A 57,671-nucleotide genomic window follows, 5' to 3' on the forward strand; every position below is an offset into this window, starting at 1 on the left:
CCGATGCCCCAATCCCAATCCCCAATCCCCAAGAAAATTAAGCAATTGTTATAAGAGAATGACTATAGTTCTCATTAGAGATATCTTAACAAATATGAGGAAGCTTATGTTAATCAGATAATTTCAGAAATTGACTTCTAGTCAGCCTTAAGAGAGAGGGCGATATTGCACGAACTGGAACAACCAGGAAATTTAATGTCGCTATATAGCCAAAACATTCTCATAAATGTTACAATTGTTAATAAGACTCCTAGAGAAAAATGTTTAATAAGCTACCTTTTATCTAACTGTAGATACTTGTGGAAAGTAGGAAATAACTGTAACTTTTAGCAGTTAAGAAGCCTAAATTTGATTATTATGAGCAGCCGAGTTTCTCGGGCGCGTAAATTGCAAACCATAGCATAGGTTCCCAGTCTGACTGGGTAGCACCCTACCAAAGCATCTATCCCTTAATGACCCTACCGCCAAACCCATCATTACCAAAGAGTAGCGCCATGAAGACCGCTCAGACAGCCACAGACCTCGTGCGGACTTACCTGCGTGAGATTGGCCGTGTGCCACTCTTAACCCACGAGGAAGAGATTTTTTATGGTAAACAGGTGCAACGTTCCTGTACTTTGCACGAATCAAGAGAATCTCTTGCCACCCAGTTAGATCGTCAACCGACTTTAGAAGAGTGGGCAAAAGCGACGAAGTTAGAACCAGCAGAATTGAATGAAGCGATCGCTGATGGGGAAATTGCCAAGCGTAAAATGGTAGAAGCCAATTTGCGGTTGGTAGTCTCCGTTGCCAAAAAGTATATCAAGCGCAACGTCGATTTACTGGATTTAATCCAAGAAGGTAGTATTGGTATGCAACGGGGCGTAGAAAAGTTTGACCCTACCAAAGGGTACAGATTTTCTACCTATGCCTATTGGTGGATTCGGCAAGCAATAACTCGTGCAATAGCCGAAAAAGCTCGTACCATTCGGTTGCCGATCCATATCACTGAAAAATTAAATAAAATTAAAAAGGCACAGCGCCAATTGTCTCAAAAATTGGGACGCGCTCCGACAGCTGGCGAACTAGCTCAAGAATTAGAATTAACCCCCAAACAAGTACGAGAATATTTAGAAAAGGCGCGGTTGCCCCTTTCCTTGGATTTGCGGTTGGGTGATAACTATGACACCGAGCTTGGAGAAATGTTGGAAGATCCAGGAGCATCTCCAGAAGAGTTTGTCATGCAATCTTCCCTATCTTATGACTTAGATCGCCTGATGGGCGATCTAACTCCACAACAGAGAGAAGTAATCACGCTGCGTTTTGGTTTAACTGATGGGCAAGCCCTGACTCTGGCTAAAATTGGTGAAATACTGAATATCAGCCGCGAACGAGTCCGGCAAATTGAGCGGGAAGCTTTAACCAAACTTCGCAAGTCTAAAGCCAATATGGGTGAATATTTGGCAAGTTAGGGGAAGGTTAGGAGTTAAGAGTGGGGAGTTAGAAATTAGGAGTGAGGAGTTAGGAATTAACTTCTCACTCCTTACTTTTTTTGTTAGGGTGAGAAAATACGCTGACTTTGGTACGGTTACACCTACTTCTACCAGAAAGCTAGACTGTTACATTAGTTGACAGGAAGAGAAAATAGCTAGCTAAGTCAAATCCAAAACAGGCATTTCATATTTAAATCACAAGCACCGCAGCCAGTAGTGGTAGTTAAGGAGCTAAAAAATGAGTAACCCATCCAATCGTGTCTCAGAATTTTTCAATAGCGAATCAGAAACTAACGATTTACTATGGCAGTACGTTAAATCTTTGAGTCCAGAGACAGTTACGCAGCTATCTAAACCTACATCCGCCGAAGTATTTCAGGTGATGGAACGGAATATTACAGGACTATTGGGTAATCTACCTTCAGAACACTTTGGCATCACCGTCAGCACCAGTCGAGAAAGTCTAGGTCGGCTTCTGGCTTCTGCTATGATTAGTGGATATTTCTTGCGTAATGCTGAACAGAGAATGAATTTTGAACTCGCCCTGCAAGGGACTGAAACTAACAATAGCGAAGTTGACTAGAAATGTAAAATTTAGAAAATTTTATATTGTTGTTGGGCTAATAGCTTAGTCACAGTCACGATGATAGAAATTGAAAATAAGTCTCTGCAAAATCTTTGCTGCTAATTCTCAATCATTATCAGCTAAACTTTTTTAAAATATCCAAAACTGTGATGGATTAAGGTTGAAATTTAAAAAATCAAAACTCGGCAGAGTTAAAACTAGTCTGCCGAGTTTTGTTATTAATCATCTCTCCCTCTTGTCAATCAATTATGAATGAAACCAGTTCTTTCCCACCCCATAAAATCATTGGTGTTGCAGTAATTTGGAACAGCCAAGAGCAAATTTTAATCGATCGCCGTCGTCCAGAAGGAGCAATGGGTGGTTTATGGGAATTTCCTGGTGGTAAAATTGAGCCTGGCGAAACTATCCAAGAGTGTATTAAACGGGAAATTTCCGAAGAACTGGGAATAGTAATTGAAGTAGGAGAACATCTGATTACTATTGACCACAGCTATACAGACTTGCGCGTTACTCTCACTGTACATCACTGCCGCCATGTTACAGGCGTTCCCCAAGCTTTGGAATCCGATGAAATTCGCTGGGTAACTTTGGAAGAACTGGAGCAGTTTACTTTTCCGAAAGCAAATACTCAAATTATTGCTGCTTTAAAAAGGGAATAGGGAAGAGTTTTTCAATACTCAATGCCCAATACCGTAACAATCTATTAATTGCATCAGGTTGAGTCCCGCAATTTTCTACAATAGGCGCAGAGACTTTGATTAAAGGTATCAGGAAATAAATGCCTAAAACCGTTGCCGATGTGATGAGCCGCGATCCTATTGTCGTCTACGCGGAAACTCCACTGAAGGAAGCTATCCAAATTCTCGCAGAACGCCACATCAGTGGACTACCTGTTGTGGATGATGTCGGGAAATTGGTGGGCATTATCTCAGAAACCGATTTGATGTGGCAAGAAACTGGTGTTACTCCACCTGCGTACATTATGTTTCTTGATAGCGTTATCTATTTAAAAAATCCTGCTACGTATGAACGTGACTTGCATAAAGCGCTAGGGCAAACCGTTGGGGAGGTAATGAGTAAAAACCCGATCGCTATTTCCTCTGATAAAACTTTAAAACAAGCAGCTACAATCATGCACGATCGCAGCATTCACCGCTTGCCAGTAATTGAGGGCACAGATCGAGTAATTGGTATCCTCACTCGTGGTGATATTATTCGAGCAATGGCAGCAAGTCAAGATTAATTAAAAGTAGAGACGCGATTAATCGCGTCTGTCTTTTTTACACCTTTGAAAATCAAGGATAACTAAATGAGTATTACTTCGGAGTCTGTTAAGCAATTGCTCAGTTCTGAGGATTTAGGCGATCGCTTACGTGCAGTTAATCAAATTCGTCAACTGGAACCTGCGGTTGGCTTTGAATTGATTCAAACTGCCATTAGCGATCGCAATTCCCGTGTCCGTTACTCAGCAGTGAGTCAAATGGATACACTCGGAACACAAGATTTACAATTATCTTTGGATATCTTGCGCGATCGCTTGCTTCATGACTCTGAAGTAGATGTACAAGCAGCAGCAGCAGATTGCTTGGGCGCTCTCAAGTTAAGTGAAGCTTTTGAAGATTTGCAGCAGCTTTATCATACAACCGGTGAGTGGCTAATCCAATTCAGTATAATTGCTACATTAGGAGAGTTGGGCGATCCACGAGCTTTTGAATTGCTCAAAGAAGCGCTCTCATCAGAAAACGAATTAGTGCAAACTGCTGCTATTAGTTCTTTAGGTGACTTAGGAGATTTACAAGCAGTTCCCCTCTTAGCTCCCTATGCTACCAATCCAGATTGGCAAATTCGTTACAGACTTGTACAAGCCTTGGCTCGTTTGGGTAGTCCAGAGGCTAAATCTATATTAGAAACTCTGGCTGATGATGAAGTAGAAGCGATCGCAACTGAAGCCAAAAATTCTTTGCAATCAGCTTAAGTCTATCTGAAGTTAAGAAAAGTCATCCTTAAATAGATTAGTCTAACAGAAAAAAAATCGACCTGGTTGGAAAAATTGTGCATTCCAGCCAGATCGAATTGATAAATTAGAGTTACTTTTAGTTTTTAAAAGTAACTTTTTTATATTTAGGATAGGTCTATTGAGCGAAACTTTTGCGACGGCGAGACATAGCCATTACTGCACCTACAGCACCCAAGCCTAGTAATGCAGCTGGTTCAGGAACTGAAGTTACCGCAAGACCGGTGAAACTTCCAGAAATTGTTCCACCATTATCGTAAGTTGTTTTTGCGGCAGTATTTTGAGTAACAAAAACAAAATGTCCTGTTGCTTTACTTCCATCGTTAAACAGTCCCTCGAAATTCAAGGTTATATCTATTCCTGCATTTCCTGATGCAAATATTGCTGGAGCAATACTGGTCAAACTAAGCAGTTTTATTCCATCCAAAGCACCAACATCAATAAACTCGGAAGGTGAAATAAATGGATTTGTTTGGAAGCTTTTGATAAAACCTCTAGAATCAGATACAAAATCTCCTGTCCGGTCTGTAAGTAAAATTGCTCCTGGATTGGGAACAAAGTTTACAAAGTTTTTGCTAAGAGTAGACAGAGTTGGTTCATCAGAAAAGTTTCTATCGGAAGTGCTGTAGTTAAAGCTACCAGTGTATGCTTGAGCAGATCCAGAGGAGGTAAACAATCCCGCAGTAGCTAAGGGAATTGCAGCAATAACAGCTAAAGTTGCATTTAGTAATGTAGATTTAAAATTAATCATTGTCGTTTGAGGCTCCTAGTAATAACCTTAAATCAGGCAATTGCTTTACTTTTAATCTGAGTAATTTATGGAAAAACACTGTCAGTGAAAGTGAAACTTGCGTGATGTATTTCTTATCTCCATAAAATCACATATATCCCAGGTACGCAATATTTACTTAGTTGTCCTCATCACATCTTTAATTAATGTGTCCTCTTCATAAAATTTTAATTGCTTGTATAACTGGTCTTTGTATCTTTTTCATCCCATAGAGTTTAAAAGAGGCTGTGTGTGAAGGCAAAACCTTGAAACAAAGCAGATTTTTCCTGAAGTTTACATTAATGTAGCGATCGCACTTATACTTATGTATAGGAATATGATTTTATTTTGAACTAATTATGTACGCTTAAGGCAAGATGTAATTAATTTTTCCCTCTTACCTTAATCATGTTAAGAACCAAATACCTGCGGCCAAGTTGTCACAACAAAAACTATAACCGCAGCGATCGCTAACAATCCTTGAATCAAATTTCCTACCAAAGATCCGACTACAATTCCTATACCTGCTTTAACTGCCAACCCAAATTCACGTCGGTAAATATACTCACCAATAATTGCTCCCAAAAGCGGGCCTAGTAAAATTCCTAACAGTGGCCCTCCAAACGGCAAAGTTGGCAATAGTCCCAAAAATCCCACCACTAAACCGACAATTGCGCCAATTTGCCCCCACTTGCTAGCTCCAGCTTGTCTTGCTCCTACATAGCTAGCTAAAAAATCTACTCCTACACTCAGGAGCAAAACAATAATTGTCACAATTAGGGGAATTTTGATAGCTGCAAAGGAACTACTAACGATTCCCCAGACGATAATTGCAATTAGAATTAAGCTGCTACCGGGAATGGCTGGAACTACTGCACCGATGATACCCACAAGCATTACGGCAATTAACAGCCAATAAATAATTTGCATAGATAAATTTCTAAATTTCTAAGCGCCCCTAGTTTATATTCTATCTGGGCAAGATAGCGATCGATGCTTAGATTTCACATACAGGTATTTATCTATACTTTAAATAGCGAAATAATAATTAAACCAATTACTTAAATATTTATACTAATTTAAAATAGCATTTTGGGGCGATCGCAGTTCTATCTTCAGGTTAAAAAATGTAGAGGGGGATAAGGTAGATGAGGAAAATTTTGCTTTCCTATCTTCCCCTACTTCTTCATTTCCCCCTTCGCCAAATCTTGATAGTATCATCATCGCTACCGCTAACTAGGGTTTGTCCATCAGGACTGAAGGCGACACATCGAACATAGCTGGAATGTCCTGTAAGTGTGCTGATTTCTCTACCACTGTGTAAATGCCACAGTTTGATAGTGTTGTCCCAACTACCACTAGCGATAAATTGCCTATCCTGGCTAAAGGCAATTGACCAAACTGAATCAGAATGACCAATGAGAGTGCGAATTTCTCTGCCTGTATTTACATGCCACAATTTAATTGTGTTATCACCACTGCCACTAGCGATCGTTTCTCCATCGTGGCTGAAGGCGATACAGTTAATGAAGAAGGAATGACCTGTAAGTGTGTAGATATTTCTGCCCGTGTATATTTGCCACAGCTTGATGGTGTAATCATTACTGCCACTAGCCACAAGCTGTCTATCTTGGCTGTTCGACGTTGTAGCTGTTCTCGGAGAATAAGCAACTGACGAAACTGAGTCAGAATGACCTGTGAGAGTTTGGATTTCTATCCCAGTGTTGACTTGCCATAGTTTAATTGTGCAGTCAGCACTACCACTAGCTAGAAGTTTACCATCTGGACTAAAGGCAACAGAATTAACCCAGTTGGTATGACCAATGAGAGTGCGAATTTCTTTGCCTGTATTTACATCCCAAAATTTGATCGTATTATCCCAACTACCACTAGCCAAGATTCCCCAGTTATGGTCTGTGATTCTCGCAGCTTTGCCTGATTCCCCTTGATAAGAAAGCTTTGGTGAAATTGGGCTAAAGGCGACGGAATGAACCATACTAGAATGACCAGAAGACCAACGACCCATTTGACGCACTAGCTTGCCAGTACCCAGTTGCCAAAGTTTAATCGTATGGTCATTACTACCACTAGCAATCAATTGTCCGTCTGAGCTAATGGCGATCGCATGAACCATACTAGAATGACCTTTGAGGGTCTGTACGCATTGCCAGTTCTGCCGATCTAATACAACAGGTGGAGGTAATTTTACTCTAGGCGTTATCACTAGAGTAGATGTTTCTGGTGTTACAATTGTCCCAGGATCGGGGCCTAATAAATCCAACCACTCCTGCACAGACTGGGGACGATAGGTTGACTCCAAATCCATGCCGCACATAATAGCTTGATTTACTCTATTGCTAATATTGGGATTAAAATATTGCGGTGGTTCTAAATTAATATTGTGTCGTCTATCATCTGCGCTCGTTGGTATCATTGCGGTAAGCAAATTATACAAAGTAGCGGCTAAGGCATAGATATCAATATATTCTCCTCGTGGTGCTTCCGATTCATACTGCTCAGGTGGGGCAAAACCAGGAGTGCGATACACTGTGTGTCTTTGGATTACATTGGGAATAAATTCTCTAGCAATACCAAAGTCTATCAGCACTGCTTCTGATTTATCAATGCGGATCATAATGTTGCGTGGTTTGAGATCCCGATGCAGCAGTCCTTTAGAATGGATTAGTGTCAAAGCATGGCCGATTTGTCGGATGTAGAGTAGCGCTTCTGCTTCTGACAGTACCCCAACCCGTCTTAGGTACTGTCCTAAGTCTTCGCCTTCGATGTACTCCATCACCATACAAGGCAGATTTCCATCATCAAAGATGGTTTCTATCTGTACTATATGAGGATGGTGACACACAGCCAGCCTAACTGCTTCATCACGGAAGTCTTGCCGTAATTTGTTTCGGTGGAGTATCCAAGCGGGGTGGTTTAGGATTTCTTCTTTGAGAGTTTTAATCACTCGCAGTTGATTCCGTTGATTTCTGGCAAGGTAAGTAATGCCAATTCCGCCTTCACCTAGTTGGCTTTCAATAATGTAGCGTCCCCCGAATAAAGACTTTCCTGCATTCCACACCATTAGTAATATTTGACAATTGCTGGTATTTATTTTGGCACAGGATCAAAACAGCCAATCGGAATTTTTGGGAATTCCATTTGAATTGCTGTTGTAGCTTTTTGGAACTTAGTTACTTAGAGAACATTTTCATTAACCTCAATAATTACTAATAGTATAAAGTTGGGTATACCCTAATAGTTTTAGCTAAACTATGCCTTTACAACCAAATATGAGAGTTGATTGTTCATGATAGAGTAAACGATAACTTTCACAATATTTGTTCATAATAATTTGACTTGTAGGTAATCTGTAATTATGCTAAAAAATCTGAATCTGAAACAAAAGTTTACAATTCTATTACTGGTAATTCTAACATTCGGTTTGAGCTTGAGTGGATTTGCTCTTTCTTCTCTGCTCAGGGAGAATGCTAAACAAGATATTAGCTCAACAGCTCTTATGCTCATGCAAACGATGAGTTCTGTTCGTAAATACACCAGTACTCAAGTAAATCCAGAGCTAGCCGATAAATTGGCTACTGAGTTTTTGCCACAAAGTGTACCTGCATACTCAGCCCGGGAGGTCTTTGAGATTTTACGGAAAACAGCAGATTACCGTGATTTCTTTTATAAAGAAGCAACTCTCAATCCTACAAATCTTCGGGATAAAGCTGACGGTTTTGAGACGGAAGTTGTAGAAAGGTTCAGAAGTAAATCAGACCTTAAAGAAGTGAGTGGATTTCGCTCACTTCCTGGTGGAGATATCTTTTATATTGCTCGTCCGTTACCAGTTTCTGAAGAAAGCTGTCTGAAGTGTCATAGTGTACCAGAAGCGGCACCTCAAAGTATGATTACTCTTTATGGTACAGCTAATGGATTTGGGTGGAAGCTGAATGAAATTGTCGGCGCTCAGATTATATCAGTACCAGCGAATAATGTCATCAGCAAAGCTAATCAGTCTTCCTTAGTAATTATTTTAATTGTATCAGCTATATTTATCGCAACTATCCTATTAGTCAATTTGTTCTTGAATCGACAAGTTGTAATACCTCTCAAACGCATGACTCGCATAGCGGAAGAAGTTAGTACCGGACACATGGAAGTTGAATTTGAGCAGATGTCTAATGATGAAATCGGTAATTTAGCTAAAGCCTTTAAACGGATGCAGTTAAGTTTAGAAATGGCAATGAAAAGAATCAAACGTACTCAGGGAGGTACAGGGGATTCAAATAATTCGTAATTCGTAATTCGTAATGGGCTACGCTAACGTAATTCGTAATTAAGTTCTATAACGAAGATTTAGTCCAGCCTACAAAACTGGCTGTGTTGAGTTTATCTTTACTTAAATTGCTAGAATTTAGTTAAATAATCAAAATTATCTCTAAATTAACAGTGGTATAAATATCTATGGAAATAAGCTTTTTTTGAATTCAAAAGCTGCTTGAAAGTTAGGAATTTCTCTGGCTATGAGTTCAACAAATTGGTCAGGTGAAATATAAGGATTTTCTTCTAATATTTCTTCTATAATCAGATTTGCGATTGGGCCGATGTGGTAAGCTAACCCTTGCTGACAATGTTTGATAAATGCTGGTTGTAGTGAAGGTTGTTGTTGTTCAATCTGCCTACTTTGTGGATTAGAAGGTAAATTAGGTGAACTAAAAATTATTTCTCCAGGTTGGTTGTATGACTGCGATATTGCTGACATAGCCTGGAATTCAGGATTAAATACTGTAGCAGGCAAATCATCAAGGATGATTGGAGGAGACATTGGGACTTCTGGTTCTCCAATCTGCTCTAAATCGTTAATAACTTGCCTGGCTGTTTGGTATCGCTTGTTAGGTCTGTCTGCCAACATGCAATCAAGTACTTGAGCAAACCCATCACTAACATAAGTATAATAACGCCAGTTCCATTCAAGTGAGTACTGATCCATTAGTAAAGATGGATCTCTACCTGTGAGTAGTACAATAGCTGTTACCCCCAAAGCATAAAGGTCACTAGAGGGCGAACATAAACCCAAGCTAATCTGTTCGCGGGGAGCATATCCCACTTTGCCTACAAGAGACATTTTGCCAACAAACGTTACCTGGTGGTTAGAACTTCTCCCCTCATTCATGTCAGCAATTTGCTTGCCGACACCGAAATCAATCAGTACTGGTAGATCCTTGCCATCAGGTAACATGATGTTGTCAGGAGAAATATCTCGATGGATGATGTTGTGCTGATGGACATATTCCAAAACAGGTAGCAGATTCTTTAGCCACTGTATAACTTCGTCTTCAGAAAAATTTCTTCCTTCACGTTGAAGTTCTCCTAACAGCCTAGAATATGTTTTACCGTCAACATACTCTTGTACCAGAAATAACCGACCATCTCCTTCAAAGCAAGCTAAAAACTTGGGAATTTGAGGATGTTGCAATTGATGAAGAATTTTTGCCTCTCTTTTAAATAAGTTGCGATATTGTTCTAGTCCACTTTCCCCTGTGCCAATGGGTGCAAACTCTTTGAGAACACAAGCTTCATTAAATCGCCGAGTGTCAAACGCCAAGTAAGTTCGCCCCAATCCTCCTTGTCCCAGAAGTTTTTGGATAATATAACGGTTATCGATTAGAGTTCCAGATGCTATTTCTGGTCTTGTAGTATGGGACTGTGACATCTCATCGCACTCCTAGCGATTTATATTGTTGATAGATTATCTAGTTTGCTGAAAGTTGGAAACTCTAGCAGATAAAGGCTGATAACATCCTTAAAATTGAGGTTAGCACCACTATCAACACAAGGAAATACACTTTTCTACAATCTATTGAGGGCGTTGTGTGACCAAATAGACAATTTCTATCTGGGTAGTCCGATCGTACTACTCATACTTACGTATTTTAGCAGCCAGAACATAACCAGTGTCTGCGGTAACATCTGCGAGTGTTTAGAGCATCACCTTTTGGATTCGCAGCTGAACCACATTTTATCCCTAGTAACCTAACTGGCACTGATTTTGGGAACAGTAAGGATATAGCCTGACATCATGGTTTTTCAGAAAACTGAGATTGCGATAGAGTTGCCGAAGGATATATTATATGTATTTAAAGTGCTGAATGGGCGATCGCTCTCAAAAATTAATCTTTCTGAGAGTCAATATCATTATGAGTCAGACGGGGATTTAAACCCTGACTGAAACTGGAGCTACCTGTAAAGGTAGGTTACGATAAACTCCCTTACTGGCTAACGTTTAACGCCACTAATTTTTAAAACATCACTCATAGTTGCACAGTAATTTGGCAAGCCGAAACTATCGGGATTAATGAATTTTTTATATGTGAAATGCCGATAATTCATGCAAAATCGATCCCAAGCGGCCATCTGAATGCGGAACAAAATAATAATCAAATTAGCCAATGCTATAGATATGGGAATGCGAAAGTAAATCTTTTTGCCCAGATAAGCACAAACTTCTTTCACTGCTTGATTAGCAGTTAACGGTGCTTGACCTAAAACAAGCCGACGTGGTCGATCATTTTTGATAGGACGATCGATTAAATATTGCACGACAGTGGCAATATCTCGTGCGTGGATAAAGTGAAAACTACCATCTGCTTCTAAAAAGCTAATCAAATTAATATATTTGGTAACTTCTGTAATCCCTGATGTGACAGCAGAATAGGGTTTATTCGCATCACCGCCTAAAACTATAGTGGGAAATACTGTGGTAATTTTGGGTGCGATCGCTAATTGTTCTTTTTTATGTAAGCACTCATATTTAGAACGGATGTAATCTGTCCCAATTTCCCCGGCTTCTTTTAATGGTTGATTGTCGCGGTCCAAAACACTAGCTGTCGAAAAATAAATCACCTGCTGGCAACGTTCTGGATCTAGCAGTTCGAGCAACTCTATAGTCTTGACAACATTAATATCAAATGTATTATCGCCACCCCAAGCTGTGGCTGTGAGTACTGCCGTATCAATTGTGGATAGCAAATCGGTAAACTGGCGAATATTTTGCATATCACCTTGCAAAACGTTAATACCTGAACGGGCTGTGGTATCAACTTGCAGTTTACTTGGGTTCCTAACTAGTAGATACAGTTCGTGATCTGTTTCCTTAATTAAGGCTTCTGTTAAATAATGACCTACACAACCACTTGCACCAGTCACTAAAATCCGTTTCTGGCTCATAGAGAATTTTTCAAAAGTTAGGAGTTAAAAGTGAAGAGTTAAAAATCAAGTTAAAAGTTCCGAATCAGGAGTTAAAAATAAAATTAGGAGTTAGAAGTGAGGAGTTAAAAATAACTCTGCACCTCACAACTGATAACTCCTGTAGAGACGCGATTAATCGCGTCTCTACTCATAACTCCTAACTCATAACTCATAACTCCTAACTCTTAACTCCTGCAAGATTCAGTTCCTTTGCAGTTTCAAAGAAGAAAGCGACATTTTCTTCAGGAGTTTCTGGTAAGACACCATGACCGAGATTGAGAATGTGACCCCAATTACCAGCTTTGCGAACGGTATCGAGAATGCGATCGCGGATAAACTGTTTAGAGCCGAATAGCACGCCTGGGTCAAGATTTCCTTGAACTTTGACTTGCTTACCTAATCTTGCTCGTGCGTCTGCCATATCCACCGCCCAATCTACACTGACGATATCAGCGCCAGATTGTGCCATTCTTTCCAACACACCCGCACTACCGCTAACTAGCAGAATCAAAGGTGTATCGGGGTGGGTTTGCTTGACTTGCTGAAAAACTCGCTGCTGATAAGGGAGAGCAAAGGTGTCATAATCTTGAGGACTCAATTGACCCGCCCAAGAATCGAACATTTGCACAACTTGAGCGCCAGAGTCAATTTGGTAGCGGGCATAGATGGCGATCGCATCTGCTAATTTAGTTAACAATTGATGCAATATCGTCGGATCTGAGAATGCCATATTTTTGATGATGGAATAGGTTTTAGAACCTTTTCCTTCCACCGCATAAGCTGCTAACGTCCACGGCGCACCCACAAAGCCTAACACCGTTGATTTATCGCCCACTTCAGAACGCAACGCCTGCAAAATTGTCTTGATAAATGGTAAAGCTGCTTCTGGTTCTAAGGGATGCAGACGATCGATTTGTTCTTGAGTGCGGAGGGGCGAGTGAATGATTGGCCCTTTACCTTCGGCGATATCCATGTCAATACCCAAACCAGGTAATGGGGTGACAATATCAGAAAATAAAATTACTCCATCTGGTTGGAAAGCTTTCCACGGTTGCAAGGAAACTTCAATTGCTACATCTGGAATTTCCGAGCGATCGCGAAATGAAGGATACTTCTCTCTTAAGTCTCGATATGCTTTCATATATCGTCCCGCTTGTCGCATCATCCATACAGGGGGACGATCTACTACTTCACCACGAGCAGCCCGTAAGAGATGAGGAGTCGTTGAAGAAACACCCATTTATTACTTCATCCTAAGTCACATTATTTATGCCACTGTTTAGCTTATCATTCCGGGATTACGCTTTTTCAGAATAAAAGGGACTGGGGATTAGCGACTGGAGACTGGGAAATAGGATAAAACAAGAATCAATATTGAATTGGGAATTGGGAATTGGGCATTGGGCATTGATTATTTCTCCCCCATCTTCCTCACTTCCCAGTCCGCAGTCCCCAGTCCCTAATCCCCAGTCCCCTAATATGCAAACTGACTCTAACAGTCCCGACGATCTTGCATCTGCTAATAACGAGCCTAATCCAGGAAAGTTTTTAATTCCGCGATCGCAGCGACAAAGGTTCTTTATTCAGTTTACCTTAATGACCTTGATTGGATGGGTTGTGGGTGGCGTTGCTAGTATCGCCTTAGAGAGAATTATTCTCCAAAGCTCATCTAGTATTTCTCTCCAGCCACAAACATGGAGTATTTTAGTTAGAAGTCTCAGCAACGTTGTATTTGCCGTGATTTTCGCTGCTGACCAAGCCCTTGTCGTTTACCGATATTTACCGGGTTTGCAGTGGATATTTGCGACTAGCGTCGGTTGGCTGATTGCCAACGGTGTTTCTACAGCCTGGATTAACTATATTTCATCTATAGCCTCATCGTTAAATGAAACTTTATCTCCTGAACAAACTTTTATTTTTGGGTTTCTATCTGCGATCGCATATATAATTTCTGGTATTTGGCTAGGGCTTTGCCAATGGCTGGTACTGAGGCGATATACACCAGGCATTTGGTGGTGGAATTTTTTACCCTCAATCTCTTTCTTGTTAATCACTATTTTGGTTTGGTTACTTTTTATTGTGCAAAATTTGATTCCAGAAACCTATCGTACTCCCATATTATATTGGAGTGGGCAAGGACTTACAGCAGTTATTCTCGGAGCCATACCAGCAATTGGCTTATGTACATTAAAAAGAAATTTACATTACAAAACTGGAATTACTGGATAACCAAATAATTTGTGATGTTCCCAATAATTGGCAAAATCGTCAGAATTTTAAGTCTTTTCAAGGTTTTTTTAGACTCTCTCACAAACTGGTTCTGGACAGCTTATGCTGTCAGGGTTTAAAATCGGTGGTTCTCCTTCTATGAGGAGAAAAAACTGATTGAAAACAAACTGTTTTCGTTTTTTGCGCCCTATAAAAATCATGTCTCTTTTTATCAGGGAAAATAATTGATTGGGAACCCTAAATAATGCCACTACTTACAAACATTCGCTGGCGTTCTATTCTTTCACTGGCTATTGTTCTCCTTATTGGACTTTTATACAGCCACTATCGCTATTCTACTTGGTGGTTGAACCAAGAGGTAGGAGGGATTTTTTATGAAATATTTTGGTGCTTGTTCGCCTTTCTATTTATGACCACTCGCCGAGCAGTTTGGCAAATCCCTTTATGGGTATTGGTAATTACTTGCTTGTTGGAGTTTATGCAATTGTGGCATCCACCATTTCTAAATTGGGTACGTTCATTTTGGTGGGGAAAAATGTTAATTGGTACTGTCTTCACTTGGACAGATTTCCCCTATTATTTTATTGGGAGTGGGTTAGGATGGCTGTGGTTGCGGCTGATAGTTCGGGGAGCAAAGCTAAAATAATTTAGTCTGATTACGATTTTTTATTCCCAAATGGTTTCTAAACGCTCCTGTGCTTTTTTGAGTGCTTTTTCGGCAGACTCTCCTAGCAATGTCGCCTCAATAGCATGACCAAGACTGTCAGAAAGACGACTATATCCAGCAATAATCGGTCGAGGATGTGCTAGAAAAACCTGTTCCATAAATACTTTTAATACAGGTTTTTGGCTGATGAATTGCTGAAAATTTTTACTTTGAGCAGCTTTGATATTAATTGGCAAAAAACCCGTCCCGATACTCCATTCTTTTTGGAATTCTTCACTCAAAACATACTCCAAAAACTTGAGTGCTGCTTGCTCTCTTGCTGGTGTTGTTTTCATCACATACAAAATTCCCGTACCTGTCACCGTAGCACGCCCAACACTTGCAGGGATAGGAAACACGTCATAATCAACGTTAGACTTCATGATGTAAGTCCAAGGCCCTGTAATTTGCATAGCAACCCGGCCTGAAAGAAAAGCGTCCTCTTCATAACCACGTTCTGGAGCCGAAAGGGTTGCTGAACCATCTTTCATTAAATCTTGCCAGAATTTTAAAGCACTAATAGCTCCCTGATTCGTCAAGTTCGGACGGTTATTTGTCACTACCTCACCCCCAGCACTTAATAAAAAGGGGAACCAACTAAAAACAGTCCATTCTCCCTTTCCTAAAGGTAGTAATATTCCATACTGTTCGGGTCGATGGTCGCCATTGCGGTCAATAGTTAAATTTTTAGCAACTAACCTTAATTCTTCCCAAGTCTTAGGCGTTTCTGTGATTCCCGCAGCTTGGAAAAGTTTCGGGCGATAAAAAATGCCAATATTGCTGGTGTACAGGGGAACTGACCAAATGTGACCGTCTAATCTAGATTCTTCAAGTAGGTTAGGGATAATTTCTGACTTCAAGGGCAATTTTTCTAGCCAATCTTCTAAAGGTCGAATTGCCCCTAATTCTACAAACTGACCTGTACTTTGCGGGCTGAATGACAGAATATCTGGAGGCGCATTACCCACAACTGCCGTTAACACTTTCGGCAGTCCTTCTGCGTAGATAGATTCTACCTGGATATCAGCATGAGTGTGATTAAATTTATCTACCAGTTTCTGAAAAACATCTCGATTGGCAGGAGGATTAATTGATTGCCATAGTGTCAAATGAATGACTTTATCGTTATTTTGTATTTGACCTTGACAACTAGATAAAAATATGACGAGGCATCCACTCAGCAGAATTCTTAGAAGTAAAAACTGCCAAGCAGAACTAAGGAAATAGCAAAAAAAATTTCTGATTTGGGATGGGCGAATATTAATGTTCATACCAAAGAGTTAGCTAGGCTAAGTAACATTTGCTGAAAAAGCTTTACTGACACTAGTTTCGGCTCTGGTATAAAGATAAGTTTGTGGTTCTGTTATTTGTTGAGTCCTGAAGATTTTTTCTGCCCGTTCCCACAGGTCTGTATCCTCTCCATAAGCCATGTGCTTAAATCCCTGCAATTCAAAAAATACGTGTCTCTTCCCTAAAAAAGTTGGGCCCAAAACGCATTCTCGAAGATTAATTTTTTTATCAGGTTGATAATAATCAGCTACCCAAATTTCCTCTTCGGTGGCAAACCCGCCTTGAATCAAATCAACTTCTGGATGGAGTTTCATATATTCAATGCGTGACTCCAGATGATTTGATTGATAAGCGTCATCGCTGTCGAGAAATGTGATATATCTGCCAAATGATGCCTGAATTCCAGCGTTTTTAGCGTAACATTGTTTTTTATTTTGATGTTTCAAATACCTAATATTATTGAATTTTTGCACATAAGTATTGACAACTTCAAAAGTATTGTCTTGGCTACCATCATCAACAATTATGAGTTCCCAATCTTTGAAAGTTTGATTTATAACACTATTAATTCCATTATCTAGATATTTATCTCTATTGTAAGTACATATAACAATTGATATTTCTGGAATTAAGTCAAAAATTACACTAGACATAATTAATTATAGTTACTTTTATGTAAAAAGTTATACTTTAGTTTGTTGATTTTCAAGCATGAACAACTACCCATAAATAGTAAATACAAGCTGAGAATAATTTTCCAAAGTCATAGCTGCAAAGCTAAAGCTCTATTTTAGTAGAATAACATCGTTTGCATAGTATCATAATGAAGTTTGATCTAGTTTAGACAAAAGTGCTTGTGGTAACATTAGTTACCTTGTCTTTTTTAGGCAGCTATATGCAAAATTCATTGAGCTTAAAGCAACATCTACAAGAATTTTTCCATTTAAGAGTGAGAAGTGCTGGTGGTGTAGTTAGCCCAGAAATATACCAGAAATATAATTTATGGAGCTTGTAGATTATAATGACTCATTTCGGTACTATCTGCCCTACTGCAACTGGACACCTCAACACAATGACAGCTTTAGGGCGTGAACTATTAAAGCGTGGTCATCGCGTCACAGTTTTGGGGATGCCTGATGCTGAATCTAATGCCAAGGCTGCTGGTTTAGAATTTCGCTCTATATCTGCTTTTGAATATCCTACGGGATCAATGGCAAAATTACATGAGCGGTTAGGAGAACTCAATGGGTTAGCAGCATTGCATTACACTATCAATTTATCTCTAAAAACAACAGCTTTATTTCTGCAAGATGCGCCACTAATTATCAAAGAAGCTGGTATTGAAGCGCTAATATTTGATGAATGTATATTTGGAGGCAGCACTTTAGCAGACTTTCTTCACATCCCATTTGTTACAGTTTGTTCTGCATTAGTAAACGGTTTTGAAGATTCGATTCCTCCATTCTTCACAACCTGGAAATATAACCCACACTCTTGGGCGCAGCTACGTAACCGTGCTGGTTATGCTGTCCTGATGGCCTTCTCGAAATCCATCCGGGATATAATCTCCCAATATCGCCGTCAGTGGAATTTGCCTCCTTGCTCTAATATCAATGACTATTACTCTCTTTCCAAGTTAGCGATTATTAGTCAACAACCCATAGAGTTTGAATACCCAAGACGCGAATTGTCTAATTTACTTCACTTTACAGGCCCTCACTCAGACTCTTCAGGCAGGAAACCAGTGGATTTTCCTTTTGATAAGTTGAATGGTCAACCCCTAATTTATGCTTCATTGGGGACATTACAAAATCGGCTACAGCATATTTTCTATCACATTGCTGAGGCTTGTGTTGATTTAGATGCCCAACTGGTCATTTCTCTTGGTGGTGGACTTGAACCCGATGCACTACCCAACCTGCTGGGAGAACCTTTGGTCGTCAAATATGCGCCACAGCTAGAATTGCTGCAAAAAGCTAGCCTGACTATTAGTCATGGTGGAGTGAATACTGTGTTGGAATCACTATCTAATGGTGTACCTTCAGTTGCTATTCCCATAGCTAATGACCATCCAGGAGTAGCAACACGTATTGCTTGGACTGGTGTAGGTGAATTTATTCCATTATCACGTTTGAGTACTACTACGTTACGTAAGGTGATTCAAAAAGTACTGACGCAAGAATCTTACAAACAAAATGCCCTCAAGTTAAAAACTGCAATTGGCCAAGCAGGAGGAGTTCCCCGTGCCGTTGATATTATTGAGGAGGCAATATCCACAAATAAGCCTGTAATTAATAGGATGGCATCAGATCAGAAAACTAAGATTTTCAACAAAAATAAATAGAAATTATTAACTTCTAGTAATTTTTTCAAAAAATGTGTTGAAGTTGGCAGGGATAATTAAACTTAAAATAAAATCCTAGTTCGTAGCGATCGATTCATCACTCAAAACAAGGATCGTTAGGACTTTAGTCCTGACTAAAAACTTTAATTTATTTATGGTTAATTATTTCTTTCTGTGCCTTAACCATGCAGTAACTGCTATAAAACGATTCTCTGAATTATTAATTGCAAGTTTTAAGAAAATTTGGTAAGTTTTTACAATATCAACTTATGGATGAAAATAGAGCGATTTTATGACTAAAATATCAGTGCCACCTTTCTTAAGTGGTTATTGGACAGATTCATTTAACTTAAAGCAGCATCTACAAGGATTTTTAAATTTAGATGCAGAAACGCTAAATTTAAAGCTAGACGCAGGCGCACAACAGATGGCTAAGTTGGGCCACAAAGATTTTGATTGGGAACAAGCAACAGCTTTTTATCGTGATAAGGTAGGAGAGTTTTACTTATTTGATTTAGGAGCGTGGCATCTTGCAAGTTATGACTATATTGAAAATACGTTGTTATTGATTGTGGATCGCGCTCAAGGTCGGGTTTTAGATTTTGGTGGTGGGATTGGAACTCATACAATTGCTGCTGCTCTTTGCCCTAAAGTTGAGCAAGTATTCTACTGTGATATTAATCCTATTAGTCGTGATTTTGTTAGTTATCGAGCTGAACAGTTAGGACTGAATAATAAGATTACTTTTTGTGATGAAATACCTCATGAAGAGAGTTTTGATACAATCATTTGCTTTGATGTTTTAGAACATTTGCCAGACCCCAGTCAGCAAATTCTACAGTTCCATAAATTGATGGAACCTGAAGGTAAAGTGATTCTTAACTGGTGTTTCTTTAAAGGTGTTAATCAAGAGCATCCCTTTCACATAGACGATCCTGAAGTAGTAGACACCTTCTTTAAAACAATTCAAAGCAACTTTTTGGAAATTTTTCATCCTTACAATATGACAGCTCGTTGCTACCGGAAATGGAGTTAGATGAATTTGTGTCTCTGTGTTTATTGGTTAATAGCTAATATTCCCGCATCCCCATCTAAAGTTGCTTCTACACCCACTGGCAAAGCTGCATTGGGACTATCATGGCCAAAAGGTAAGTCGGAGACAATCGGAATACCCAAATCACCCAAGCGATCGCGCAATACTTCTTCTACACTAAAGCTAGGCACAGTTGGCGGCGCTTCACAGCGAGTAAAACCGCCTAAAGCAATACCGCAGACTTGAGACAAAACACCGCTCAAACGCCACTGTGTCAGCATCCTGTCAATGCGATAGGGTGCTTCCGTGACATCCTCCAACGCCAGAATTACACCATCGAGATTTGGTAATATTGGTGTAGCTAAAAGGTTAGTAGCCACCGTGAGATTACCTGGTAATAAAGTACCAGTTACTACGCCGCCACCCCATCCGCAACCTTTGAGAGGCGCGAGAGGACGACCTTCTACCGAATCGAATAATCGCTCAATTGACCAATCTGGCTCATCTGCTAAAGTCACCATTACGGGAGCATGAACGCCGGAAATTCCTGCTATGTAAAGGCTCCACAATAAAGCTGTGATATCAGAAAAGCCAATCAACCACTTGGGAAGGGCTGAGTTTTGTTGCCAATTCCAATCTTCTAAAATGCGGGTGCTGCCAAAACCGCCTCTGGCACAAAGAATACCGCGACAATTAGGATCTTGCCATGCTACTGCTAATTGCTGACGGCGAATTTCATCCGTTCCAGCTAGATAACCCCATTTGTCATCTATCTGTGGACTGATTTCTAATCGATAACCACGCGATCGCCAAATTTCTAGACTCTGTTCAAATACCTCAAATTCTCGCAAAGCACCACTAGGGGCAATTACTCGTATTAAGTCTCCAGGTTTTAAGGGCGGTGGTAAGATTTTGGATGGCATGAAAAAAATTAGGGGTTCAGAACTCCGATAAAATTTTCTTGAAATCTTTTTTTAAAGCGATCGCTACAGTGGTTTTATTTTAGGTTCGTTTTGTATCTAACTGTGGATTTTCCTTAGCTGGATTTTGCGGTACAAGATAAATACCTCCAGAGATTAAAGTTAGGGCGACAGAAATCCAAAAGGCAATTATAGAGGGAGTTTGCCAAACTTCCGCTAGAGGCGCAATCAAAAGTGCGATCGCGACTATTTGACTAACAGTTTTGAGTTTACCCCAAATATTCGCCCCGGTAATCGTCGTTTGATTCACCCGCCAACCAGCGATCGCTAATTCTCGCGCTAAAATCAAAAACACTCCCCAAGCTGGGATTTTTCCTAGTTCAATAAAAACTAGCAACGGCGCAAGCACCAAAAGTTTATCCACTAAGGGATCGAGAAATTTACCCAACTCACTAATTTGGTTGAGTTTCCGCGCCAAATAGCCGTCTAACCAATCAGTTAATGCAGCAACGAGAAAAATTGCCAAACATATCCACTGAGCTTGAGGTGTGGGATTATATAAACCATAAAGCAGAAATGGTATTCCCAATAGGCGAGAGAAGGTAATCCAGTTGGGTAGAGTCATAATAATTCGTAATTCGTAATTCGTAATTCGTAATTCACAAATCAAACTTCAAGATTAACAAGTGTAAAGCAACAAGTAGCCAAGCAAATATGCAAAATCTATGCAGATTAGTGTATCTGAGTGTGGCTGCGTGGGAAAATCTGTTTTCTGTAGCTCTCTTAAAACAATACTATGACTGAACACACAGACAACCAATTCCGCATCGAACGCGATTCGATGGGCGATCGCCAAATTGCTAGTAGCGTTTATTACGGCATTCAAACGCTGCGGGCAATTGAAAACTTTCCTATTAGCGGCATTAAGCCTTTAGCTACTTACGTAGATGCTGGATTGATAATTAAAAAAGCTACGGCAATTGTGAATGGAGAACTGAATTGCATTCCCCAAGATATTAGTCAGGCGATTGTCCAAGCAACTGATGAAATCCTAGCTGGGAAGTTCCGGGATCAGTTTGTTGTGGATGTTTATCAGGCGGGTGCTGGAACATCTCATCACATGAATATCAATGAAGTTCTGGCAAATCGCGCCTTAGAAATTCTGGGTGAAGAAAAGGGTAATTACAAACGTGTTAGTCCTAACGATCGCGTTAATTATGGGCAGTCTACCAATGATGTGATTCCTACCGCCATTCGGATTGGTGGATTATTGGCATTATCCAAGACATTGCACCCAGCAATAGATAGTGCGATCGCATCCTTAGAAAACAAAGCTGTAGAATTTCAAGATATCGTCAAATCTGGCAGAACCCACTTACAAGATGCAGTACCAGTGCGTTTGGGTGAAAACTTTCGGGCTTGGGCGCACATTCTTGGAGAACACCAAAACCGGATTTACACCGCCTCTGGTGATTTGATGGTGCTGGGTTTGGGAGGTAGTGCAGCCGGAACGGGATTAAATACTCATCCTTTATATCGCGCGCGTGTGGTAGAAGTTCTTTCAGAATTGATTGATATACCTTTAGAACCTGCACCCCATCTGATGGCAGCGATGCAGAGTATGGCCCCATTTGTGAATGTTTCCGGCGCTTTACGTAACTTAGCGCAGGATTTAGTCAAAATATCTCACGATTTGCGGTTAATGGATTCGGGGCCAAAAACTGGTTTGAAAGAAATACAACTTCCCCCAGTGCAACCCGGTTCATCAATTATGCCAGGGAAATATAATCCAGTCATGGCAGAGATGACATCAATGGTGTGTTTTCAAGTGATGGGTTACGATAGTGCGATCGCATTAGCCGCACAAGCCGGACAATTAGAATTAAATGTGATGATGCCACTAATTGCCTATAACTTGATTCACAGTATCGAAATTCTCGGTAATACCATCGCCGCACTCACCGAACGCTGCATCGAGGGAATTACTGCAAATCAAGAACGTTGTTTAGCTTATGCCGAAGGTAGTTTAGCTTTAGTAACCGCACTAAATACCCACATTGGTTATTTAAATGCTGCTGCTGTAGCAAAAGAATCTTTAGAAACTGGTAAATCCCTGCGCCAGATTGTCTTAGAACGCGGGTTGATGAGTGAAACAGACTTAGCCACAGTCTTAAATCTAGAACAAATGAGTGGTATCTTACCGCTCAAAACAGAATAATAGTTATGGGGAATTGGGCATGGTTGTTCTCCTTGTCCCCATTCCTCAATCCCCAGTCCCCAATTCCCAAAATCTATGCAGACTCAAAACCCATCTGTTAGTCTCATTCGGGCTACATCTTACGAACGAGAGGTTTTAAGAGAATCCTTGGTCCTTCTCCTGGAACCTTTTGGAGGAATAGCAGCATTTGTGAAAAAAGGCGATCGCGTTTTACTCAAACCCAATCTACTTACAGGGTCGCGTCCTGGTAAAGAGTGCATCACCCGTGCCGAACTAGTTTACGAAGTTGCCCAGATGGTAATTGAAGTTGGCGGTAAGCCATTTTTGGGTGATAGTCCTGCTTTTGGAAGTGCCAAGGGTGTAGCAATTGCAAACGGCTATCTGCCTATTTTAGAAGAACTCAATCTTCCCATCATCGATTTTCACGGTCAACGTTACCAAACCGTCAGTGATAATTTTAACCATTTGCGACTGTCTAAAGAAGCAATGGAAGCAGACGTAGTGATTAACCTACCTAAAGTTAAATCCCATGCCCAGTTGACATTAACACTGGGCGTAAAAAACTTGTTTGGTTGCGTCCCTGGTAAAATGAAAGCTTGGTGGCACATGGAAGCTGGAAAAGATGCCAATAGATTTGGTGAAATGTTAGTAGAAACTGCTAGAGCTATTAACCCTAACTTAACCATATTAGATGGCATCATCGGTCATGAAGGAAATGGCCCGAGTAATGGTGAACCTCGCCAACTCGATATTTTAGCAGCCGCATCAGATATATTTGCATTAGATCGGGCAATGGTAGAAATCCTCAATGTTCCTCCTGAACAAGTACCTACAGTTGCAGCTTCCCAAAGGCTAGGAGTTTGTCCAGAACTTGCTGCTATCGAGTTTCCACATTTAAATCCCGACTTATTAAAAATAGAAGATTGGCGGCTACCAGACAAGTTAATCCCCATCGATTTTGGTATGCCCCGCGTAATTAAGTCTACCTTTAAGCATCTTTACACCCGATTTATCAAAGAACCAATTAGTGTTTACGGAAGGAATTAGGACTGGGAACTGGGAAGACAAGGAAGATAAGAGGAATAACCCATACCCAATCCCCAATTTAGTGCAAACTTCGTTACAGCAATCTTATTTATTAGCATAGTAATCTGTAATTACCCTCCGATTGCTTAACCAGACCGCCCTATTATATTAGTGGCGGTTTTTTTGGCTGATTAATTTATTATGCAATTTCTCGTCTTAAATTTTGATTTATCCAAAAAGTTATAAGGATTTAGCATCTGGAAATTAGACCAGAGTTAGGCAATAACCCGCTACATATCTATACGAACTTCTAAAATATTTTTGACTCTACCTATATGTAGATTGACAAAAATGCTGTAATATTACACAGATTTGAAAGTTGAAATTATTAAATATTTGTTTAGTGGTATCACTGAATCCACGCTGCCCAACACAGTTGATGTATCTGTATTTATTCGGTAGTTATCATTGGTTACAAAAATAATTCCTACTCATTTCTTCTTTTGTGTCAAATATTTGTGTGTATAACTACCAGATAACAATCAAAAGCATTAGTAGATATTCAGTGCTTTTGCGGTTTTGTGTCCTGTATCACAAATTAGCAATTCCAGTAAAATAACCTTATCAAAGGCATTTTAGGATGTTATAATCATGAAGTATCAGACAAATATGTTTTGCTAATTAATCTTTAAGCAGCGAAAAAATGTAATTTATGATGCTGTCAAAGTTGGCTTTGCGTATGCGAACCATTACACCATACAGGGAAACATCTGAAAATATTAATTACAAAATAAAACATGATTTGTTTAGTTGTAACTTTGTATTAAGAACTCCATGTATCAAAAGGCTATTATGACAGTTGTATAACTGGTTTAGATTGTAGGATGCTACACATTCTACAGTTTAAAAATAGCTAACATAGCATTTAAGACTCTCAATTAGAGAGTAGACCTACACCTACACAGTGTTACGAATAACTTCAATTTTGTATGAATTCAAATAGCCAGTCTGCCAATTCTCCCGACACATATTCCCAACGTTTGGCAGACATTGTGGGAACTGCGATCGCTCTGTTGACCCTCACCCTACCTGTATTTGTTATCGCTCACTATTCTTCAACTAATGTTCAAAATAACCAGCAACCCCCGATCCACAACATCAAAGCAAGTCAAGATTGATAAAGCTTGCTAATAGCATCTCACCAGCAGGAGAGCTACAAAAAAGGAGAAAACTGATTTTGATAGAACCTCTGGAGATGTTGATGTAGTTAATCGAGAATAACCTGAATTTGCATTGTGTAACTCCAGGTTTCAGTTGTCTTGATAGAGTAGGGGCACAAATCCCTCCAACAGCAATCAAAGACGGGAGAAAATAATACCCTCTTGGAAAAAGCGTTGCGAAGTAACTTCGCAACGCTTTTTCCATTTTTTCGTGTAATTCAAGAAAACTGTCCAGTAGGGGAGATGAAGGAGAAATAACCAGTCCCCAATCCCATAAAATGAATACCTTGGGAAGAGATCCCCATATTGCCCTAAAATTCTACACGGGGAGCGAAGCTGAATGAGTGCCCCCATGATTCACTGTTATCAGAGGACTTTTTTGTGGATTTATCTCGTATTCCTGCCCAACCGAAACCCGGTTTGATCAACGTTCTGATTGAAATTGCTGGCGGAAGTAAAAATAAATACGAATACGACAAGGAACTAGAAGCCTTTGCTCTAGACCGAGTACTTTATTCATCGGTACAATACCCTTATGACTACGGCTTTGTACCCAATACTTTGGCTGAAGATGGCGATCCCCTCGATGGTATGGTCATAATTGATGAACCAACCTTTCCAGGCTGTGTTATTGCTGCCCGACCGATTGGCTTCTTAGAGATGATTGACGGTGGCGATCGCGATGAAAAAATCCTTTGTGTTCCTGACAAAGATCCGCGCTACACTCAGGTGAAATCCTTGAAAGACGTAGCACCACACCGCTTAGATGAAATTGCCGAATTTTTCCGTAGTTATAAAAATTTGGAAAAAAAGGTGACTGAAATTCTCGGTTGGCAAGATGTAGACAAGGTTGCAGCTTTAGTAGAAAAATCCGTAAAAGCTTATAGAGGATAATAGAGGAGTTAGGAGTTAAGAGTTATAAATTTTTATTCCTCACTCCTGTAGAGACGCGATTAATCGCGTCTCTACTTATAACTTTCGCTTGTTACGGATCGCAAAAACTGCCACCAACCCTAAAGCAAAATGCAGCGTACTCTCCTTTTGGCAAAAATTCATAACTGCACCCTCACGGGGGCGAATATCAACTACGTGGGTAGTATCAGTATTGATGAAACCCTTTTAGAAAAAGCTGGTATCTTACCTTATGAGCAAGTGCAAGTAGTTAATAGTGCCAACGGTCAGCGCTTTATTACTTATGCGATCCCGGCTCCAGCCCATTCGGGAGTAATTGAGCTAAATGGGGGAGCGGCACGTCTAGGCATTATTGGCGATCGCTTGATTATAATGACTTACGGGCAGTTCACTCCAGAAGAGTTAAAAAATTACTCTCCTACGGTAGTCATTGTGGACGAAAAAAACAGGCTGTTGGAAGTTCGGCGCTACGATGACCTGCTCGTTAAGGTCTAATTTCAAGGAAAATGTCAAATTTTGAGTTGTCGGATTCCCAGAGCAACATACCTGAAAAATCTGCTACCTTGCCAAGTAGCCCAGCAGGTGAATTTATAGTGCAATTCTGGGGTGTACGGGGTTTAATTGCCACCCCAAGTAGCGATACCAGTCGTTATGGTGGTAATACCGCTTGTGTAGAAATGCAGGTAGCGGGAAAACGCTTGATTTTTGATGGCGGTACTGGTTTACGGATACTGGGTAAAGCTTGGCAAAAACTACAACAGCCACTACAAGCCCATTTATTTTTTACCAACTGCCAATCAAACCGAATTCAAGGGTTTCCCTTTTTTGCTCCCGCATTTATTGGGGAAAACTGCTTTCATATTTACGGCACAGCTGCCTCAAATGGAGCCTCAATCAAACAATGTCTGTACGATCAGATGCTCCAGCCCCACTTTCCTTATCCTTTACAGGTAATGCAGTCGGAATTGCAGTTTTGTAATCTGACTCTAGACAGCGATCTAAAGCTAGATGATGTCACCATTACAACTGCATTAATTAATCAAACTCAGAGGTCAGTCGGCTATCGAGTTACTTGGCAAGATTATAGTGTTGCCTATGTCACGGACTTACACCAAAATGCCGAACAAGTTGAGCGAGAGCGGATTTTAGAGTTTATAAAAGGCGTTGATTTACTGATTGCCAATGCCACTTATACTCCCCCAACCTCTCACAACCATGATTCTGCTGAGTTACTCTGGCAAGCTGCGGTGAATGCAGCTTTAAATGCTGATGTTAAACGGCTAGCCATTTCTCATCATCACCCAGATGACCATGATGATTTTCTTGACCAGGTTAAAGTCGATGTTAAATCTGCTTTCCCTCAAGCAATATTAGCCCATGAAGGTCTAGTTTTAGCTGTTGGTAAATAATTTAGAGTCGTTGTAGCGATCGCCTAAGTTATGTTTAGGGTCATAGCTCTGATGGGGCAAGGAAGTTTCGCAGCACTGGTAGTCCTAAACCTTTACTACAAGTGATTGGCAGCCTTTATGAAAGAGCCGTTTTACCTGTTTTTCTGACATCAGGTTAGCTTGTTAGTACAGAGTAAAGTAAATACTCTCAAGAAACCCAAATTACACGGTTGTCGGCTCAAAGCCAAATAAAGCTCAACGTTATATCAATATATATAGCCACCAATTACACGTAATAGCTCAATCGTGTAATGCTGCACAACGGAGCGTTGTTAATTGGCGCTATAGTCAGCCGATTTGATAGAATCGGCGGAAAATATAAATAAAATTAATCATTCGAGTTATTCGTGTAAATGACATGCGAATAACTCTTTTTTTGTCCAAAGTCCAAGCTGTGACTTAAAAACCTTTATGGGACTTCCAAATAAAAAAATATCCCAAATTTTCTTGTGGGATGGGCATCTTGCCCGTCCCCAATATTAGGACGGGCAAGATGCCCATCCCACAAAATGGATAATTTATTTCTTGGAAAGCCCATAGGCTACACGCGCTTTGGGCACAGCATTGCTGTGCCCCTACTATTCCACACAATTAAAATCGGCTATATTGCCCCTACGACGCATTTTGCAACTCGGCTGTGCGGATTGAAAGCTGCTGTGTCTGATTACCTCGTTGCACTTTCACCTGTAATACTTGACCAAGACGACTGTCTTCCACAAAGTTCTGCAATTGTTCAGCACTGGTAATAGCTTTACCATCAACTTGCAGAATTACATCCCCGCGCCGGATACCGGCAGATGCGGCTGGTGAATTGGGGACAACTCGCATCACAAAAACACCATTAATTTCTGGTATCTGAATCGGAGAGTTGGGATCGGTATTATTTTGCTTGGCCAGATCGGGTGTTAAAGTTAGCATTTGCACGCCTAAATAAGGGTGAGCAACTTTGCCATCACGTTGCAGTTGCGCTGCGATCGCTTTAGCTTTATCAATAGGAATGGCAAATCCAATCCCCATCGCATCGGGACGAATAGCTGTGTTAATCCCAATCACTTCACCTTGGCCATTTAATAGCGGCCCGCCAGAGTTACCTGGGTTAATGGCGGCATCAGTTTGAATGAAGTCTAAGCGTTTGTCGCTAATGCCGACTTGAGCGCTGGAACGTTTAAGGGTGCTGACAATTCCCAAGGTAACGGTGTTATCAAATCCTAAAGGATTACCAACTGCGATCGCCCAATCTCCTACTTGGACATTAGTGGAAGAACCCAAGGGTGCAACGGGTAAATCGTTACCAGCATTAATTTTGACTACTGCCAAATCTGTAACTTCATCAATACCTTTAACTTTCCCTTCAAAGGTGCGGCCATCTTTGAGTCGGACTGTTACTTTATCAGCCTTATCGACCACATGAGCATTAGTCATAACTAAGCCGCTCTTGTCAATAATGAAACCTGAGCCTAAACCGCGTAACTGCTCAGAAGACGGCATTTGTTGAGAGAAACCGTCACCAAAAAACCGACGGAAAAACGGGTCTTCCATAAATGGATCGACGCGACGAGTAATTGTTCGCTCAGTATCAATCCGAACAACTGCTGAACCAACACGATTTACTGCTGCTGTGACAAAGCTAGTACTGCCGATCGCAGCCGTAGCTGGTGATTGGCTTTGGGCATTCACTTGTGAAGTATCTTTAGCTATGACTATGGGTGCGGGTTCGGCTTGGGAAGGCAATACCTGCAATGTGCTAACCGCTAGCACAACTCCTAGCGCGATCGCTAAAACATAACTACTGAGTTGCCCTATAGACCTGGGTAATTTGAGAAATCGCATAATCACAACCTAATTTATAAGCCTAATTGTTGCTCAGTCGTGACCGAAGAGGCAGGGGAGCAGGGAATAAAGATTCGGAAATTTCCTTGGAATCAAGGGTTTTAGAGCCAATACATTTATGTATGGGGTCTTCTCCTCTGCCCTTGCTCCCTTTCCTCTTGATGTGACAAATCTATTTACAGTTATTTTTACTTCAGGTTTCGCCTAATCTCCCCAATACTCTAGTTAGGGCATTTTGCGAGTTACCTGTAATCAACTTAATGGAAAATTTAACCCAAAAGCTATTATGGACATTTACCCTTTACAAGTTCGGTTTTTACCCATCAATAAGACTTTTGGATTGCTAACAATACTACAACTTTCAAAGTAGTGACACCGATAAAAAGGAGATAGGGGACAACCATACTCGCTTTTGGTTCAAAACTCAATCGGATGATGAACTAACTTTTGAATAAAATTTCATTCCGACTGCTTGCACCTAGCTGGGGTAAAGAGTTGATGGCTGAGTGGGGAGTTAAAGCAGTCGGAACAGTTAGAGGTAATTGTAATTGTTTGACAACACTTTGTAGTAGTTGGTCTTGTCCAGTTCGCAAACCCCAAACATTTGTACCACGATTGATAATGGCAAACCAAACCAAACCGCGATCGCGTGTGGGCATGACTCCGGCTAAAGCGCTCACATCTCGGAGAGTACCAGTTTTGATCACAGTAGCAAGGGGAATGTGTCTGGTGTGCAGTGTTCCCCGATGATCGAATCCAGACATAGGAAACAAGTCAGCCAGATTTAACTGATGGGCAGATGCCTCAGCTTGAATAGCCATAAACATGGCACAAACAGCCCTAGGGGAAATGCGATTTTCCGGCCCCAGTCCAGAACCATTGATTAACTGAATTTCTGCTTGTGGAACCCTAGCAAGGTTAGCAGCAGTGGATTGAACTACAGTTGCTCCTCCCACTGACTCTGCTAGCATCTCTGCCATATCGTTGTTACTGTAAACGTTCATTTCCTTGAGCAGTTGCTTTAAGGGTAATGAACGATGACGCAGTAACAAAGTTTGTTGAGGGTTTGGTTGAGCCTCAACTTTCACCGTACCCGCAATCACGACTTGAGGCTTGGGCGTTCCCTTGGGCATGATTGAGTATGTATAAAGAGCCGGGCGGCCCCAAGTGGCACGATTTAGTGTTTGCTTGAGCATCATACCCGCCAGCATCGGTTGACGTTGGAAATTCATGGCAAAACTGCCATTAATGATTAAATTTCCCTTTACCTGCTTGATGCCCATTTGATTGAGAGTATTACCAAGAGCGATCGCTTCTTCCCAAACAAACAAAGGATCGCCACGACCTGTAATCACCAAATCGCCCTGTACAACTCCATTTACCACTGGCCCAGTGACACTCACCAAAGTATCAAATTGGTAATCTGGCCCCCAAGTTTTCAAAGCAACTAATGAAGTGGCAATTTTAGTTAAAGAAGCAGCCGGCAGAGGTGTCGTACCTTGGTGATTTGCCATCAGCATTGGCCCCGACTGCATCCAAATTCCCTGACTCTCAGCCAGATTTTGCGCCACCACCTTTGATGTTATGAGCTTTTTCAGATATTCCTGCACCGTAGTCGCCCCAGTTGGATTGGGATCGGGCGCAAGAACTAAGCCAGGACTACTTTGCCAAGTCAAGGCATCCAAGGCATCCATAGGCTTGATTTGTACCCCGGCCATTTCCAGCCAGAGTGACACCAAACCTGAACCCAATAATTCCAGCATTTTTTATTCCTCTGTAAGGATCTGATATGTTGTTTACTGTGCTAATATACAAGCTTTTTTCCCAAAATCAGTATTGAGCCATAATTAACTGGTGTTTTTCTCATCTGGAAATAGCACTTTTTTGTCATCTTGATTCTGACACCGATGTTTGGTCGATCGTCACCGTCTGTCTACTCAATAAGAGCCAATACTGAAACAATAAGAGTAATGCTAAAGCGACATCATAAACTATGAGTGAACTTCCTAACAGCCTTGAAGATGCGATCGCCCAATCTCGTGTAGCTGTCCAAGCTGCCCTTGCAGATGGTTGTACTCGCTTGCAAGTTGAGTTCCTGTTCCCAGAACTCAAGTTTATGCCCGTGGCGGAACAATTTGTGCCCGTGTTTACAGATTATGATTCCCGTTTGAAGATTTTCTTTGCTGATGCTGGTGCTGCGGCTCTAGCCCGCCGCAATTGGGCAGATGCACCATTTCAAATTTTAGATATCGGTACGGGAAGGACTGCTTCCTTGGAAACAAAAATTCAGCCAGAGGATGAAATTTTCTTGTTCGTTGCTCCTACTTCCGTAGAAGTACCGCAGGTGGAAAAATTGTGTCAAGTAATAGGCGATCGCCCTGTAGTCTTTTTAAATCCCCGTCTAGAAGATTCTGGAACTGTGGGTATTGGTTATGCAGCAAGGCAAACTCGCCTGCGTTTTACCAATACTATTGAATCCTGTTATTACCTGCGCCCCATAGACGAGCAAAGTGCCCTATCTCGCTCCTACCCAGGACAGTGGGAAGTTTGGCTGGAAACTGACGGCGAATATCAAAGAATTGCCGAATTACCCACAAAACCGTCGGGTGATGATTTGGATCAGATCCTTTTAAAAGGACAACCGCAAACAACTACCGATGCAACACCTGCGAGAAAACCCAGTGTGTTTAAGAGTTTGCAACGGTTCTTAAAGGCGTTGAGTAGTTAGCAAAAAGCAGAGAGGTAGCAGCAGGAAACTCGCTCGTCTGCTGCTTCATCATTTACTGTAGCGGATGTGCGGTGCTATTCCCTAAATGCTTTGTGATATCATGTCTGGTTAAACAATTGTCATTGCGAGTGCAACGACATATCACAAGTAATTTGCCGGACATGATATAAGTCTGCTTTTTGAGACTTAACAGGAAACGTCAGTTAAAGAGTTTGCTGTTTGCTGCTTAAGCGGAATTACAACTACAAATTCTGTACCCTGTCCAAGAGTAGAAATACATTGTAATTTTCCCCGATGTTTTTGGGTGATAATCTGGTAACTAATAGATAAACCTAATCCCGTACCTTTACCAGCTGGTTTCGTAGTAAAGAATGTTTCAAATAATTGTTTTTGGACGTTTTCGGGAATGCCTGTACCATTATCAACAATGCGAATAACTACCTGATTTTCACTAGTGAGTTGAGTATAAATATAAATTTGGGGAGGAGAGAGTGCTGCTTTCTCTGCTCTCCATTCACCATTTTCCACTGCCTCTTCTAAAGCATCGATCGCATTTGCTAGAAGATTCATAAAGACCTGATTGAGTTGTCCAGCATAACATTCTACTAATGGGAGATCGCCGTACTCTTTAATGACCTGAATTGTTAGAGAGTTAGATTTTGCTTTAAAGCGATGTTCCAGAATCATTAATGTATTATCTATACCCTCATGGATATTCACAGCTTTCATCTCTGTTTCATCTAACCGGGAAAAGTTTCGCAGAGATAAAACAATTTCTGTGATTCTTTCAACACCGACTGTCATAGAAGTTAGCAAGTTAGGCAAGTCTGCTATTAGGAAATTTAAGTCGATAGCTTCTATTTCTTTTTGAATTTCCGTTACTGGATTAGGATAGTTTTGCTGGTATAATTTCAGTAGTTTTAGTAAATCTTCAATATATTGATTGGCATAACTGATATTGCCATAGATAAAGTTGACTGGGTTGTTGATTTCGTGCGCTACACCTGCTACCAACTGCCCCAAACTAGACATTTTTTCACTCTGCACGAGTTGAGATGCTAGCTGCTTTGCCTCTTGGCGCAATTGTGCTTCTGAGTATCGCAATATCTGTTCTGCTTGTTTGCGCTGGGTAATGTCGTGGAGAATGACAACATACTCTTGAAAATCCTGATGGGGCCTGTCTGAGATGGAAACTTCCAGGATTTTGTTTTTGCCATTGCGGAGTAAGGTTTGTTCGCTGCGCTTTGTCCACTCGTCTGGATAATAGACTAATGCAATTAGCCATTTGTTGAGGTGATTTCCCCGCAAGTCGGATGGGTTAACACCAAAGAAAGATTCAGTCGCCGGATTCGCCTGCTGAATAATGCCTCGATCGTCCACAACTAAAATACCATCCTGGGCGACAGTAAACAGGTGTTCGGCAGCTTCACGGGCTTCTGCGATCGCCACCACTTGCGGTAAACTTGTCCAACAAGCGATCGCTACTCCTACAAATGCTACCGTCATCAGCAGCACCACAAATAGATTTTCACCCCCCGAATTTGCCGCTTTATTAAGTTTCACGCCAAATAACCAGCCAGCTGCCACTGCGCTGCACAGTAAAAAAATTAGGATGCTCACCTGAAGAACTACTGAGTCCTTGATAATGACCACAGGACGCGATTTATATCGCTGCATCCACCAACTGGGGTGGAAGGGAGGGAAATTCACCCGGCGAATCACCGCATCTATTCCCATAACGCCAATGGGAAATAATAGCCCAATTAGCAAGTTGAGCCAACCCCAGGCAAATCCGCCCACCACTAGCACCACAACTTCTAACAGCAGAATCGCCAGAGATATGCGAGGAAACAAAACTTCCGGGCGATCGCGCCGCAGCCAAAGCCCCAAATGCAATAACATAAAGGAGACAAACCAACCAACATTGCCAACAGCCACGATTCGCGCCACATCTCCCCAAATCAGATAGATTAGACACAACACCAGTGTTAATGTCAGTGCTGGCACAAACACACCCCGGCGTGACACAACGGAAAATACAGGTGAGATGTGTTTGTCTAAAGCCAACTGATACAAAATCCGAGGACAATTAGAAACAACCGTTGCCGAACCTAAAAGACTTGCAGCCACCAGCAAAAAGGAAACACTTATACCTGCTGATTCTCCCCAGAAGGGGCGGGAAGCCGCCACAAGATTCAGAAAAGCATTGTCTTCGAGGCTTGGATCGGTTGCTAACCGCATCATTACCCAAGATCCCCCCAAAAAGATCGGTGGCATCATCCAAGCCGCAACCTCTAAAAAGCGCAGCGTTTGGGTAGGTTGACGGCTATCGGCGACAAAAGAAGAAGCCGTTTCACAACTATAGGTGGCATAAGTGACGAAAAAGAACCACTTGGCCCAATCCACAAAACCTATAGATGACCAATTGTTAGGAAAAAATCCCGGACTAACATCAGAAAATGCTAACCAGCCCAAACCCTGTACGCAGAAAGTGATTAGTAGTCCAAAGGCTGGAATTATAAAAAACAAATGTAAAATACTCAGGGCGCGAGTCCCACTAAACGCCACGATAAACGGCAACAGTGTAAAACCAATATTCAGCCATATTTCTGGACAGGCAATACCCAGCGCCTCTAAATTCACCTTAATCAAATCTTTGAGGACGATGGTATTAACTGCCAGGTAGGAAACCCAGTTGAGAAGGTATCCAATTGCGGCATAACAAGCTAGTGCTGGGTAGCTTTGCAGCAGCTTAGTAGCATAATTAGGCGTTCCTCCAGCCACATTTATAAAATGTATACCCAAGCGTTTTACCTGGTAGTTGAGGAGCATTCCGAAAATCACCGCAGGTATCCAAACAAAAATAGCTTGGGAACCGAGAGCAGCATGAATTGCTGGAACCAGTGCTGTCCAAGAAATATGAGCCGTCAAACCAAAGCCCCAACTTTCTACAGCACTTAGGCTTCTAGTCAAGCGAGGGTAAGAAGATTGGCTCAAAGTGGGATGAGCAGGATGGGACATGATTGGCAGTACTGGGTGGGATACTTTAATTAAGCTTATTAGCTAGAGTTCCCATGCTATAAATATTCTGAACAGAGACTTTATATTCAAAACTTCAAGTTATTCTCGATCGAACGTCAGCGAATAAGTTTATTGCAGCGAAAAAATAGCATGGGTGGCAAACTAATTGTATTTGAAGGTGTGGAAGGCTGTGGCAAAACCAGCCAAATGCAGCTTTGTTGTCAGTGGTTGGAAAGTCTCAATGTTTCTGTGGTGGTAACTCGCGAACCAGGTGGAACAGAGTTAGGCTTACATCTTCGCCGCTTGCTACTAGAAAAGGCAGAGGATAAACCAGTTGCTGAAGTGACAGAACTTTTATTGTATGCTGCTGATCGATCGCAACACGTGGAACAAGAACTCAAGCCAAATCTGGCAGCAGGGAAATATATTTTATGCGATCGCTATACTGACTCTACCATTGCCTACCAAGGATACGGTCGCGGTTTGAACATGAGTTTAATCAATCAGCTTAACTATATTGCCACTGCTGGCTTAGAGAGTGACTTAACTATTTGGTTAGATGTCGATGTCGAAGTTGGACTAGCCCGCAAACGGGGAGATGGAATAGGATTAGACCGGATTGAACAAGAAGCGATCGCTTTTCATCGGCGCGTTCAGCAAGGATACGCAGAGTTAGCAGCATCCCATCCCTCAAGAATTGTCCGGGTAGATGGCAGCTTGAGTAAAGAAGCTGTACAACGCGCAATTCAAGAAATTTTGCGCGGACACCTGCACTTGTAGGACTTACGCAAAAACTCTCTGAAACTCTTATTTCTTTGTGTCCTTTGCGGACTTTGCGGTTCGTTTTTTCATGATTTTGCGTAAGTCCTGACTTGATGAGTTAGGGCAAAAATAAATCTAAAAGTTTTTAATGAGGTTTGGGCAAACTAGGTTAGTAATTCGTGGCGGAACAACAGCTGCGATCGCTTGCTGTACTATTAGGCTAAATGACTTTAAATATCAACAAAAATGAGCATTATTGTCTTCGGCAGCATAAACATAGACTTGGTAGCAACAACACCCAGGTTGCCAGTTGCAGGAGAAACGTTGCTAGGAGAAGAATTTTTGAAAGTTTCGGGAGGTAAAGGAGCGAATCAAGCCGTAGCATTAGCAAAATTGGGAATTCCTACCCAAATGGTGGGGCGTGTAGGTGCAGACGATTTTGGCGGAGAACTTGTCAACAACTTGCAAGCATCTGGTGTGCAGATTGGCAATATTTTCGTCGATAAGACTGTTAGTTCTGGAGTCGCCATCATCGCCGTAAATCATGCTGGGGAAAATCAAATTATTGTCATTCCTGGTGCAAATGGGTGTGTGAATCAAGAAGATGTAGAACGATTGTCCAACTTATTACCAGAAGCTACAGCACTGCTTTTACAATTAGAAATTCCGATTACTGCCGTGGTTGCAGCCGCTAAAGCCGCAAAAAAAACCAAAATCAGGGTAATTCTCGATCCAGCACCCGCACGATCTGATTTCCCAGATGAACTTTACCCGTTAGTGGATATTATTACACCGAATGAAGTTGAAGCCGCGCAGTTAGTAGGTTTTCCTGTGGATGGAGAGGAACAAGCAGCAAAGGCTGCTGAAGTTTTATTACAACGGGGTGTGAAATGTGCGATCGTTAAACTGGGTTCTAAAGGTGTTTTTTGTGCAACTGCTGAGGAAAAGTTTTTTGTCCCCGCCTTTCTAGTTCATGCGGTTGACACAGTAGCTGCTGGCGATGCTTTTAATGGCGGCTTAACTGCGGCACTTTTTGCAGGACTTTCTTTACATCAGGCAGTTGTTTGGGGTGCAGCAGCAGGTGCTTTGGCAACGACAAAACCAGGCGCACAAACTTCACTACCCGATAGGTTGACATTTGATGCGTTTCTTAGAGAAAGGGCATCTGTCAAGTCGCTTCGCTCCAATTAAAAATTAAAAATTATTAATTAAAAATTGCAAGACTAAGGAATCTGGATTAAATAAAGTGCAAAAGTAGGGTGTGTTAGCGGAGCGTAACGCACCATTCCAAGTTAAATAAGAATTGCACGTTAATAAAAAGCCCTCCAGATAAGACGAGGGCTTGGTGCTTTTTTGCTAGATATCGGTATTGGCTCAATCCCTTCTAACTACGAGCAAGCGTAATCTGAGTAGTGTCAAAGTTTTGTAACCGAGTCATGTTTCCACTACTCTTATCTACGCTATATATAGCATTGGGTATTTCATACCTCATAGCTCCAAACGCAAGAAGTTGACCTGTTGCAGAGCAAACTAAGCTTTGTAGGCCATTATTCCATGCTTTATCATCAACTTTCAATTGTGCCAGTCCGATCGGCTTTTTTTGATTTGAATCTAGCTGCACCAATGTTGTATCACCATTGAGTCCAACTAAAGACGTATAGAGTTTTCCATCTGGGCACTCAGCTAGATTACTAACTCGCTCATCGTTCGGGAATTTAACCTTACTAATAGGACTGATCTCTCCTGTTTGAAGGTCAATATCTACCAATACAATGGGTGGTGTACCGTTCTTTTTACCTACTAGACCGATGAGTCGCCCATCAATAGTGCCTAGCAAACTTCCAAGCTGTTGATTCCTTTTAAGTCCTGAGACTATCAAAGTTTTTACAGGCGTACCCAAAAATGTAATGCGAGTCAGTGCCGCCTGTCTTCTACTAGTCGTAACAGGAGTAATGGCTACAACAAGTGTGCCATCGGTTAAAGAAGTGAAGCCACTCAATATCTCATTAGGCTCTAATAGAGGAGTACTTTTATCTTCAAGTACCTGAGAATTTCCTGTAATTAAGGATTGCAAAACAAGTCCTACGGGCTTAGTAACCGTGGGGACAATATTTGGGGCAGTGCTATCATCTGATTCAGTGATGTTTACCTCTGGAACAACCGTTTGGTCGGTAGTGATGATAGAGCTAGAACCTATACCTACAATATTTAAATTTGGAATATTTAAGCTTGGTGTTTGTGCAAAGGCTTTATTGCCTAGATAACTAAGCCCAGATGCTACAGTTCCAGCAAGTGCCAACTGGCCAAAATGCCGACGTGAGAACTTGTAATTCATATTTCCACTCCTAGAATTAATGACTTTTATTAAGTAGTTGTGTATTGAACCTAAACGGGTAAAACTAAGATATTCGCGTCCAGGTCGCTACTGAGGGTGTCCCATTGTTGTCACTAATAAAAAGCATGTACCAGCCTGGTGGTGCGATGTTTCGATTGTCTGTTACTGTGACATTGAGAGAAGTAGCATTCCTAAAATTAATCGGTACATCCACTAACCTTTGTTCTGTATCGCAGGAATGGGTAGTTGCCATTGGTCTAATCAGACTAACCCATTTAATATTTGCAGCTTGGGGTGTCTGAATTGTAAATTGCAGCCCGTAGCTCAATGCTTGAGGAGCGCTCTGAATAATTGGTCGTGACCGCGACATGTAGGCAGGACTGTAGATTTCTAATCGCAGTTCAGCGACTCTCCGTTGAGGGTTCCCCCCAGCTGTGGCTACCCTCCCATCTGGCAGGAGTAAGGCCACAGAGTGATATACGCGGGGGATATTTTGTTTAGCTACTGCTGTCCAGGAATTTGTGACTGGATTGTAGATTTCTGCTGGTAGCATTGATTGGGCTGTGTTCTCATCCATTCTGCTACCATTGCAAACAAACACTGTGCGATCGGGTAACAAAACTGCGCTGAGATGCTTCCGACCATTTTTTAGAAACCTCGATCCTACGTAAGTTGGGTTAGTAGCTTTTAGATTTACAATATTTACCCTATTTGTTGTCGCAGTAGCACTACCTCCACCGATAATCATGACGGCTTGGTTTTGTGCAGGTGGTAAAAGCACACTGGCAGCTTGATCGCCGAAAGCTGGGTCTTGCAGCCCTGGCACCAGTTTTTCTGTAATGGATTGTGTAAATGTCCCTGGCAGGGTTAATATTCTTGGTGTCACTGCGGTACCACCCATCTGAGCACCTGAATAAAAGATGTTTCCATTACTTAATAGAAATAGATGTGCGTATGACGGTAAGGCGCTTGTTGTTGGAAAAGCGTTCCAACCATTTGCAAATGTAGAAGAATAAATTTCTGGTTGTTTGTTGAGCTTGCCATCTATACCAAGCCCAGCCACTGCGAATATCCGACCACTGCCTAGTGTTAACACAGTAGGATACCAGCGGCCATTATTCATTGATGGTTTGTTGACCCATTTCTCGGTAATGGGATCAAACATTACAGCAAAGGGTGAACCATAGAATGGATCGTAGCGCAGAGTTCCACCGGCAACCATCAACATACCATCAGAGGTGAACGAGTGACCGGCGCAAAAAAGGTCAATAGGGTTATTATTACTATCCAATGGAGGCGCTTGACGGGTAAATGTTCCCTTGTTTACATCCCACACCACACTGTCATAGAGATTATTTAAGCGATTGGGATCGTTACCTGAGCCACAAAAAAAGAATACTTTACCAGTACGAAGTAGAGCGCCATGTATGGGTAGGATTGGGGCATTGTACGACAATACTTCCCATTTGTCTGTGGTAGTAGCCTGAGCTATGAAAGTCCCTAAATCTGTTTCTTCTTGAAGGTTGGTTTTGTTATTATGTTGAGTCACTTTATTTACAATTATTCCTACGTAATTTTTATTTATTGTTCTTTTTTAATTAATGTCTTCCTAAGAGGATGTTTGAAAAGTCCTTGGTGATGTATCAAATACTTTTAGATCCCCCTAAATCCCCCGATAAATTGGGGGACTTTGATTCCGTTTCCCCCCTTTTTAAGGGGAGCCAGCGCGGTCTTGGGGGTTTCCCCATGAGCGACTGGCGTGGGCTAGGGGGGATCAATAAGTGCCTAATATCACAGCCGACCACTTTTCAAACAACCTCTAAACTTATATCTCAATACAGTTCAGTTAAGCGAAGCGTTTTTTTTCTTCTCTTTGTGTACTCTATGTCTTTGTGGTTCGTAAAAAACTAACTTTAACAAAGAGTTTTAGCCTTAACTGAACTGTATTGACTTATATCTATACTTATTTAAGTTTATTGAGTGTAAAGATGTGATGTTTTTTATAAAAAGATAAAGTAAATCCCTTGCGCTAATAGTAATTACTCTGTTAATAATCTGTGCTGCTGTACAGTATATAAATTAATCTTTGTACTGGGTTGTTAAGGTTAGGATGCATGATGCTTTTAAATACGATATATAAACACAAAGAGAAGTTTGAGGGGTCAGTTCCCTTTGCTCATAATTTGGTAAATAGACTGCCATTGGGGAGCGCTGGCTTAATAATTGTGTTTTTGACCTAGATTTATGACACTATTACTTATTGATAAATGGTTAATAAACTTAACTTTTTAGCAATGATTTGATGTAAAAAAGGGTAAATACATCCACAAATGAAATTTGAATGACGATTAGCGGAGAAATTTTTCATAAAGAGTCCGATACAAAGCACAGGCAAAGCGTAGTAAAGTAGTAAAACTCAGAGTAAGTTGTAAACACCGAAACCTACTGTGATAAAAACATTGATAATGTCAATCCTCCCAAAGCAAGATTGTCACCATGAGCAAATCAACTCCAATGGATGACGAAAAAAATCTCCCAAAGAAAAAGGGTAGGACACTACCTCCAAAGCTAATCATTTGGCTAGGAAAATTTGTCTGGACGACTATGTGGCAGATAATGATGTCAAAGCTTGCTCCGAGCAATCAGTCGGGAGCATATATTCGTCCTAATAGTCAGTTTCGCAAGTTCATTGGCACAGAAGAGGGAAATCCCCACCCACCAGCAGCAGGGCGCTACAAACTCTATGTTGGGTTGGGTTGTCCTTGGGCGCATCGAACCTTGGTTGTGCGATCGCTAAAAAAGCTCGAAGCGGTAATATCAGTATGTATCGTCTCTCCTTCTCCCATCGAAGGCGGTTGGATATTCAACGAGGAAGAAGAAGGTTGTCGCACTCTGGCTGAATTTTATCAGTTGGCAGAACCTGGTTACAGTGGACGCTCTACAGTTCCAATTTTATGGGACAACCAAACAAAAACTATCGTTAACAATGAGAGTTCAGAGATTATCGTCATGCTGAACTCTGAGTTTAACGAGTTCGCTAACAATCCCACCCTCAATCTTTACCCAGAAGCACTCAAAGAGAAGATTGACTGGTGGAATGAGAAGATTTATCACGCGGTAAATAACGGTGTGTATCGCTGTGGCTTTGCCCAAAGCCAAGAAGCATACAATCAAGCTTGTAACGAACTGTTCGCAACTCTTGATGAGATTGACATCGCATTGCAAACTAGTCGATATCTGTGTGGAGACAATATCACACTTGCAGATGTCCGTTTATTCACAACGTTATTTCGGTTTGATAGTGCCTACTACGGGTTGTTTAAGTGCAATAGACAGCGAATTCGAGACTATCACAACTTAGGAGCTTACTTACGCGATGTATATCAGCTTCCCGGCGTAGCTGACACCTGCGATGTCGAGAGTGTGAAGCGAGACTACTACGGGAACCTATTCCCACTCAATCCTGGTGGGATAATTCCTAATGGGCCTGATATGTCTTATCTTGATGAACCATCTGGGCGCGATCGCATCGGCACAGTAAATGCTTCATAATATACATTGAGAACTAAAACCTCGATGCCTGCACGTCTGGAGTTAGTGTAATTGTGAACCAGATTAATCGAGTTGCAATTGTCGGTGGAACTCATGGCAATGAGTTTACTGGGGCCTATTTAATCCAAAAATTTGCCCAGTTTCCTGATTTGATTGCTAGACAAAGTTTTGAGACAGTGACTCTGTTAGCAAATCCTAACGCTTTTGCAGCAGGGAGGCGATATGTAGAAAAGGATTTAAATCGATGTTTTCTCAAGCAAGATTTACAAAATCCAACTCTTAACAGTTACGAAGAATTGCAAGCTAAATCAATTCAAAACATCTTAACATCAAACAGAGGTAAACAAGCAGATTTTATCTTAGATTTGCACAGCAGTACAGCTAATATGGGTCTGACAATTATTTTGGTAAACAGTCATCCCCTAAACTTGCAATTAGCTGCTTATCTCAGCCAGATTAGTCCTTTGGTAAGGATTTATCGCTGCTCTTTTAAATCAATTGCAGAAAATCCATTTGTAAATTCTCTGTGTGAATTAGGCTTTGCGATCGAGGTTGGCCCGATTGCTCAAGGACTCTTAAAAGCAATGCTGTTCCAACAAACAGAAGAACTTATTTATGCAGTTCTTGGCTATCTAGAACAGTTTAACCAGGGGAAAATTTCATCAACTAACAAAACCTTAATTCTCTATGACCATTTATCAGTTGTGGATTATCCAAAACAGCCGAATGGTAAAATCTTTGGGATGATTCATCCAGAGCTTCAAGACAAGGATTACCAAGCCTTGAATCCAGGAGATCCAATCTTCTTAACTTTTGACGATAAAACAATTATTTATGAAGGTGCATCTACCGTTTGGCCGATTTTTATTAATGAGGCAGCTTACTACGAAAAAGGAATTGCAATGTGTTTGACTCAGAGACAGCAAATCAATATTTAGGATGTTGAAAATTTTTGTGCGATCGCTTTTTATTGGAACTAATGATATAAATTGAGCATCATAACCTAGAAAATATGCCGATCCTAATTTATAATCCCTGTAGCTGTTGAGATGTTGAATATCCAGTTGTAGACATTCCCAAGGAATAAAGTAAAGTTGCAGGTTCTTAAATCCGTCTTTCTAAGACTTAGTTAAATTTACGCTTAAAATTGTCCAAATACTTAAATTCATAATGAAAGCGAAGCGACCAGGAAACAAACCAATAGCCAGTCTTTCTTTAGACTTGGATAACGTTTGGTCTTTTCTAAAAAACCAGGGCGCTCCGGGTTGGGAGACTTTTCCCTCTTACTTAGATATTGCAGTCCCTCGTTTCTTAGATATTTTTCAGCAATGGGATTTGACAATCACAGTCTTCATTGTGGGTCAAGATGCAGCCCTGGAAAAGAACACCAAAGCATTACAAGCGATCGCTTACGCCGGCCACGAAATTGGCAATCATTCATTTTACCACGATCCTTGGCTACATCTGTATTCAGAGGATGAAATTGAACAAGAGGTGGCGTTGGCCGAAGAACATATCAAGCGCGTCACTCATCAACATCCTATCGGCTTTCGGGGGCCGGGATACAGTTTTTCTCCTGCGGTATTGAAAGTCTTAGCACGACGGGGATACGAATATGATGCTTCGACTTTCCCCACATTTTTGGGGCCCATAGCACGAGCTTATTATTTGATGACCTGTAAACTGAGCAAGGAAGAACGTAAGAAACGGGAAGCCCTGTTTGGTGGTTTTAAGGATGGTTTGCAGCCTTTAAAACCTTTCCAGTGGAAGATGGGTAAGGATAAACTGACTGAAATTCCCGTTACCACGATGCCAATTTTCAAAGTGCCAATTCACTTCAGTTACATCATGTACCTGAGTACATTTTCTTCGGAAGTGGCCTTACTCTACCTGCGAATTGCCCTTTGGCTGTGTAAACTTACGCGCGTCCAGCCTTCTTTGCTATTCCATCCTACAGACTTTATCAGCCAAGAGGATGTGCCAGAACTATCATTCTTCCCTGGAATGAGTGTTCCCACCTACAAAAAGCTGGCAATAGTGAACAAAAGTTTAGAACTTATATCCAGTCAGTTCAATGTTTTAACTGTTGGACAACACGCCAAATCCGTAGTCGGCGCACGTCAACTACCTGTATTAGTGCCTCAAAAGAGGTAAAAAAATATAATCTATGGGATTTATTCAGGTAAATTTGTATCCTTAATTACAGGGAAAATTAATTTTTCCCTGTTTCAATTTTGAAACCAGCTGACATTTGCTTGCAAGAATGTGTAAAGTAATTGATAGTCAACTACTATCTTCAATTTTTTACACATCTATCTATGGTTAGAAAAACTCAACGCCTTTTGCTGCTAGTTATTTCCTGTAGTATAACTGGTGTAATTTTGGGAGGTACTGCTGCTTGGGCAGAAAGTAATCTCTGCTTGGAAGACAGTAAGGTTACAAGTGACTGTCTAACTCAAGATCCAATCCAAAAAACTATCCAAGGAATGAGTACCGGATTGTTAGCTGGGGCTGGGGCCGCTTGCGGTGCAGTATGGCAGTTAAGGCATGAAGATTGAGCGTAAACTACCACTAACCCGATACTTCGGGTTAGATTAGGTTTCTGGACTAATTAGCCAGTGTCTCCACTTTGACTTTCGGCCAGCATTTAAGTTATGTGGGTCAATTATCCTGTATTTATGTGGCTTTGGAAGAATACCGATCTATTAATGCACGAGCAAATTTCTGGTGTTTTTCAGCGAGATGTTGAGGATAGATAAACTGAGCATTACCCATAAAGCGGTACACCCAGCGACAAAACTCCTCCAGCGATCGCTCAGGAAGTTTAACAATATAATCTACGTAAGTAAGTTTGCTATGTGTATTATTCATAAGTCTGGGTTAATCGCCTGGATTGGTGAACGAAATAATCAGCTTTTTGGTCACTTACGTTGTTTTATTGACAAAACCTAGTCATTTCAAAATTTTCAACGCTCTGTTGGTTTCTGCGTGACTGAGGCAGTTGGATTTAGACTTGAAGTGATGGGACTGGAGGAAAGACTGGTGACGAGAGCAATTGGTATAGAGCTTCTTATTGCCCAAAAGGTTCTTACCTTATCAAAGGAACAACAGCAGCAAGTACTTGACTTTGTAGAATTTCTGCAATTGAAATCACTAACAGTGGAGTTTTTGCACCATGATGGCACGCCAATGTCTGCTTTAGAAGCAGCAGGAGACTTAGTTGGCTGCGTGGATTCTGGGCCTGGGGATCTCTCGACAAACAAGGAGTACCTTAAAAGACCATTAACAGAATGAAGCAAGCGGTACTGCTAGATACAGGGCCATTAGTAGCTTTAGTCAACAGTCGAGAGCAGTTTCATAAATGGGTGACAAATCAGTTTGGACAGATTGAACCACCTTTGTTAACTTGTGAAGCGGTAGTTACAGAGGCTTGTTTTCTCTTACAGAATGTTTATGGAGGAGAAGCAGCAGTAATTTCTTTTGTACAAAAGGGAATTATCCATCTTCCGTTTCGGCTCTCTGAAGAATCTGCTGCTGTTTCCGAGTTGATGCAGCGTTATCAATCAGTTCCAATGTCGTTAGCAGATGCGTGTTTGGTGAGGATGGCAGAACTGTATCCTACTCGTGAACTACCACTAACCCGGAGTTCCGGGTTAGATTAGGTTTCTGTACTAATTAGCCAGTGCCTCTACTTAGCTTTCGCTAAAAAATTTATTCAGAACGCGGAGGGCAAAATGGAATATGACGAAATCTTTCAACGCGATTTTATCGCTCGAACTCTCGAAATCGTTGAGCAGTATGAAAAATACGTAATGAAGTGTGTTTCAGAAAACCAGCAATTTGAAGTTACGCTACTCATCAACTGCCTACTAGGTCTTTTGGTTTTACCCAAAGAACATTGCTATAGGAGTATTCCTAATAAACCTATTAAAGAATTAGAAGAGTGGGGACTTTCCCCCGACTTCATCCAAGATTGGGGATCGGAAGACCATCACACTCTGCCGAAATTTGTTAAAAAACTCAGAAACGCCGTTGCTCATACCAGTCTTTGCCTGCATGGAGATGGCGTTCAAATCACTAGCCTTGAGTTCAAGGACAAAGACGGTTTCTGTGCCGTTGTGCCATTTGATAATTTGAAAACCTTTGTAACAAAATTGGCGCAGTCAGTAAAGCCACCACCTAAAAACATGAGAGACTTTCGGTAAAAAGATTCTTAAGTCTAAAAGGCGATGGCGTGTCCGTCCGGCGTAGGTGATCGCACTCCATAAAGTTGGTAAAAAGAATTTTTGACTGCAAGTCTACTTATGTAATTTATTTTTACAGATAACTGTGATTTCTCTGAGGGCTTTTAAGCAAAATAAACTTAATATTTATTAGATATTTTTAGAACAAAAGGCTTGATATGTGTTTAGTAAATATTAACCAGGATGAGTTAAACCTCCCAGAATTAGGATATTTAAAGTCATTAAAGTTAGAGATTGAACGAATTTCAGAAAAGTCTGTTGAGTTGCTTAAGAAACAAGATTCATATACATTTGTTTGTATTTTTCGGCTACCTAATGATGCGGCTCATAAATTCTCAGAAGTGCAAGATTTAATAAATAATGAACTTCTATTACGAAGAAAGAATTCTAATTATTATGGTGATATTAAATTAAGGGTAGCTGAGAAAGTAACTTGGATTGAAGTTTATGAAAAAATCAATCAATTATATGAGAACTTAAGATACCAAATATCTGAGTTTTATGAAAAAATTGAACTTTCTGGTACTGATATTAAAGAGATGTCAGTGAATGAAATACTAGAGCGATTAAAGAAAGGAAGAGAAAGTCTTGACAAAAATTATTCAACAAACATAAATGAATTTATCTCAAGTTCAATTATTCCTGATATAAAAAATAAAATAAAATGTTTGGAATATGAAATTGGACAGTTGGAAAAGGAAGAGTTTGAATTAGCAATAAATAAAGCTAGGAATTTAGTAGAGAGATTAGAGATATTGAGAAAAGATGTCACCAGATTTTGACCACTCCCCACTCCTAAATTGTTAGGTCAATCCCCAGAATCCCCAGAGAATCAATCAGTACTCGTCATCGCGGAGAATATTTACAAGCGATCGCACAATAATGGACAAACAGCAATACATTGTTTGACTACTGGCATGACCGAGTTCGGCTGAAAAACTATGAGTTAATTGCACCTCCTGGACACGTCGAAACCCAGAATCATTGTCTAACTGTCCTATCCGTTGCAGGTAACACTTCGCTGCAACAGACTGAATCGATATCTGGGTTGGGATGCAAAGAAGCAAGCCTATGGGCGCATTTGCATTCTTGGTAACTTATAGAGAATAATCACAAAGAAAGCAGCTTTGGCATCTTCGTGCGAGATAATAAAATATAAAATATGGCGATCGCAATCGATTTTGGTACTAGCAACACAGTCATTGCTCGTTGGAACCCCGTAACCCAGCAGCCAGAAACCCTGACTCTACCAGGCTTATCAATTAAACAAAGTCTCAATCCGCCACTGATTCCCAGCTTGGTTTATGTTGAAGACGCAACCCAAAATAAAGTCTTAATTGGGCAACAAGTACGCGATCGCGGTCTTGACCTCAAAGGCGAAACGCGATTTTTCCGCAGCTTCAAGCGGGGTATTGGTGCAAATATCCAAGGTTATTTACCCGAACTAGATGGGCAAATTGTCACTTTTGAGCAAGTAGGGCAATGGTTCCTCACCAAAGTAATTGAAGAACTAGCACCTCTGCAAGGTGGGTTAGATTCTCTCGTGTTAACCGTACCTGTAGACAGTTTTGAAGCCTATCGTCACTGGTTGGGTCAAGTTTGTCAAGCCCTCCCCATTGAGCAGGTGCGGATGCTGGATGAACCCACAGCCGCCGCCTTGGGTTATGGCTTGGCAGATCGAGAAAATCTCTTGGTGATTGACTTTGGTGGTGGCACTTTAGATTTGTCCCTTGTCCGGTTGGATCAAAGCGTGCAAGCAACCACAAAGCCCTTGGGATTTCTTCTCAAGTGGGGTAATAAGTCTTTGGCTGAAGATTCAAAACAAAAAGTTAAAACTGCCCGTGTACTGGCGAAAGCTGGGCAAAATCTGGGCGGTACTGATATTGATAATTGGTTGGTAGATTACTTTGTCAAAACTCAAGAGTTGGCGGTAAGTCCCTTGACAACACGATTGGCAGAACGGGTAAAAATTCAGCTATCAACCCAAAACCAAGCTAGTGAAGTTTATTTTGATGATGAGACATTTGAAAGCTATGAATTAGAATTAAACCGCGATACTTTTGAAAATATCCTCAAAGAACACGCCTTTTTTGAGTTACTAGATGAGTCGATGACGACATTGTTGCAGCAAGCAAAACGCCAGGGAATTGAACTTTCTGATATTAATGCAGTTTTGTTGGTTGGTGGAACTGTGCAATTACCAGCAGTGCAGACATGGATCAAACAGTATTTTGAGCCAGAAAAAATCCGTTGCGAACGTCCCTTTGAAGCGATCGCTCAAGGTGCATTACAGTTAGCTCAAGGGATACAAATCAAAGACTTTCTCTATCATAGTTATGGTATCCGCTACTGGGATCGCCGCAATCAGCGTCACAAATGGCATTCTCTGATTAAAGCGGGACAAGCATACCCAATGAGTCAGCCAGTAGAATTAGTCTTAGGCGCTTCTTTAGAAAATCAGCCCAGCATTGAATTAATTATGGGAGAATTGGGAGCAGATACGGGTAGTACCGAAGTTTATTTTGATGGCGATCGCTTAATTACCCGTCGTCTAGATGGTAACGAAACCACCGTCAAACCCCTCAACGATCGAGAAGGCGCGAGAACAATTGCCCAACTGACACCAGCCGGATATCCTGGAAGCGATCGCATCAAAATTCTCTTTCAAGTTGATGAGCAACGCTTTTTACGAATCACTGTTGAAGACTTGTTAACCAATGACACGCTTTTGGAGAATCAACTCGTGGCACAATTGAGTTAGATACAATGCACATTATCAGTCGTAAAAAGCTGCGCGAATTTTGTCAAAAGCTTAACAACTGGTACAAAGCTGCCAATAAAAGTACATGGAATAATCTTACCGAAGTGCAAGCCGTTTATCCTGAAGCAGAAGCTGTTGGTAATTTCACTGTTTTTAATATCAAAGGAAACAAATATCGTCTGATAGTTATTTCTAGCCACCCATCTTTAACCATCCAAAAACTTGATTGACGGTTAGTGTAAGTTTAATTTCTGGTAATACAGGCAAAAAATCTTCTCCCTGAAATAGCACTGGCTGTTGTTCTGGTAGAAATACCAAAATACTCACGTCATCAGGATCGAGAAACCATCCCAGACGACTACCATACTTTAAACAGTAGAGAATGTTCCCAATTACTTTGTTAGGTTTTTGTTCTGGCGAAAGAATCTCAATCGTCCAGTCTGGTGGAAGTTCAAAATTATCAGGTACTTCATTATCAACAGTGAACGGTATGCGTCCCCACTGAAATACAGCCACATCTGGTACTATTGAGCGTTCTCCAAAACTACAACGTAATTCGGGAAACGCATAGGCAATCTTCTGATTTTCCGCAACTTCATTAACAACAGCACCAAGTTTGCCTTGCAAGCGGCTGTGTCTCCCTTTCGGCATTGGCTTAGGAATAATCTTACCGTTAACATATTCACTCGCAGGCTTTGTTTCTGGAAGCTTCAGAAACTCTTCCAGGGTAAGTAGTTGAGTAGTTGAGTAGCTCATGACTCCTGAATCCCTCGAAGATGTGTTTTTAGTCTAGCAGTATCTACGGACAGGTGCATTCACAGAGTTAAAGCACCTATCCATAGATCAACGAAAGAATTGAGCAGTGATTAATTCATCATCACCATAATTCTTAATTACGAATTACGTTCGCGGAGCGTGCCGGAGGCTCTATTACGAATTATTTATGTACCACTACTAAAGTTCCATAGCTAGCCCAGTTGTAAACATTGCGTGCTTGCTTAACAGGTAAATTCACGCAACCGTGGCTAACTGGAGTGCCAAAACGATTATGCCAGTAAGCACCGTGGATGGCATAGCCTTCGTAAAAATACATTGTGTAAGGAACATCAGGAATATTGTAGCCCTTGCCTCGCATCCGGTGAGTGCGATACTTAGAATTAATCCGAAATCTACCTATGGGTGTGGGAGTCGATCGCTTCCCTCCAGAAATGCGGTATGAATAAACAAGTTTTTTACCTTCCCATGCACGTAAGCGTTGTTCTGACAGGTCAATTTCAATCCAGCGAGGTTGGGATGTTTGCCTGAGATTAAATTCAGTGATGCCATTTTCATCGACTGACGCAGCGATCGCTGTGGTAGAGTTGCGATCGCCTGCTAACGGTGCTGACCACGAAAATAAAGTCACTACCACCAACGCCACGCTTGTACAAAAAGTTTTTGAAGAACGAATCCCACCACTGCGAATCCAGAATTGCATTATGCCTGACCTTCTAAAGTACGCAAAAATCATGAAGTGAAGGATTTACGCAATTCATCCGCTAATACTTTTCAAAACAAGTCCTAAACTAATCCGCATCTAATTAGTCATTGGTTATTTGTCATTCTTTAATGACTAAGAACAACCTTTACAAAAAAATATGTAATCTAAATGCGTCAATGCAAAGTTTTACCCAATTAATATTTGCATTTGTAGTTTCACACAGGAATTGTCAGGATTTACGCTTATTTATTTGGGGGAAAGTGGATAATATCAAATTAGGAAAAGACTTTTAATCCTCAATTCCAAATCTAAAATCCCAACTTGGGATGAATACCCTCTTATATATTTTATTTCAAATCCATTAATTCCGACTCCGAAGATTCCCAGCATAAAATATTGCTGGGAATCACTCAATTGTCTTGATTTGTTGTTATTAATGATTTTATCTAAATTGCCTTATGGTTGCTCCACCTACTATTTCTGGATAACTACTGGTGTTCCTATGGATGCCCACTCAAATAGCCATTTTGCATGTTTAGGTGAGAGATTCACACAGCCGTGGCTGACTGGAGTGCCAAATCTTTTATGCCAGTAAGCACCGTGAATACCGTAATTACCTTGGTAAAACATCACATAAGGAACGTTGTCAACGTTGTAGTCTTCTCCGCGCATCCGCGTAGTTTTGAACTTAGATTGAATTTTAAAAGTACCAACAAGAGTGGGAGTAGCTTTTTTGCCAGAGGAAATTGCACTTCCATAAACCACTCTGTCACCTTCCCAAGCTATTAAGCGTTGCTTTGAAAGATCAATTTGAATCCAACGCCGATCTGATTGTTGTAATGTCTGGATTGTTTGTGCAATCACTTGCTCTTTGGAATTCGCCCAAACTTCACTTGTTCCAGTAGTAGTAAAAACACTTAAAGAAAGTGCTGTACCAGTAAGGAGTATTTTTAAGCGACGCACCCAGTCAGAATAAATAAGTCTGTTCATTTTAGATACACTCACACTCAAATCATCAGGTATTGAGAAACTTATCAGGTTTCACTTTTATTTCCTTATCCACTACTTTAATAGACGTTAATTTTTGATGATTTGATTCTAATTTAACCTAACTGTTGCATGAGTTTTTTTGCCCTAGATGCGATCGCTTCCCAATTTCCCTCTGTGACAAGCTTTTTGGTAAATAATTCACCGCTCAAACCGACAGCGATCGCTCCTGCTTGCAAAAATTCTTTGGCATTTTCTAGAGTCACCCCGCCAGTAGGAATTAAGGGAATCTGACCTAGTGGCCCTTGCAAACTTTTGATATAATCAGCCCCTCCCACTGCTTGTACGGGAAACACTTTTACACAACTAGCGCCCTGACTCCAGGCGGTAACAATTTCTGTAGGAGTCAGCGCCCCTGGAACGATAGGCACATTTTTTTCTTGCGCTGCTTGAATCATTACGGGATCGACATGGGGGGTGAAGAGGAATTGACCCCCAGATGCGATCGCTTCTTCTAGCTGCTGCACATTGAATAACGTACCAGTACCAATAGTACAGGCTGGTAATTCTGAGCGTAGTTGACTGATTAGTTCCCCAGCGCGATCGCTATTCCAGGTAATCTCAATAAGCTGCATTCCCCCAGATGCTACAGCCATTGCCATTTTTTGTCCCACTTCGATTTTAGGGGCGCGGATGACTGCGATCGCTCTATGTCTTTGCAACTGTGATAACCAAATTTGATTGGGCATTTTAACTGGAAATTAAGGATTAGTCGCCTGATTTTGCAACATTACATTACTTTAGAGACAGTCTCTGAAAAGCCAGCTTAATTCTTCTAGTAGAGGAGAGAGGTAAGTAAAAAGGCATATACTGCAATTACCAAGCAATAGTTTAATAAGCTCCTAGTTCAAGACCTACTAGGAGTTTTTTTTATCTCAGTGGAGGCAAATATCAATAAACCTAGTTGTGATTAAGCTATTCCTCATGGATATTCATGATTAATTCTGATGGTAGATGGAATCAAAAGATTAAGATTGATAATATGTAGCTGTGAGTGAAAAACGTTTACCGAATTAATAACAATGAATATTCTTGCTTGGATTGTTTTAGGTCTAATTGCTGGTGCGATCGCTAAGGCTATCTACCCCGGTCATCAAGGCGGCGGAATCCTGGGAACTATCGTATTAGGAATCATCGGTGCTTTTGTTGGCGGTAGCTTAGGAGTGTTTTTTAGTACAGGAACGTTAAGTCTAGCAGCTCCGACCCTCAGTATTCCTGGCATTGCAGTAGCAGTCCTTGGTGCAATTGTTGCAGTTTTCCTGTGGAATTTAATAACCAACCGCAGTGCTGTATAAGAGCAAAATTGCGGATAATGAGTGAAGGGAATTTAGTAAATTCATTTAACTATTGTGAATTAAATAGAAAAATAGCGTCCGCCTGTTATTATGGTGACGCTATTTTTTTAATTATTGATAAATAAAAATTTGTAGGGTTTTAATGGTGTGCGATCGCTCAGTATAAATTTTTATTAAAAGTCTTAATTAGCTCTAAGAATTCCTATACCAGCTTCTCTTTCAATATAATCTGCCACTCTCTCCCCGTTTTACAGAGAAATACACCATACTCTGATATGAAATAACAGCAAAGTTAGGTCTGATTTAAATAAGTATAAATACGCGAAAGTCTATAGATTTAATAAAATTTTCAATAAGTTGCACTGCTCGATACACACAAAGCAACAATGTTTGGTTAAGCTGTAAGCGCTATGATTAGAGTTTATTGAACGTCTTATGCACTGGTTATTATCCGGGCCGTTGAGTACTGAAGAATTGACGGTTAACATTGCAGGGTTGCCTGCATCGTTACAAGGTAAGAAGCTGGTGCAGTTGTCAGATTTCCACTACGATGGTTTGCGGCTGTCGGAAGATATGCTAGAAAAAGCGATCGCAGTTACTAACGAAGCTAAACCAGATTTAATTTTATTAACTGGTGACTACGTAACTGACGATCCGACACCGATTCACCAACTGATACTTCGACTCAAACATCTGCAAAGTCGCAGTGGTATCTATGCGGCTCTTGGCAATCATGATATACATTACAAAAATGCCAAATCAGAAGTTACAGATGCCCTTACTAGCATTGGAATTCACGTCCTTTGGAACGAAATTGCCTATCCACTAGGAAAAGAATTGCCAATTGTTGGACTCGCTGATAGCTGGTCGCGGGAATTCTACCCCGCACCGGTCATGAATCAACTAAACCCCGACACACCCTGCATCGTTTTATCCCACAACCCAGATACTGCGGAGATACTGCAAGCATGGCGAGTTGATTTACAATTATCTGGTCATACTCACGGTGGTCAAATCGTGATTCCCGGATTTGGCCCAGCGGCGTTGGCTTACAGCAAGATTACAAAAAACATCCCCTTAGCAGTGCGCCGTCGAGTGCCATTCCTAGAAGTAAATGTTTCTGTAGTCAAGCATTGGGAATGGGCACAGGGTTTCCATCGCATCGGAAAAAATCAGATGTATGTCAATCGTGGTTTGGGAACTTATCTCCCAGGACGCTTATTTTGTCGCCCAGAAGTTACTATCATCACGCTACAAGGTGAGTAAGTAATTCAAACTTCAAAATTAAAAAACGGAATAGCAGCAGGTATTTTGGCTAATGAATGCCTGCACGATCCCCCCTAACCCCCTTTCAAAAGGGGGGAATAAGAGTCTTAAGGTCCCCCTTTTGAAGGGGGATTTAGGGGGATCTCCAAGTCTTAGGTGTATACAAAAAAACTTTTCAGACATCCTCTAAGGCAAAGTCTTCTTAGACTATCTTTAGATTTAAGCTAATTAGTTAATTTTTTTTGGAGTATATGACATAAATTATTGCAGTTTCTCAAGTTACATTTTTATTTTTGGTAAGCTGTAAGCGCTGGTATGAGGAGTATCGGTTGGCTTATGCATTGGTTATTTACGGGACATTTAAGAGTAGATAAAATCACGGTTAAGATTGCGGAACTTCCAGCATCTTTACAAGGTACAACACTAGTGCAGTTGTCAGATTTTCACTACGATGGTTTGCGGCTGTCGGAAGAGATGTTAGAAAAAGCGATCGCACTTACTAACGAAGCTGAACCGGATTTAATTCTGTTAACTGGTGACTATGTAACTGACGATCCGACACCGATTCACCAATTGGTGCATCGACTCAAACATCTGCAAAGTCGCTGTGGTATCTACGCTGTACTGGGTAATCACGATATCTATTACAGCCATTCAAAAGCAGAAGTTACACAGGCGTTAACTAGCATTGGGGTGCATGTGCTTTGGAATGAAATCGCCTATCCATTCGGAAAAGAATTACCATTGGTGGGACTAGCTGATTATTGGTCACGGGAATTTTACCCCGCACCAGTCATGAATCAACTAGATTCTGTTACACCCCGCATTGTTTTATCCCATAACCCAGATACAGCGAAGATACTACAACAATGGCGCGTAGATTTGCAATTATCTGGTCACACCCACGGCGGTCATATCGTCATTCCTGGCATTGGCCCTGTAGTATTTTATTATAAAAAGCTACTGAAACAAATTCCCAAAAAATTACGGCGTTGGGTAACATTTTTTCTAGGAGACTGTTCTAAAGTTGTGCGATATTGGGAGTGGGCGCAAGGGTTTCACAAGGTGCAAGAAAATCAACTATATGTCAATCGGGGTTTAGGAACTTATAAACCAGGACGTTTATTTTGCCCGCCAGAAGTGACTGTAATTACCTTAGTTGGTCATTAGTCATTGGTCATTAGTCATTGGTCATTAGTCATTAGTCATTGGTCATTGGTTATTGGTCATTAGTCATTAGTCATTGGTCATTGGTCTAAATAAATGACAAAGCACAAAGGACAAATGACACTAAAAGCAGAAACCGCCGGAAGCTACGATGGATAAATATCAGCAGCTTGGGGCGGTTTATTGAAGATTGGAGAATTCAGAAGTAAGTAACTCAACTAAGGTGGACAGTATTCGCTATCGCTCTACTCAGAATTGCACATCCCACCAACATTCTAACTAGGCAGGCATTTTCTGGCTGTGCGTCTTAAAACCTCCAAAACAACTCATTGAACTAAAGGCAAAATTCATTGAATGGATGCCACAACTTCAGAGCGATCGCAGTGTTATTAGAGCAGAAGGCACAGGCTCTAATATGAAAGTTTTTAGTAACTTTTAACCTATTTGTACCTTGCTCTTAATCTAGCATCATGTTTATTCAGTTCAATCCATCTTTACGAAACTTAAATTTTTTCGACCTGGTGTTCTAGGGGACTTCCAACAAATAAATTACCCAATCTTGTGGTGTGGGCATCTTGCCCGCCCATATACAAGGGCGGGCAAGATGCCCACCCCACAAGAAGTAGTTGAGTATTTTTTTATTTCGAAGTCCCTAGTAGAAGGGAAAACTGTTCGTACTAGTGACGATACAATAACATTCATTGTCTTGCTGCCAACTTTTTTCGTCCTATGCTACCAGTCATCTATTCCGACGAATTTTTAGACCACAAGACTGGAAGATACCATCCCGAAAAACCAGAACGTTTAAGTGCGATCGCCACTGCCCTAAAAGCAGCCACATTTGCAGATAAAATTGACTGGCGATCGCCCACACCAACATCAGAACAGCCAGCGCTGATGTCTATGTTGCTTAAAGCCCATAGCCCAGCTTACATCAAAAAAATTTCGCAAATCGCTTCTAGTGGCGGGGGCCCTTTGGATGGAGATACGCCAGTTTCTCCACGTAGTTATGATGTGGCTTTGCTAGCAGTCAGTGCATGGCTAGATGGTGTTGAGGCTGTATTAGAGTCGGCTAATCCCGCTTTTGTACTAGCACGTCCCCCAGGACATCATGCAGAAAGTGATGCGGGGATGGGCTTTTGCCTATTTTCTAATGCTGCGATCGCGGCTTTATTTGCCCTCGAACAACCCGGAGTTAATCGTGTCGCCATCCTCGATTGGGATGTGCATCACGGTAATGGTACGCAAGCGATCGTTGAAAGTGAAGCACGCATCGCCTACTGTTCCCTACATCAATATCCATGCTACCCCGGTACTGGGAGAGCAACAGAACGCGGCTTTCATAATAATGTATTAAATTTACCAGTCCGCCCTGGTAGCGATATTGCCGAATATCAGCCACTATTTGAGAAACAGGTAGTACCATTTTTAGCCAACTTTCAGGCGGATTTACTGATTGTGAGTGCGGGTTATGATGGCAATGCCGCAGATCCTTTGGCAAGTATCAATTTACAGCCAGAAGACTACGCTTTATTTACTGATTATTGTCTAGGACTAACTCGTAAAATTCTTTTTGGCTTAGAAGGTGGTTACGATTTTGACACTCTTTCTCAATCAGTTGTAGCAACCATTGAGCGCTGTTTAGTTTAACTAATTTAAAATCAAAAACAGGTTTAATCCTTATTTATGCCCTTTTTCTTTTATTGAAACAGAATTCAGAAGTCAGAATTCTGTAGGACTAGCGGATAGTACAGCGTAAAGCCTGGGCTTTAGACTTGTATCAATACTTTACGAGTGCTACGAGTAAGAACGGCTCAACGGAGTTTTACCGTAGCATTAGGGACTGACAAATAAAAAAATATTCCAAATTTTCTTGTGGGATGGGCAATCTTGCCTGTCCCCAATATTAGGACGGGCAAGATGCCCATCCCACAATGGATAATTTATTTCTTGGAAAGCCATTATTAGTGTGTACGTGCAATTTCGACGATCCAAATCTGGTGAGCCTCATCATATTAACAAGTTTATTAATATTGACTATATTTCTCATTAATAGATATTAAGTTAGCAGAAATAGAAGAGGCAAAGGTTTATTGAGCATGGGAGTAGAGGGAAAGTTGCATAAGTCTTTTCATTCTGCCCAATGCCCAATGACATTTTTTGTCAAGTTCATCGAATCTTCAGAAATAAAAAGTTTGAACGGGGTTCTGAAAGAGCTAAAGTTTTGTTAAGATGCAATTGCTAGTAGTTTCTCAGCGAAATTCACCTATCTGGGTGTGGAGAAATAAAAAGCACTAGCAGCACAAAATTCAAAAGGTGAAGAAATGACCACCTACATTTTTTTTGATGAAGCCCTACGGATGTTGACCAACGCCTATTTGATATCAGCAGTACTGTTAATAGCAGCTTCTGGTATAGGTTTGGTGGTAATTGAAACAATAGAAAAGGCAGGAGAACGCTAAGTTTACAAATTGCAGTATAGTTTTTGCCAAAAACCATTGGGTGCAGGTGTTCGCTGTTGAGAAATCCTGGGAATACTAAAGGATGAAAGTCTCATAACGTTACAGTGTTACCTGTAAATCTACCAAACATACAGGTAGCAGTAACGCTATTGAGACTCTAACCAAGGAGTCACTATAATGGGTATACTCGACGCTGTTTTGGGCACAGAAAACCAAAACCAAGCGGCACTCAATCCAGCCGAAGCCTTTGCTGTCATTGTTTTAATGGCAACAGCTTCAGACGGTT

The 57,671-nt window shown here is 41.1% G+C and carries 57 protein-coding genes (1 of these 57 running past the window's edge); 36 read left to right on the forward strand and 21 right to left on the reverse strand.

Going from position 1 to position 57,671, the window contains the following annotated elements; translation table 11 throughout:
• The first annotated feature begins 494 nt into the window (after positions 1–494).
• The 5 genes from CDG77_RS02745 (at position 495) to nblB (ending at position 4,033) form a co-directional block, all read left to right on the forward strand.
• Complete coding sequence (locus tag CDG77_RS02745; RefSeq protein WP_094327780.1) at positions 495–1,451, forward strand: RNA polymerase sigma factor, RpoD/SigA family; 957 nt, start codon at positions 495–497, stop codon at positions 1,449–1,451.
• A gap of 259 nt (positions 1,452–1,710) precedes the next feature.
• Complete coding sequence (locus CDG77_RS02750; RefSeq protein ID WP_094327783.1) at positions 1,711–2,055, forward strand: DUF760 domain-containing protein; 345 nt, start codon at positions 1,711–1,713, stop codon at positions 2,053–2,055.
• Between the two features lie 251 nt (positions 2,056–2,306).
• A complete protein-coding gene (gene mutT, locus CDG77_RS02755; protein ID WP_094327785.1) occupies positions 2,307–2,717 on the forward strand; it encodes an 8-oxo-dGTP diphosphatase MutT in 411 nt (136 codons plus the stop codon).
• Between the two features lie 119 nt (positions 2,718–2,836).
• Positions 2,837–3,301: a CBS domain-containing protein gene (locus CDG77_RS02760; protein WP_094327786.1), complete on the forward strand. Its 465-nt coding sequence runs from the start codon at positions 2,837–2,839 to the stop codon at positions 3,299–3,301.
• 66 nt (positions 3,302–3,367) lie between these two features.
• Positions 3,368–4,033, forward strand: a complete 666-nt coding sequence (gene nblB, locus CDG77_RS02765) for a phycobilisome degradation protein NblB (RefSeq protein ID WP_094327787.1) — start codon at positions 3,368–3,370, stop codon at positions 4,031–4,033.
• Positions 4,034–4,190: 157 nt separating this feature from the next.
• Here the strand turns inward: nblB and CDG77_RS02770 are convergent, their stop codons facing one another.
• The 3 genes from CDG77_RS02770 to CDG77_RS02780 all read right to left on the reverse strand — a co-directional run bounded on the left by CDG77_RS02770 (position 4,191) and on the right by CDG77_RS02780 (position 7,923).
• Positions 4,191–4,823, reverse strand: a complete 633-nt coding sequence (locus CDG77_RS02770; protein ID WP_094327788.1) for a PEP-CTERM sorting domain-containing protein — start codon at positions 4,821–4,823, stop codon at positions 4,191–4,193.
• A 429-nt stretch (positions 4,824–5,252) separates the two neighbouring features.
• The gene (locus tag CDG77_RS02775) at positions 5,253–5,771 is read right to left on the reverse strand and encodes a DUF456 domain-containing protein (protein WP_094327790.1); all 519 of its coding nucleotides are present in this window, start codon (positions 5,769–5,771) and stop codon (positions 5,253–5,255) included.
• Positions 5,772–6,027: 256 nt separating this feature from the next.
• On the reverse strand, positions 6,028–7,923 hold the full coding sequence (locus CDG77_RS02780; RefSeq protein WP_094327791.1) for a serine/threonine-protein kinase: 1,896 nt from the start codon (positions 7,921–7,923) through the stop codon (positions 6,028–6,030).
• A 294-nt stretch (positions 7,924–8,217) separates the two neighbouring features.
• On the opposite strand from CDG77_RS02780, the gene CDG77_RS02785 reads away from it, so the two are divergent.
• Entirely contained in the window at positions 8,218–9,138 is a 921-nt protein-coding gene (locus CDG77_RS02785) for a c-type heme family protein (protein ID WP_094327792.1), read from the forward strand.
• A gap of 165 nt (positions 9,139–9,303) precedes the next feature.
• Here the strand turns inward: CDG77_RS02785 and CDG77_RS02790 are convergent, their stop codons facing one another.
• Positions 9,304–10,554: a serine/threonine-protein kinase gene (locus CDG77_RS02790; protein ID WP_094327794.1), complete on the reverse strand. Its 1,251-nt coding sequence runs from the start codon at positions 10,552–10,554 to the stop codon at positions 9,304–9,306.
• A gap of 366 nt (positions 10,555–10,920) precedes the next feature.
• Between CDG77_RS02790 and CDG77_RS36205 the strand changes: the two genes are divergently transcribed.
• Entirely contained in the window at positions 10,921–11,070 is a 150-nt protein-coding gene (locus CDG77_RS36205) for a hypothetical protein (RefSeq protein WP_181154347.1), read from the forward strand.
• Positions 11,071–11,117: 47 nt separating this feature from the next.
• On the opposite strand, the gene CDG77_RS02795 is transcribed toward CDG77_RS36205, so the two are convergent.
• Positions 11,118–12,068 carry an NAD-dependent epimerase/dehydratase family protein gene (locus CDG77_RS02795; protein ID WP_094327795.1) on the reverse strand — a complete coding sequence of 317 codons (951 nt, stop codon included), beginning with the start codon at positions 12,066–12,068 and terminating at the stop codon, positions 11,118–11,120.
• Positions 12,069–12,267: 199 nt separating this feature from the next.
• Positions 12,268–13,329 (reverse strand): uroporphyrinogen decarboxylase, encoded by a 1,062-nt coding sequence (gene hemE / locus CDG77_RS02800; protein WP_094327797.1) that lies wholly within the window; start codon positions 13,327–13,329, stop codon positions 12,268–12,270.
• A gap of 239 nt (positions 13,330–13,568) precedes the next feature.
• Here hemE and CDG77_RS02805 point away from each other — a divergent pair, with 239 nt between their 5' ends.
• Entirely contained in the window at positions 13,569–14,318 is a 750-nt protein-coding gene (locus CDG77_RS02805; RefSeq protein ID WP_094327960.1) for a hypothetical protein, read from the forward strand.
• Positions 14,319–14,562: 244 nt separating this feature from the next.
• Positions 14,563–14,964 carry a ribosomal maturation YjgA family protein gene (locus CDG77_RS02810; RefSeq protein ID WP_094327799.1) on the forward strand — a complete coding sequence of 134 codons (402 nt, stop codon included), beginning with the start codon at positions 14,563–14,565 and terminating at the stop codon, positions 14,962–14,964.
• 20 nt (positions 14,965–14,984) lie between these two features.
• On the opposite strand, the gene CDG77_RS02815 is transcribed toward CDG77_RS02810, so the two are convergent.
• The gene (locus tag CDG77_RS02815) at positions 14,985–16,295 is read right to left on the reverse strand and encodes an ABC transporter substrate-binding protein (RefSeq protein WP_094327801.1); all 1,311 of its coding nucleotides are present in this window, start codon (positions 16,293–16,295) and stop codon (positions 14,985–14,987) included.
• Positions 16,296–16,313: 18 nt separating this feature from the next.
• A complete protein-coding gene (locus tag CDG77_RS02820; RefSeq protein ID WP_094327802.1) occupies positions 16,314–16,967 on the reverse strand; it encodes a glycosyltransferase family 2 protein in 654 nt (217 codons plus the stop codon).
• A gap of 368 nt (positions 16,968–17,335) precedes the next feature.
• On the opposite strand from CDG77_RS02820, the gene CDG77_RS02825 reads away from it, so the two are divergent.
• A complete protein-coding gene (locus CDG77_RS02825) occupies positions 17,336–18,658 on the forward strand; it encodes a glycosyltransferase (RefSeq protein WP_094327804.1) in 1,323 nt (440 codons plus the stop codon).
• A 292-nt stretch (positions 18,659–18,950) separates the two neighbouring features.
• Positions 18,951–19,694, forward strand: a complete 744-nt coding sequence (locus CDG77_RS02830) for a class I SAM-dependent methyltransferase (RefSeq protein ID WP_094327805.1) — start codon at positions 18,951–18,953, stop codon at positions 19,692–19,694.
• Between the two features lie 20 nt (positions 19,695–19,714).
• Here CDG77_RS02830 and CDG77_RS02835 read toward each other — a convergent pair whose 3' ends face one another.
• A complete protein-coding gene (locus CDG77_RS02835; RefSeq protein ID WP_094327807.1) occupies positions 19,715–20,614 on the reverse strand; it encodes a S66 peptidase family protein in 900 nt (299 codons plus the stop codon).
• A 79-nt stretch (positions 20,615–20,693) separates the two neighbouring features.
• On the reverse strand, positions 20,694–21,236 hold the full coding sequence (pgsA, locus tag CDG77_RS02840; protein ID WP_094327808.1) for a CDP-diacylglycerol--glycerol-3-phosphate 3-phosphatidyltransferase: 543 nt from the start codon (positions 21,234–21,236) through the stop codon (positions 20,694–20,696).
• A gap of 171 nt (positions 21,237–21,407) precedes the next feature.
• On the opposite strand from pgsA, the gene CDG77_RS02845 reads away from it, so the two are divergent.
• From CDG77_RS02845 to CDG77_RS02870, 6 genes are all read left to right on the forward strand, one after another.
• Positions 21,408–22,829: an aspartate ammonia-lyase gene (locus CDG77_RS02845; protein ID WP_094327809.1), complete on the forward strand. Its 1,422-nt coding sequence runs from the start codon at positions 21,408–21,410 to the stop codon at positions 22,827–22,829.
• A 75-nt stretch (positions 22,830–22,904) separates the two neighbouring features.
• The gene (locus CDG77_RS02850) at positions 22,905–23,876 is read left to right on the forward strand and encodes a DUF362 domain-containing protein (RefSeq protein ID WP_094327810.1); all 972 of its coding nucleotides are present in this window, start codon (positions 22,905–22,907) and stop codon (positions 23,874–23,876) included.
• A 968-nt stretch (positions 23,877–24,844) separates the two neighbouring features.
• On the forward strand, positions 24,845–25,033 hold the full coding sequence (locus tag CDG77_RS02855) for a hypothetical protein (protein WP_094327812.1): 189 nt from the start codon (positions 24,845–24,847) through the stop codon (positions 25,031–25,033).
• A gap of 423 nt (positions 25,034–25,456) precedes the next feature.
• A complete protein-coding gene (locus tag CDG77_RS02860) occupies positions 25,457–25,969 on the forward strand; it encodes an inorganic diphosphatase (RefSeq protein WP_094327814.1) in 513 nt (170 codons plus the stop codon).
• A 129-nt stretch (positions 25,970–26,098) separates the two neighbouring features.
• On the forward strand, positions 26,099–26,482 hold the full coding sequence (gene panD / locus CDG77_RS02865) for an aspartate 1-decarboxylase (RefSeq protein WP_094327815.1): 384 nt from the start codon (positions 26,099–26,101) through the stop codon (positions 26,480–26,482).
• An 11-nt stretch (positions 26,483–26,493) separates the two neighbouring features.
• Positions 26,494–27,396: an MBL fold metallo-hydrolase gene (locus CDG77_RS02870; RefSeq protein WP_094327816.1), complete on the forward strand. Its 903-nt coding sequence runs from the start codon at positions 26,494–26,496 to the stop codon at positions 27,394–27,396.
• Positions 27,397–28,047: 651 nt separating this feature from the next.
• Here CDG77_RS02870 and CDG77_RS02875 read toward each other — a convergent pair.
• Together CDG77_RS02875 and CDG77_RS02880 are read right to left on the reverse strand one after the other, a co-directional pair.
• Positions 28,048–29,265: an HhoA/HhoB/HtrA family serine endopeptidase gene (locus tag CDG77_RS02875; protein WP_094327817.1), complete on the reverse strand. Its 1,218-nt coding sequence runs from the start codon at positions 29,263–29,265 to the stop codon at positions 28,048–28,050.
• 440 nt (positions 29,266–29,705) lie between these two features.
• Positions 29,706–31,028 (reverse strand): D-alanyl-D-alanine carboxypeptidase, encoded by a 1,323-nt coding sequence (locus CDG77_RS02880; protein ID WP_094327819.1) that lies wholly within the window; start codon positions 31,026–31,028, stop codon positions 29,706–29,708.
• A 230-nt stretch (positions 31,029–31,258) separates the two neighbouring features.
• Between CDG77_RS02880 and CDG77_RS02885 the strand changes: the two genes are divergently transcribed.
• Positions 31,259–31,993 (forward strand): DUF1995 family protein, encoded by a 735-nt coding sequence (locus CDG77_RS02885; RefSeq protein WP_094327821.1) that lies wholly within the window; start codon positions 31,259–31,261, stop codon positions 31,991–31,993.
• A gap of 186 nt (positions 31,994–32,179) precedes the next feature.
• Here the strand turns inward: CDG77_RS02885 and CDG77_RS02890 are convergent, their stop codons facing one another.
• Positions 32,180–35,014 (reverse strand): ATP-binding protein, encoded by a 2,835-nt coding sequence (locus CDG77_RS02890; RefSeq protein ID WP_190233897.1) that lies wholly within the window; start codon positions 35,012–35,014, stop codon positions 32,180–32,182.
• Between the two features lie 150 nt (positions 35,015–35,164).
• Between CDG77_RS02890 and tmk the strand changes: the two genes are divergently transcribed.
• Together tmk and rbsK are read left to right on the forward strand one after the other, a co-directional pair.
• The gene (tmk, locus tag CDG77_RS02895; RefSeq protein WP_094327824.1) at positions 35,165–35,794 is read left to right on the forward strand and encodes a dTMP kinase; all 630 of its coding nucleotides are present in this window, start codon (positions 35,165–35,167) and stop codon (positions 35,792–35,794) included.
• Positions 35,795–36,022: 228 nt separating this feature from the next.
• The gene (rbsK, locus tag CDG77_RS02900) at positions 36,023–36,967 is read left to right on the forward strand and encodes a ribokinase (protein WP_094327825.1); all 945 of its coding nucleotides are present in this window, start codon (positions 36,023–36,025) and stop codon (positions 36,965–36,967) included.
• A gap of 193 nt (positions 36,968–37,160) precedes the next feature.
• On the opposite strand, the gene CDG77_RS02905 is transcribed toward rbsK, so the two are convergent.
• Positions 37,161–38,111 carry a hypothetical protein gene (locus tag CDG77_RS02905; protein WP_094327827.1) on the reverse strand — a complete coding sequence of 317 codons (951 nt, stop codon included), beginning with the start codon at positions 38,109–38,111 and terminating at the stop codon, positions 37,161–37,163.
• Positions 38,112–38,175: 64 nt separating this feature from the next.
• On the reverse strand, positions 38,176–39,660 hold the full coding sequence (locus CDG77_RS02910) for a galactose oxidase-like domain-containing protein (RefSeq protein WP_094327829.1): 1,485 nt from the start codon (positions 39,658–39,660) through the stop codon (positions 38,176–38,178).
• A gap of 947 nt (positions 39,661–40,607) precedes the next feature.
• On the opposite strand from CDG77_RS02910, the gene CDG77_RS02915 reads away from it, so the two are divergent.
• The 4 genes from CDG77_RS02915 to CDG77_RS02930 all read left to right on the forward strand — a co-directional run bounded on the left by CDG77_RS02915 (position 40,608) and on the right by CDG77_RS02930 (position 44,221).
• Entirely contained in the window at positions 40,608–41,663 is a 1,056-nt protein-coding gene (locus CDG77_RS02915) for a glutathione S-transferase family protein (RefSeq protein ID WP_094327830.1), read from the forward strand.
• 53 nt (positions 41,664–41,716) lie between these two features.
• Positions 41,717–42,601: an aspartoacylase gene (locus CDG77_RS02920; protein ID WP_094327832.1), complete on the forward strand. Its 885-nt coding sequence runs from the start codon at positions 41,717–41,719 to the stop codon at positions 42,599–42,601.
• A 232-nt stretch (positions 42,602–42,833) separates the two neighbouring features.
• Positions 42,834–43,817: a polysaccharide deacetylase family protein gene (locus CDG77_RS02925; RefSeq protein ID WP_094327833.1), complete on the forward strand. Its 984-nt coding sequence runs from the start codon at positions 42,834–42,836 to the stop codon at positions 43,815–43,817.
• Positions 43,818–43,981: 164 nt separating this feature from the next.
• Positions 43,982–44,221, forward strand: coding sequence for a hypothetical protein (locus CDG77_RS02930; protein ID WP_094327835.1), 240 nt, complete (start codon positions 43,982–43,984; stop codon positions 44,219–44,221).
• 118 nt (positions 44,222–44,339) lie between these two features.
• On the opposite strand, the gene CDG77_RS02935 is transcribed toward CDG77_RS02930, so the two are convergent.
• Positions 44,340–44,534, reverse strand: coding sequence for a hypothetical protein (locus CDG77_RS02935; RefSeq protein ID WP_094327837.1), 195 nt, complete (start codon positions 44,532–44,534; stop codon positions 44,340–44,342).
• Positions 44,535–44,705: 171 nt separating this feature from the next.
• Here CDG77_RS02935 and CDG77_RS02940 point away from each other — a divergent pair, with 171 nt between their 5' ends.
• The 4 genes from CDG77_RS02940 (at position 44,706) to CDG77_RS02955 (ending at position 46,689) form a co-directional block, all read left to right on the forward strand.
• Entirely contained in the window at positions 44,706–44,957 is a 252-nt protein-coding gene (locus CDG77_RS02940; RefSeq protein WP_223269697.1) for a DUF2281 domain-containing protein, read from the forward strand.
• Positions 44,954–45,325 (forward strand): type II toxin-antitoxin system VapC family toxin, encoded by a 372-nt coding sequence (locus tag CDG77_RS02945; RefSeq protein WP_094327838.1) that lies wholly within the window; start codon positions 44,954–44,956, stop codon positions 45,323–45,325. Before CDG77_RS02940 ends, CDG77_RS02945 begins: the two co-directional genes overlap by 4 nt.
• A gap of 72 nt (positions 45,326–45,397) precedes the next feature.
• Positions 45,398–45,868 (forward strand): HEPN family nuclease, encoded by a 471-nt coding sequence (locus CDG77_RS02950; RefSeq protein WP_094327841.1) that lies wholly within the window; start codon positions 45,398–45,400, stop codon positions 45,866–45,868.
• Between the two features lie 197 nt (positions 45,869–46,065).
• Positions 46,066–46,689, forward strand: coding sequence for a hypothetical protein (locus CDG77_RS02955; protein ID WP_094327843.1), 624 nt, complete (start codon positions 46,066–46,068; stop codon positions 46,687–46,689).
• A 54-nt stretch (positions 46,690–46,743) separates the two neighbouring features.
• Here the strand turns inward: CDG77_RS02955 and CDG77_RS35155 are convergent, their stop codons facing one another.
• Positions 46,744–46,974 (reverse strand): hypothetical protein, encoded by a 231-nt coding sequence (locus tag CDG77_RS35155; RefSeq protein WP_143856950.1) that lies wholly within the window; start codon positions 46,972–46,974, stop codon positions 46,744–46,746.
• 95 nt (positions 46,975–47,069) lie between these two features.
• Here CDG77_RS35155 and CDG77_RS02960 point away from each other — a divergent pair, with 95 nt between their 5' ends.
• Together CDG77_RS02960 and CDG77_RS02965 are read left to right on the forward strand one after the other, a co-directional pair.
• On the forward strand, positions 47,070–48,668 hold the full coding sequence (locus CDG77_RS02960) for an Hsp70 family protein (RefSeq protein ID WP_094327844.1): 1,599 nt from the start codon (positions 47,070–47,072) through the stop codon (positions 48,666–48,668).
• A 5-nt stretch (positions 48,669–48,673) separates the two neighbouring features.
• Positions 48,674–48,898, forward strand: a complete 225-nt coding sequence (locus CDG77_RS02965) for a type II toxin-antitoxin system HigB family toxin (protein WP_094327846.1) — start codon at positions 48,674–48,676, stop codon at positions 48,896–48,898.
• Here the strand turns inward: CDG77_RS02965 and CDG77_RS02970 are convergent.
• The 4 genes from CDG77_RS02970 to CDG77_RS02985 all read right to left on the reverse strand — a co-directional run bounded on the left by CDG77_RS02970 (position 48,861) and on the right by CDG77_RS02985 (position 51,884).
• Positions 48,861–49,424, reverse strand: coding sequence for a Uma2 family endonuclease (locus CDG77_RS02970; protein WP_094327848.1), 564 nt, complete (start codon positions 49,422–49,424; stop codon positions 48,861–48,863). The genes CDG77_RS02965 and CDG77_RS02970 overlap by 38 nt on opposite strands.
• Before the next feature lie 181 nt (positions 49,425–49,605).
• Complete coding sequence (locus CDG77_RS02975) at positions 49,606–50,145, reverse strand: L,D-transpeptidase (protein WP_094327851.1); 540 nt, start codon at positions 50,143–50,145, stop codon at positions 49,606–49,608.
• A gap of 477 nt (positions 50,146–50,622) precedes the next feature.
• A complete protein-coding gene (locus CDG77_RS02980; protein WP_094327853.1) occupies positions 50,623–51,138 on the reverse strand; it encodes a L,D-transpeptidase in 516 nt (171 codons plus the stop codon).
• 113 nt (positions 51,139–51,251) lie between these two features.
• On the reverse strand, positions 51,252–51,884 hold the full coding sequence (locus tag CDG77_RS02985; RefSeq protein ID WP_094327855.1) for a bifunctional 4-hydroxy-2-oxoglutarate aldolase/2-dehydro-3-deoxy-phosphogluconate aldolase: 633 nt from the start codon (positions 51,882–51,884) through the stop codon (positions 51,252–51,254).
• Between the two features lie 333 nt (positions 51,885–52,217).
• Here CDG77_RS02985 and CDG77_RS02990 point away from each other — a divergent pair, with 333 nt between their 5' ends.
• The 6 genes from CDG77_RS02990 to CDG77_RS03010 all read left to right on the forward strand — a co-directional run.
• On the forward strand, positions 52,218–52,490 hold the full coding sequence (locus CDG77_RS02990; RefSeq protein WP_094327857.1) for a GlsB/YeaQ/YmgE family stress response membrane protein: 273 nt from the start codon (positions 52,218–52,220) through the stop codon (positions 52,488–52,490).
• A 435-nt stretch (positions 52,491–52,925) separates the two neighbouring features.
• A complete protein-coding gene (locus CDG77_RS02995) occupies positions 52,926–53,756 on the forward strand; it encodes a metallophosphoesterase (RefSeq protein WP_094327859.1) in 831 nt (276 codons plus the stop codon).
• Between the two features lie 336 nt (positions 53,757–54,092).
• Positions 54,093–54,926 (forward strand): metallophosphoesterase, encoded by an 834-nt coding sequence (locus CDG77_RS03000; RefSeq protein ID WP_094327860.1) that lies wholly within the window; start codon positions 54,093–54,095, stop codon positions 54,924–54,926.
• Positions 54,927–55,652: 726 nt separating this feature from the next.
• Positions 55,653–56,573: a histone deacetylase family protein gene (locus CDG77_RS03005; RefSeq protein WP_094327862.1), complete on the forward strand. Its 921-nt coding sequence runs from the start codon at positions 55,653–55,655 to the stop codon at positions 56,571–56,573.
• A 674-nt stretch (positions 56,574–57,247) separates the two neighbouring features.
• Positions 57,248–57,385 (forward strand): hypothetical protein, encoded by a 138-nt coding sequence (locus tag CDG77_RS36210; protein WP_181154349.1) that lies wholly within the window; start codon positions 57,248–57,250, stop codon positions 57,383–57,385.
• A 177-nt stretch (positions 57,386–57,562) separates the two neighbouring features.
• Positions 57,563–57,671, forward strand: partial view of a tellurite resistance TerB family protein gene (locus CDG77_RS03010; protein WP_094327864.1) — the beginning only. The gene runs 338 nt beyond the window's last position; 109 of the gene's 447 nt are visible here — the first part of the coding sequence; its start codon is at positions 57,563–57,565; its stop codon lies beyond the right edge, outside the window.

Origin of the sequence: Nostoc sp. 'Peltigera membranacea cyanobiont' 213, from assembly GCF_002245975.1 — a bacterium.
Classification (GTDB): domain Bacteria; phylum Cyanobacteriota; class Cyanobacteriia; order Cyanobacteriales; family Nostocaceae; genus Nostoc.

Coding starts and splice junctions, on each gene's coding strand:
- CDG77_RS02745 (WP_094327780.1), top strand. CDS start 495: ATGAAGACCGCTCAGACAGCCACAGACCTCGTGCGGACTTACCTGCGT.
- CDG77_RS02750 (WP_094327783.1), top strand. CDS start 1,711: ATGAGTAACCCATCCAATCGTGTCTCAGAATTTTTCAATAGCGAATCA.
- mutT (WP_094327785.1), top strand. CDS start 2,307: ATGAATGAAACCAGTTCTTTCCCACCCCATAAAATCATTGGTGTTGCA.
- CDG77_RS02760 (WP_094327786.1), top strand. CDS start 2,837: ATGCCTAAAACCGTTGCCGATGTGATGAGCCGCGATCCTATTGTCGTC.
- nblB (WP_094327787.1), top strand. CDS start 3,368: ATGAGTATTACTTCGGAGTCTGTTAAGCAATTGCTCAGTTCTGAGGAT.
- CDG77_RS02770 (WP_094327788.1), bottom strand. CDS start 4,823: ATGATTAATTTTAAATCTACATTACTAAATGCAACTTTAGCTGTTATT.
- CDG77_RS02775 (WP_094327790.1), bottom strand. CDS start 5,771: ATGCAAATTATTTATTGGCTGTTAATTGCCGTAATGCTTGTGGGTATC.
- CDG77_RS02780 (WP_094327791.1), bottom strand. CDS start 7,923: ATGGTGTGGAATGCAGGAAAGTCTTTATTCGGGGGACGCTACATTATT.
- CDG77_RS02785 (WP_094327792.1), top strand. CDS start 8,218: ATGCTAAAAAATCTGAATCTGAAACAAAAGTTTACAATTCTATTACTG.
- CDG77_RS02790 (WP_094327794.1), bottom strand. CDS start 10,554: ATGTCACAGTCCCATACTACAAGACCAGAAATAGCATCTGGAACTCTA.
- CDG77_RS36205 (WP_181154347.1), top strand. CDS start 10,921: ATGGTTTTTCAGAAAACTGAGATTGCGATAGAGTTGCCGAAGGATATA.
- CDG77_RS02795 (WP_094327795.1), bottom strand. CDS start 12,068: ATGAGCCAGAAACGGATTTTAGTGACTGGTGCAAGTGGTTGTGTAGGT.
- hemE (WP_094327797.1), bottom strand. CDS start 13,329: ATGGGTGTTTCTTCAACGACTCCTCATCTCTTACGGGCTGCTCGTGGT.
- CDG77_RS02805 (WP_094327960.1), top strand. CDS start 13,569: ATGCAAACTGACTCTAACAGTCCCGACGATCTTGCATCTGCTAATAAC.
- CDG77_RS02810 (WP_094327799.1), top strand. CDS start 14,563: ATGCCACTACTTACAAACATTCGCTGGCGTTCTATTCTTTCACTGGCT.
- CDG77_RS02815 (WP_094327801.1), bottom strand. CDS start 16,295: ATGAACATTAATATTCGCCCATCCCAAATCAGAAATTTTTTTTGCTAT.
- CDG77_RS02820 (WP_094327802.1), bottom strand. CDS start 16,967: ATGTCTAGTGTAATTTTTGACTTAATTCCAGAAATATCAATTGTTATA.
- CDG77_RS02825 (WP_094327804.1), top strand. CDS start 17,336: ATGACTCATTTCGGTACTATCTGCCCTACTGCAACTGGACACCTCAAC.
- CDG77_RS02830 (WP_094327805.1), top strand. CDS start 18,951: ATGACTAAAATATCAGTGCCACCTTTCTTAAGTGGTTATTGGACAGAT.
- CDG77_RS02835 (WP_094327807.1), bottom strand. CDS start 20,614: ATGCCATCCAAAATCTTACCACCGCCCTTAAAACCTGGAGACTTAATA.
- pgsA (WP_094327808.1), bottom strand. CDS start 21,236: ATGACTCTACCCAACTGGATTACCTTCTCTCGCCTATTGGGAATACCA.
- CDG77_RS02845 (WP_094327809.1), top strand. CDS start 21,408: ATGACTGAACACACAGACAACCAATTCCGCATCGAACGCGATTCGATG.
- CDG77_RS02850 (WP_094327810.1), top strand. CDS start 22,905: ATGCAGACTCAAAACCCATCTGTTAGTCTCATTCGGGCTACATCTTAC.
- CDG77_RS02855 (WP_094327812.1), top strand. CDS start 24,845: ATGAATTCAAATAGCCAGTCTGCCAATTCTCCCGACACATATTCCCAA.
- panD (WP_094327815.1), top strand. CDS start 26,099: ATGCAGCGTACTCTCCTTTTGGCAAAAATTCATAACTGCACCCTCACG.
- CDG77_RS02870 (WP_094327816.1), top strand. CDS start 26,494: ATGTCAAATTTTGAGTTGTCGGATTCCCAGAGCAACATACCTGAAAAA.
- CDG77_RS02875 (WP_094327817.1), bottom strand. CDS start 29,265: ATGCGATTTCTCAAATTACCCAGGTCTATAGGGCAACTCAGTAGTTAT.
- CDG77_RS02880 (WP_094327819.1), bottom strand. CDS start 31,028: ATGCTGGAATTATTGGGTTCAGGTTTGGTGTCACTCTGGCTGGAAATG.
- CDG77_RS02885 (WP_094327821.1), top strand. CDS start 31,259: ATGAGTGAACTTCCTAACAGCCTTGAAGATGCGATCGCCCAATCTCGT.
- CDG77_RS02890 (WP_190233897.1), bottom strand. CDS start 35,014: ATGTCCCATCCTGCTCATCCCACTTTGAGCCAATCTTCTTACCCTCGC.
- tmk (WP_094327824.1), top strand. CDS start 35,165: ATGGGTGGCAAACTAATTGTATTTGAAGGTGTGGAAGGCTGTGGCAAA.
- rbsK (WP_094327825.1), top strand. CDS start 36,023: ATGAGCATTATTGTCTTCGGCAGCATAAACATAGACTTGGTAGCAACA.
- CDG77_RS02905 (WP_094327827.1), bottom strand. CDS start 38,111: ATGAATTACAAGTTCTCACGTCGGCATTTTGGCCAGTTGGCACTTGCT.
- CDG77_RS02915 (WP_094327830.1), top strand. CDS start 40,608: ATGAGCAAATCAACTCCAATGGATGACGAAAAAAATCTCCCAAAGAAA.
- CDG77_RS02925 (WP_094327833.1), top strand. CDS start 42,834: ATGAAAGCGAAGCGACCAGGAAACAAACCAATAGCCAGTCTTTCTTTA.
- CDG77_RS02930 (WP_094327835.1), top strand. CDS start 43,982: ATGGTTAGAAAAACTCAACGCCTTTTGCTGCTAGTTATTTCCTGTAGT.
- CDG77_RS02935 (WP_094327837.1), bottom strand. CDS start 44,534: ATGAATAATACACATAGCAAACTTACTTACGTAGATTATATTGTTAAA.
- CDG77_RS02945 (WP_094327838.1), top strand. CDS start 44,954: ATGAAGCAAGCGGTACTGCTAGATACAGGGCCATTAGTAGCTTTAGTC.
- CDG77_RS02950 (WP_094327841.1), top strand. CDS start 45,398: ATGGAATATGACGAAATCTTTCAACGCGATTTTATCGCTCGAACTCTC.
- CDG77_RS02955 (WP_094327843.1), top strand. CDS start 46,066: ATGTGTTTAGTAAATATTAACCAGGATGAGTTAAACCTCCCAGAATTA.
- CDG77_RS02960 (WP_094327844.1), top strand. CDS start 47,070: ATGGCGATCGCAATCGATTTTGGTACTAGCAACACAGTCATTGCTCGT.
- CDG77_RS02965 (WP_094327846.1), top strand. CDS start 48,674: ATGCACATTATCAGTCGTAAAAAGCTGCGCGAATTTTGTCAAAAGCTT.
- CDG77_RS02970 (WP_094327848.1), bottom strand. CDS start 49,424: ATGAGCTACTCAACTACTCAACTACTTACCCTGGAAGAGTTTCTGAAG.
- CDG77_RS02975 (WP_094327851.1), bottom strand. CDS start 50,145: ATGCAATTCTGGATTCGCAGTGGTGGGATTCGTTCTTCAAAAACTTTT.
- CDG77_RS02980 (WP_094327853.1), bottom strand. CDS start 51,138: ATGAACAGACTTATTTATTCTGACTGGGTGCGTCGCTTAAAAATACTC.
- CDG77_RS02985 (WP_094327855.1), bottom strand. CDS start 51,884: ATGCCCAATCAAATTTGGTTATCACAGTTGCAAAGACATAGAGCGATC.
- CDG77_RS02990 (WP_094327857.1), top strand. CDS start 52,218: ATGAATATTCTTGCTTGGATTGTTTTAGGTCTAATTGCTGGTGCGATC.
- CDG77_RS02995 (WP_094327859.1), top strand. CDS start 52,926: ATGCACTGGTTATTATCCGGGCCGTTGAGTACTGAAGAATTGACGGTT.
- CDG77_RS03000 (WP_094327860.1), top strand. CDS start 54,093: ATGCATTGGTTATTTACGGGACATTTAAGAGTAGATAAAATCACGGTT.
- CDG77_RS03005 (WP_094327862.1), top strand. CDS start 55,653: ATGCTACCAGTCATCTATTCCGACGAATTTTTAGACCACAAGACTGGA.
- CDG77_RS36210 (WP_181154349.1), top strand. CDS start 57,248: ATGACCACCTACATTTTTTTTGATGAAGCCCTACGGATGTTGACCAAC.